Annotated in this window: 48 protein-coding genes, 2 tRNA genes and 2 pseudogenes; 29 read left to right on the forward strand and 23 right to left on the reverse strand. The window is 54.9% G+C overall.

Translation table 11 applies throughout. The annotated features are described in order from the left end of the window. Positions 1 to 178: 178 nt before the first annotated feature. Positions 179 to 778 carry a type II secretion system protein gene (locus DF283_RS12410; RefSeq protein WP_303675201.1) on the reverse strand — a complete coding sequence of 200 codons (600 nt, stop codon included), beginning with the start codon at positions 776 to 778 and terminating at the stop codon, positions 179 to 181. Positions 779 to 1,796: 1,018 nt separating this feature from the next. Between DF283_RS12410 and ffh the strand changes: the two genes are divergently transcribed. Together ffh and DF283_RS12420 are read left to right on the forward strand one after the other, a co-directional pair. After that, the gene (gene ffh / locus DF283_RS12415; protein WP_303675202.1) at positions 1,797 to 3,338 is read left to right on the forward strand and encodes a signal recognition particle protein; all 1,542 of its coding nucleotides are present in this window, start codon (positions 1,797 to 1,799) and stop codon (positions 3,336 to 3,338) included. Between the two features lie 199 nt (positions 3,339 to 3,537). Further along, on the forward strand, positions 3,538 to 4,746 hold the full coding sequence (locus tag DF283_RS12420; RefSeq protein WP_303675203.1) for a hypothetical protein: 1,209 nt from the start codon (positions 3,538 to 3,540) through the stop codon (positions 4,744 to 4,746). Between the two features lie 199 nt (positions 4,747 to 4,945). Here the strand turns inward: DF283_RS12420 and DF283_RS12425 are convergent, their stop codons facing one another. The 4 genes from DF283_RS12425 to DF283_RS12440 all read right to left on the reverse strand — a co-directional run bounded on the left by DF283_RS12425 (position 4,946) and on the right by DF283_RS12440 (position 11,141). Then, positions 4,946 to 8,032: an efflux RND transporter permease subunit gene (locus DF283_RS12425; protein WP_303675204.1), complete on the reverse strand. Its 3,087-nt coding sequence runs from the start codon at positions 8,030 to 8,032 to the stop codon at positions 4,946 to 4,948. Between the two features lies 1 nt (position 8,033). Continuing rightward, positions 8,034 to 9,272, reverse strand: coding sequence for an efflux RND transporter periplasmic adaptor subunit (locus DF283_RS12430; RefSeq protein WP_303675205.1), 1,239 nt, complete (start codon positions 9,270 to 9,272; stop codon positions 8,034 to 8,036). Further along, positions 9,269 to 10,567 carry a TolC family protein gene (locus DF283_RS12435; RefSeq protein ID WP_303675206.1) on the reverse strand — a complete coding sequence of 433 codons (1,299 nt, stop codon included), beginning with the start codon at positions 10,565 to 10,567 and terminating at the stop codon, positions 9,269 to 9,271. The genes DF283_RS12430 and DF283_RS12435 overlap by 4 nt, the downstream gene beginning before the upstream one ends. Positions 10,568 to 10,676: 109 nt before the next feature. Continuing rightward, positions 10,677 to 11,141, reverse strand: a complete 465-nt coding sequence (locus DF283_RS12440) for a hypothetical protein (protein ID WP_303675207.1) — start codon at positions 11,139 to 11,141, stop codon at positions 10,677 to 10,679. A gap of 373 nt (positions 11,142 to 11,514) precedes the next feature. Between DF283_RS12440 and katG the strand changes: the two genes are divergently transcribed. From katG to DF283_RS12460, 4 genes are all read left to right on the forward strand, one after another. Beyond that, on the forward strand, positions 11,515 to 13,761 hold the full coding sequence (katG, locus tag DF283_RS12445; protein WP_303675208.1) for a catalase/peroxidase HPI: 2,247 nt from the start codon (positions 11,515 to 11,517) through the stop codon (positions 13,759 to 13,761). Positions 13,762 to 13,998: 237 nt separating this feature from the next. Next, complete coding sequence (locus tag DF283_RS12450; RefSeq protein WP_303675209.1) at positions 13,999 to 14,358, forward strand: sulfite exporter TauE/SafE family protein; 360 nt, start codon at positions 13,999 to 14,001, stop codon at positions 14,356 to 14,358. Positions 14,359 to 14,825: 467 nt separating this feature from the next. After that, a complete protein-coding gene (locus DF283_RS12455) occupies positions 14,826 to 14,990 on the forward strand; it encodes a hypothetical protein (RefSeq protein ID WP_303675210.1) in 165 nt (54 codons plus the stop codon). A 44-nt stretch (positions 14,991 to 15,034) separates the two neighbouring features. Then, positions 15,035 to 15,391 carry a hypothetical protein gene (locus DF283_RS12460; protein ID WP_303675211.1) on the forward strand — a complete coding sequence of 119 codons (357 nt, stop codon included), beginning with the start codon at positions 15,035 to 15,037 and terminating at the stop codon, positions 15,389 to 15,391. 18 nt (positions 15,392 to 15,409) lie between these two features. Here DF283_RS12460 and DF283_RS12465 read toward each other — a convergent pair whose 3' ends face one another. Continuing rightward, a complete protein-coding gene (locus DF283_RS12465) occupies positions 15,410 to 18,196 on the reverse strand; it encodes a cation-translocating P-type ATPase (RefSeq protein WP_303675212.1) in 2,787 nt (928 codons plus the stop codon). Positions 18,197 to 18,500: 304 nt separating this feature from the next. On the opposite strand from DF283_RS12465, the gene DF283_RS12470 reads away from it, so the two are divergent. Further along, a complete protein-coding gene (locus tag DF283_RS12470; RefSeq protein WP_303675213.1) occupies positions 18,501 to 19,034 on the forward strand; it encodes a general stress protein in 534 nt (177 codons plus the stop codon). 24 nt (positions 19,035 to 19,058) lie between these two features. Here DF283_RS12470 and DF283_RS12475 read toward each other — a convergent pair whose 3' ends face one another. Next, on the reverse strand, positions 19,059 to 19,943 hold the full coding sequence (locus tag DF283_RS12475) for an LmeA family phospholipid-binding protein (protein WP_303675214.1): 885 nt from the start codon (positions 19,941 to 19,943) through the stop codon (positions 19,059 to 19,061). Positions 19,944 to 20,357: 414 nt separating this feature from the next. Between DF283_RS12475 and DF283_RS12480 the strand changes: the two genes are divergently transcribed. Both DF283_RS12480 and DF283_RS12485 read left to right on the forward strand, forming a co-directional pair. Next, positions 20,358 to 21,170 carry a tetratricopeptide repeat protein gene (locus tag DF283_RS12480; protein WP_303675215.1) on the forward strand — a complete coding sequence of 271 codons (813 nt, stop codon included), beginning with the start codon at positions 20,358 to 20,360 and terminating at the stop codon, positions 21,168 to 21,170. Between the two features lie 265 nt (positions 21,171 to 21,435). Next, positions 21,436 to 23,148: a hypothetical protein gene (locus DF283_RS12485; protein ID WP_303675216.1), complete on the forward strand. Its 1,713-nt coding sequence runs from the start codon at positions 21,436 to 21,438 to the stop codon at positions 23,146 to 23,148. A 130-nt stretch (positions 23,149 to 23,278) separates the two neighbouring features. Here the strand turns inward: DF283_RS12485 and msrB are convergent, their stop codons facing one another. The 5 genes from msrB to DF283_RS12510 form a co-directional block, all read right to left on the reverse strand. Next, positions 23,279 to 23,707 (reverse strand): peptide-methionine (R)-S-oxide reductase MsrB, encoded by a 429-nt coding sequence (gene msrB / locus DF283_RS12490; RefSeq protein WP_303675217.1) that lies wholly within the window; start codon positions 23,705 to 23,707, stop codon positions 23,279 to 23,281. A 126-nt stretch (positions 23,708 to 23,833) separates the two neighbouring features. Then, the gene (locus tag DF283_RS12495) at positions 23,834 to 24,520 is read right to left on the reverse strand and encodes a cyclase family protein (protein ID WP_303675218.1); all 687 of its coding nucleotides are present in this window, start codon (positions 24,518 to 24,520) and stop codon (positions 23,834 to 23,836) included. Next, complete coding sequence (locus DF283_RS12500) at positions 24,517 to 25,617, reverse strand: asparaginase (protein ID WP_303675219.1); 1,101 nt, start codon at positions 25,615 to 25,617, stop codon at positions 24,517 to 24,519. The genes DF283_RS12495 and DF283_RS12500 overlap by 4 nt, the downstream gene beginning before the upstream one ends. Continuing rightward, on the reverse strand, positions 25,614 to 26,648 hold the full coding sequence (locus DF283_RS12505) for an LLM class flavin-dependent oxidoreductase (RefSeq protein WP_303675220.1): 1,035 nt from the start codon (positions 26,646 to 26,648) through the stop codon (positions 25,614 to 25,616). The genes DF283_RS12500 and DF283_RS12505 overlap by 4 nt, the downstream gene beginning before the upstream one ends. 337 nt (positions 26,649 to 26,985) lie before the next feature. Then, positions 26,986 to 27,312: a hypothetical protein gene (locus DF283_RS12510; RefSeq protein WP_303675221.1), complete on the reverse strand. Its 327-nt coding sequence runs from the start codon at positions 27,310 to 27,312 to the stop codon at positions 26,986 to 26,988. Between the two features lie 186 nt (positions 27,313 to 27,498). Between DF283_RS12510 and DF283_RS12515 the strand changes: the two genes are divergently transcribed. The 6 genes from DF283_RS12515 to DF283_RS12540 all read left to right on the forward strand — a co-directional run bounded on the left by DF283_RS12515 (position 27,499) and on the right by DF283_RS12540 (position 31,561). Further along, a complete protein-coding gene (locus tag DF283_RS12515; RefSeq protein ID WP_303675222.1) occupies positions 27,499 to 27,741 on the forward strand; it encodes a hypothetical protein in 243 nt (80 codons plus the stop codon). 121 nt (positions 27,742 to 27,862) lie between these two features. Beyond that, on the forward strand, positions 27,863 to 28,294 hold the full coding sequence (locus tag DF283_RS12520; RefSeq protein ID WP_303675224.1) for a DUF2203 domain-containing protein: 432 nt from the start codon (positions 27,863 to 27,865) through the stop codon (positions 28,292 to 28,294). Positions 28,295 to 28,306: 12 nt separating this feature from the next. Beyond that, positions 28,307 to 28,990: a hypothetical protein gene (locus tag DF283_RS12525; RefSeq protein WP_303675225.1), complete on the forward strand. Its 684-nt coding sequence runs from the start codon at positions 28,307 to 28,309 to the stop codon at positions 28,988 to 28,990. 10 nt (positions 28,991 to 29,000) lie between these two features. Beyond that, positions 29,001 to 29,975, forward strand: a complete 975-nt coding sequence (locus DF283_RS12530; protein WP_303675226.1) for an NAD-dependent epimerase/dehydratase family protein — start codon at positions 29,001 to 29,003, stop codon at positions 29,973 to 29,975. A 132-nt stretch (positions 29,976 to 30,107) separates the two neighbouring features. Beyond that, the gene (locus DF283_RS12535) at positions 30,108 to 30,701 is read left to right on the forward strand and encodes an SRPBCC family protein (protein ID WP_303675227.1); all 594 of its coding nucleotides are present in this window, start codon (positions 30,108 to 30,110) and stop codon (positions 30,699 to 30,701) included. Between the two features lie 146 nt (positions 30,702 to 30,847). Next, complete coding sequence (locus tag DF283_RS12540) at positions 30,848 to 31,561, forward strand: hypothetical protein (protein ID WP_303675228.1); 714 nt, start codon at positions 30,848 to 30,850, stop codon at positions 31,559 to 31,561. On the opposite strand, the gene DF283_RS12545 is transcribed toward DF283_RS12540, so the two are convergent. Next, positions 31,536 to 32,732 (reverse strand): hypothetical protein, encoded by a 1,197-nt coding sequence (locus DF283_RS12545; protein WP_303675229.1) that lies wholly within the window; start codon positions 32,730 to 32,732, stop codon positions 31,536 to 31,538. The genes DF283_RS12540 and DF283_RS12545 overlap by 26 nt on opposite strands. A gap of 183 nt (positions 32,733 to 32,915) precedes the next feature. Between DF283_RS12545 and hemL the strand changes: the two genes are divergently transcribed. Then, a complete protein-coding gene (hemL, locus tag DF283_RS12550) occupies positions 32,916 to 34,223 on the forward strand; it encodes a glutamate-1-semialdehyde 2,1-aminomutase (protein ID WP_303675230.1) in 1,308 nt (435 codons plus the stop codon). Between the two features lie 30 nt (positions 34,224 to 34,253). Here hemL and DF283_RS12555 read toward each other — a convergent pair whose 3' ends face one another. Next, a complete protein-coding gene (locus DF283_RS12555) occupies positions 34,254 to 34,649 on the reverse strand; it encodes an OsmC family protein (RefSeq protein WP_303675231.1) in 396 nt (131 codons plus the stop codon). 203 nt (positions 34,650 to 34,852) lie between these two features. Further along, positions 34,853 to 35,830 (reverse strand): hypothetical protein, encoded by a 978-nt coding sequence (locus DF283_RS12560; RefSeq protein WP_303675232.1) that lies wholly within the window; start codon positions 35,828 to 35,830, stop codon positions 34,853 to 34,855. 583 nt (positions 35,831 to 36,413) lie between these two features. Between DF283_RS12560 and DF283_RS12565 the strand changes: the two genes are divergently transcribed. From DF283_RS12565 to DF283_RS12580, 4 genes are all read left to right on the forward strand, one after another. Next, positions 36,414 to 36,680, forward strand: a complete 267-nt coding sequence (locus DF283_RS12565) for a KGG domain-containing protein (RefSeq protein ID WP_443083023.1) — start codon at positions 36,414 to 36,416, stop codon at positions 36,678 to 36,680. Between the two features lie 327 nt (positions 36,681 to 37,007). Beyond that, positions 37,008 to 37,973: a DODA-type extradiol aromatic ring-opening family dioxygenase gene (locus DF283_RS12570; RefSeq protein WP_303675234.1), complete on the forward strand. Its 966-nt coding sequence runs from the start codon at positions 37,008 to 37,010 to the stop codon at positions 37,971 to 37,973. Next, positions 37,970 to 38,782 carry a DODA-type extradiol aromatic ring-opening family dioxygenase gene (locus DF283_RS12575; RefSeq protein WP_303675235.1) on the forward strand — a complete coding sequence of 271 codons (813 nt, stop codon included), beginning with the start codon at positions 37,970 to 37,972 and terminating at the stop codon, positions 38,780 to 38,782. Before DF283_RS12570 ends, DF283_RS12575 begins: the two co-directional genes overlap by 4 nt. 208 nt (positions 38,783 to 38,990) lie before the next feature. After that, entirely contained in the window at positions 38,991 to 39,494 is a 504-nt protein-coding gene (locus tag DF283_RS12580; RefSeq protein ID WP_303675236.1) for a hypothetical protein, read from the forward strand. A gap of 416 nt (positions 39,495 to 39,910) precedes the next feature. Here DF283_RS12580 and DF283_RS12585 read toward each other — a convergent pair whose 3' ends face one another. Next, positions 39,911 to 41,089, reverse strand: coding sequence for a pyridoxal phosphate-dependent aminotransferase (locus DF283_RS12585; RefSeq protein ID WP_303675237.1), 1,179 nt, complete (start codon positions 41,087 to 41,089; stop codon positions 39,911 to 39,913). Positions 41,090 to 41,182: 93 nt separating this feature from the next. Further along, positions 41,183 to 41,258 (reverse strand) — tRNA-Ala (locus DF283_RS12590). Positions 41,259 to 41,651: 393 nt separating this feature from the next. On the opposite strand from DF283_RS12590, the pseudogene DF283_RS12595 reads away from it, so the two are divergent. Continuing rightward, positions 41,652 to 45,086: pseudogene (locus tag DF283_RS12595) on the forward strand (S8 family serine peptidase); the annotation flags it as partial. Positions 45,087 to 45,445: 359 nt separating this feature from the next. On the opposite strand, the gene DF283_RS12600 reads toward DF283_RS12595, so the two are convergent. Both DF283_RS12600 and DF283_RS12605 read right to left on the reverse strand, forming a co-directional pair. After that, positions 45,446 to 45,994 carry a methylated-DNA--[protein]-cysteine S-methyltransferase gene (locus tag DF283_RS12600; RefSeq protein WP_303675238.1) on the reverse strand — a complete coding sequence of 183 codons (549 nt, stop codon included), beginning with the start codon at positions 45,992 to 45,994 and terminating at the stop codon, positions 45,446 to 45,448. A gap of 153 nt (positions 45,995 to 46,147) precedes the next feature. Then, on the reverse strand, positions 46,148 to 47,392 hold the full coding sequence (locus DF283_RS12605) for a hypothetical protein (protein ID WP_303675239.1): 1,245 nt from the start codon (positions 47,390 to 47,392) through the stop codon (positions 46,148 to 46,150). 391 nt (positions 47,393 to 47,783) lie between these two features. Here DF283_RS12605 and DF283_RS12610 point away from each other — a divergent pair, with 391 nt between their 5' ends. The 6 genes from DF283_RS12610 (at position 47,784) to DF283_RS12635 (ending at position 51,070) form a co-directional block, all read left to right on the forward strand. Beyond that, on the forward strand, positions 47,784 to 48,455 hold the full coding sequence (locus DF283_RS12610; protein WP_303675240.1) for a PilZ domain-containing protein: 672 nt from the start codon (positions 47,784 to 47,786) through the stop codon (positions 48,453 to 48,455). A gap of 178 nt (positions 48,456 to 48,633) precedes the next feature. After that, positions 48,634 to 48,963 carry a hypothetical protein gene (locus DF283_RS12615; protein WP_303675241.1) on the forward strand — a complete coding sequence of 110 codons (330 nt, stop codon included), beginning with the start codon at positions 48,634 to 48,636 and terminating at the stop codon, positions 48,961 to 48,963. Positions 48,964 to 49,076: 113 nt separating this feature from the next. Continuing rightward, a complete protein-coding gene (locus DF283_RS12620; protein WP_303675242.1) occupies positions 49,077 to 49,463 on the forward strand; it encodes a YraN family protein in 387 nt (128 codons plus the stop codon). A 152-nt stretch (positions 49,464 to 49,615) separates the two neighbouring features. Further along, positions 49,616 to 49,888, forward strand: a complete 273-nt coding sequence (locus tag DF283_RS12625) for a 2Fe-2S iron-sulfur cluster-binding protein (RefSeq protein WP_303675243.1) — start codon at positions 49,616 to 49,618, stop codon at positions 49,886 to 49,888. Positions 49,889 to 49,960: 72 nt separating this feature from the next. Next, positions 49,961 to 50,470: a thioredoxin family protein gene (locus tag DF283_RS12630; protein WP_303675244.1), complete on the forward strand. Its 510-nt coding sequence runs from the start codon at positions 49,961 to 49,963 to the stop codon at positions 50,468 to 50,470. Positions 50,471 to 50,503: 33 nt separating this feature from the next. Beyond that, on the forward strand, positions 50,504 to 51,070 hold the full coding sequence (locus DF283_RS12635; protein WP_303675245.1) for a hydrolase: 567 nt from the start codon (positions 50,504 to 50,506) through the stop codon (positions 51,068 to 51,070). A gap of 92 nt (positions 51,071 to 51,162) precedes the next feature. Here DF283_RS12635 and pip read toward each other — a convergent pair whose 3' ends face one another. Then, the gene (gene pip / locus DF283_RS12640; protein ID WP_303675246.1) at positions 51,163 to 52,125 is read right to left on the reverse strand and encodes a prolyl aminopeptidase; all 963 of its coding nucleotides are present in this window, start codon (positions 52,123 to 52,125) and stop codon (positions 51,163 to 51,165) included. Positions 52,126 to 52,351: 226 nt separating this feature from the next. Between pip and DF283_RS12645 the strand changes: the two genes are divergently transcribed. Beyond that, a tRNA-Leu gene (locus DF283_RS12645) sits at positions 52,352 to 52,434 on the forward strand. A gap of 466 nt (positions 52,435 to 52,900) precedes the next feature. Continuing rightward, positions 52,901 to 53,284: a hypothetical protein gene (locus DF283_RS12650; protein WP_303675247.1), complete on the forward strand. Its 384-nt coding sequence runs from the start codon at positions 52,901 to 52,903 to the stop codon at positions 53,282 to 53,284. Here DF283_RS12650 and DF283_RS12655 read toward each other — a convergent pair. From DF283_RS12655 to DF283_RS12665, 3 genes and pseudogenes are all read right to left on the reverse strand, one after another. Then, entirely contained in the window at positions 53,261 to 53,428 is a 168-nt protein-coding gene (locus DF283_RS12655; protein ID WP_303675248.1) for a hypothetical protein, read from the reverse strand. The two genes, DF283_RS12650 and DF283_RS12655, sit on opposite strands and share 24 nt — an antisense overlap. After that, positions 53,412 to 54,451 (reverse strand): annotated as a pseudogene (locus DF283_RS12660) (DNA cytosine methyltransferase). Before DF283_RS12660 ends, DF283_RS12655 begins: the two are co-directional and overlap by 17 nt. Then, positions 54,399 to 54,707 carry a ParB N-terminal domain-containing protein gene (locus DF283_RS12665; RefSeq protein WP_303675249.1) on the reverse strand — a complete coding sequence of 103 codons (309 nt, stop codon included), beginning with the start codon at positions 54,705 to 54,707 and terminating at the stop codon, positions 54,399 to 54,401. Before DF283_RS12665 ends, DF283_RS12660 begins: the two are co-directional and overlap by 53 nt. Between the last annotated feature and the right edge of the window lie 64 nt (positions 54,708 to 54,771).

Raw genomic sequence — 54,771 nt, forward strand, 5'->3', positions numbered from 1 at the left:
CATACAAAATCCCATTAATTACTGCCCGATCCGAGCAACGGGGACGCCCATTCATGTTGATTGGCGGCAGATACTCCCGAATCGCTTCCCATTGTTTATCACTGAGCTGAATGTACATGGTGCCATTCCTCCAAGTTGATTGGAAGAATGACGTTCAACTTTTGCAAAGGGTTCTAATTTAATTCCAGCTAAACCAACTGGGATCGACGTCTGCGCTTCGAACACCGTCACTACTAACGGTATTGGGATCAATGGTGCTGTAAGATTTGATTCTACCGTTATAATAGAGGAAGAAGACAACGGCGTTGGTATTGTTGGCCGTTCCATCCGGATCCAAGTGAAACCAGAGCGCGTTTAATGCGTCCGTTCCGGCAAAACTGATGGTTGGCACCACTAATAATCTGGCGCCATTATGCAGCAATAGGCACTGACCACCGAATAATGAACAGGAAACACTCGCACCGACCGGTGCCCCTCCGTTTGCATTGATAACGGCCGTGTTGCCAGTGCTTACGTAGTTCATGTAAGGCGTTAAATCACCCACCTTGGTGCTGGCCGTTACTTGGTTGGTGGCAGAGTAGCGCTGATACGCTTCGGAAATCATGGCCGCAGCTTCTTTGGCAATGGCGCTATTTCTGGCGTCTTGCTGAGTACTTAGGATTTTGGGGATGGTGAAGGTGGCGATGACCCCCAGAATGGCTAGCGAAATGAGTAGTTCTGCCAAAGTAAAGCCTGTAAGAGTTCTATAGGAATTGATCCGTTGAATATGCGTCCGCACGACGTGTCTCCTAATAGGCCGGTTTTAGAGATAAGCAATTTATCGGTGCAAGTTTGCAAAACTTTAGCAGGGTCCTGGTAGATTTTTGGAAATCGCATCTCTAGTTCCAGCTGAACCAGGCGGGATCGCTGGAAGGAATGGCTGAGCGGTTCTTCGAACAGGTTGTTCCTGTAGTAGTTGAGTTCCATTTAGTGCTAGCGTCCAGGTTAGACTCGGTTGTTAGTCGCCCGTTTAAGTAAATGTAAAACCGAACGGCTTTGCCACTGCCGGTGGTTAGCCCACTGTAGCCAGGTTCGGGATCAAATGTGTATAAGACTGCCGTGGGGGTGCCATTACAAAAACCGTCTTGACCCCAGTAATAGAGTACGCCCCCATTATGTAAATGGTAGCAGACTCTTGTTCCAACGCCACAGGTGTAAGAACTTTCTCCATTGACGCTATCGACTTCAGAGGTTAAATCCAGCTTGGTGTAATTCAGGTAAGGCACTAAGTCTCCCGCTCTCATCGTGCTGGCATCATTGCCTGATAGCTGATATGACATGTAAGCGCCAGATAACATGGCTGCAACTTCTTTAGCGGCGGCGTTGTAGCGGCCATTTTGCTGAGAGGTGAGAATTTTAGGGATGGTAAAGGTGGCAATCTCGGCCAGAATCAGTAGAGAGACCAGTAGCTCGGCCAGTGTAAAGCCTTGTAATCTTAACGGGAAGCACTTAGGTTTGCTCTGTCTGTCTGTCTGTCTGTCTGTCTGTCTTCATACATCGATTGAAACTCCGTGCAGGGATATGTAACAAAATTGGGCTTTTTTTGACCTCTTCTAGATGTGTACCTACGAATGGATAGTCTCTCGAGAGGCTAAATAGGTCTGAACGTAATTTTTTATCGGCACTGTCGGGTAAAACTTTAAAAATGGCTGGCTCCACGGTCATGCGGTGTCAGTGGGTGTTTTTTGTCGCTGAGGGAAACGTGTTTTTGAGGTAAAATCTTAAATCCAGCGATTAATCTTTAGGAACCCTCACTGATGTTTGACCAGCTTTCCGACCGCTTACAGGACGTTTTCGCCAATTTCAGAGGCGATCGGCAGCTGACGGAAGAGAACATGGAAGACGCCCTGCGGGAAGTGCGCCGGGCCTTGCTGGAAGCGGACGTCAGCTTGCGGGTCATCAAGGCCTTTATTTCCCGGGTGAAAGACCGGGCCGTGGGGGAAGCGGTTCTGAAAAGCGTCGAGCCCGGCCAGCAGTTGATTAAAATCGTCCATGACGAGTTGGTCATCCTGATGGGGGGGGAGACTCAGGCGCTCAATCTGGCGGGACAGCCCAATATTATGGTGCTGTTTGGCTTGCAGGGTTCCGGGAAAACCACCACGGCGGGCAAACTGGCTTTAAAGCTGCGCAAGGAAGGCCGCAAGGTGCTGCTGGTGGCGGCGGATGTCTATCGTCCGGCTGCCATTCAACAGTTAATCACCCTCGGCAAGCAGATCGATATCCCGACTTTTACCATTGAAGGTTCCAAAGACGTGCTGGAAATTGCCCGCACCGGGGTGGCTCAGGCTAAAGCGGAGGCTTATGATACGGTGATCGTGGATACCGCCGGTCGGCTGCAGGTGGATACCGACATGATGGCCGAACTCCTGCTGGTGGAGCGGGTGTTGCAACCGCAGGAAAAGCTATTGGTCATTGACGCCATGACCGGACAAGAGGCCGTGGCCGTGGCGGAGACGTTTAACGCCCAACTGGAAGTAACCGGCATTGTGGTTACCAAGCTGGACGGGGATGCCCGGGGCGGAGCGGCCCTTTCCGTGGTGGAAGTGACCGGCAAACCCATCAAGCTGATTGGCACCAGCGAAAAGCTGACCGGCCTGGAGGTGTTTCACCCGGATCGCATGGCCACCCGCATTTTGGGTATGGGCGATGTGGTCAGTCTGGTGGAGCGGGCCCAGGAAGCGTTTGATATGGAAGAGGCCCAGCGTCTGGAAGAAAAAATGCGCAAGGACGCTTTTTCTTTTGAGGATTTTCTGAAGATTCAGAAGTCCTTTAAAATGCTGGGTTCTATGGAACAGATTTTGGGCATGCTGCCCATTCCGGGCATCACCAAGGAAATGCGTGAGATGATCTCCCACAGTGGGGAAGGCCAGATGAAGCGGGTGGAGGCCATGATCTCCAGCATGACCCTGGCCGAGCGCCGCAAGCCCGAGCTGATTAACGAAAGCCGTCGCCTGCGCATTGCCAAGGGCTGTGGCATGAAAGACGCTGAGCTGGAGGCTTTTTTGCGCCAGTTTGAGCAAATGCGCATGGTCATGAAGCAGCTCACCCGGTTTACCGATAGCATGAAGCCCGAGCCGGAGACTGCGGTGGGGAGTTCAGGCGGCTTGAAAATGCCCCGCAGCATTAAGAAAAAGAAAAAAGACCCCATGGCCGAGATGATGCAGGGCATGGGTGGGTCTGGTTTTCCGGGAATGCCGGGAATGCCTTCCGCGGGTGGGGGAATGCCGGATTTATCCAAACTGAAAATGCCCAAAATGCCCAAGGGTGGAAAGTTTCCGCCGGGATTTTTCGGGAAATAGGGCCTTAAGCCTATATCGGGCATCCTGATTGGGCGGCCGAGCCGCTTTGCGTGCGTCTGTTGGCGGGCCATTTGGGCCTGTACTTTTCGTTGTCGGTTGACCAGTCAGTCTCAAATTTAAGACTTGGGGCAATAATTGTTATTTTAAATTTTTATATTAAATATATACCTTCTCGTTCCCAACTCTGAGGATATAGGCTATGGTCAACATCAACCCGAGCATCTCGGCGTTCAATCGTAAACCGGTGACAACGCCCACCCCCAATAGCGCCAATGCGGCCCGCAATGCGGCGACTGCGCAGGCAACAAATCTTTTAACCCGGCAGCGCAATACTGCCGGTCGTAGTGGTTCTCAAGCCTTTTCCTCCCCGATTATTTTGCAGATGTTGTTGTCCTTTTTGCAATCGCTTCTGGCGATTTTGAGAAATATGAAACCGCCCGCCCCAACCCCCACGCCAACCCCCACGCCAACGCCCACGCCCACGCCCACGCCTACCCCTACGCCCACGCCCACGCCCACGCCCACGCCCACGCCCACGCCCACGCCCACGCCCACGCCCACGCCCACGCCGACGCCGACGCCGACGCCGACGCCCACCCCCACACCCACACCCACCGGCCCGATTGAACCCGGGAGCCTCAAGTTGTCCGATATTCCCGTGGACGCCCGAGGCAACATGACCACGGCCTTTGTGAATCAGTTGTTCAAAACGGCCAAGCCCGTGAATACTCAACTTCTGGATGACAAAGATCCTTCGGGTCTCAGTAAGTTTGCCCGTGTCGGCTTGCGCATGCTGGGGCACGATCTCTACGACGGTGAAATTAATGGCGATGTAGCCTTCCGCACCCTGTTAGCGCCGGATGCCAGCCACAACCGGGGCATATTCCAGGGCTCCAAGGATACCCCCCAGCAAGTTGCCGCCAACAAGGACATGGTGCGCAAATGGGGAGAACTGGATCTGAAGGATGATGGCAAAGTGAATGGCAGCGCCTATATGAAACTGATCGAGGATGTCTGGCCGACCACCGATCATGTTCCCATTCCCGGATTCGCCAAAGATATCACCACCAAAAGCGCCAGCCTGAACGCCGCGGAAATGATGCGTGCCACGCCCAACGTGGAAACCCCGCAAGGCGTCACGGACTTTACCAAAACTTCTCCGGTGACCGCCAAGGAACTGCTGAACTTCTCCCTGTGGGGGCATCGCATCCTGGACCGCTCGTTCAAAACCGATGAACTGGCCAAAGATGCCTTGACCAACCCCCGCTCCCTCGACTTTGGCTTAACCCAGTTCAGTCCAGAAACCCGGGCATACATGAACAGTCTGTCCACGGACCCCAACGCCACTTCCACGGTCGGTATTGGCGTACTGAACCTGCTGATCAAATTGTCCAACAACTTACGATAAGTCAGCGGTTTTTAAAGCCCTTCAATCCCTCGTCTATGGATAGGCGGGGGATTTGGGCCGATCTTTTCTGTTTTCCCCTTTTCCCATGTTCACAGTGTGGTTGGCCGGGGCTTCAACGGGTTGCCGGCACATTGAATGTCATCGCAGCCACTTGCGCTACGACTGATCTTAATTCGAGGATCTGAATCGTTCGATAATCTTAATCCGGCACCGCCGGTTGCCGCTGACTCGGCCCCTGCGTCCAGCTATAGATCACGGGCAGAACAATCAGGGTTAAAAACGTGGCGCTGAATACCCCGCCGATGACCACGGTGGCCAGTGGCTTCTGAACTTCCGCGCCAGCGCCTTGCGATAACGCCATGGGCAGAAAGCCCAAAATAGCCACCAGCGCGGTCATCAGAACCGGTCTTAGTCTGGTTTCGGCGGCCAGTTGTATGGCCCGGGGGAGGGGATGTCCTTCTTTCAGATATTGGTTGATGGTCGATACCAGCACCAGACCGTTCAGCACAGCCACCCCGAACAGGGCGATGAAGCCGATAGAAGCGGGCACGTTCAGGTACATGCCCCTCAGCCACAGGGCGATGACACCCCCAATCAGGGCGAAGGGAACGTTCAGCATCACCAGCAGGGAATGGCGGACTGAGGAAAAGGTGGCCATCAAGAGCAGGAAAATCACCACAATGGAGAGCGGCACCACCATCATCAGCTTTTGCATGGCCCGTTGCTGGTTTTCAAACTGGCCGCCCCATTCAATGTAATAACCCGGCGGCAGATGAACGGCTTCCTTGATCTTTTGCTGGCCCTCTCGCACAAACGATCCGATATCCCGGCCATCCACGTTGCACATCACCACGATGCGGCGCTGGGCGGATTCCCGGTTGATAACCTCAAGCCCTTCCTTTGTCTGGATATTGGCCACCTGTCCCAACGGAATGCGCTGGCCGGTGCTGGTATCCAGCAACAGGGACTGCAATAAAAGCGGATCGGTCTGGCTGCCCCCGGGAAACTTGACCCGCATGGTGAACCGCTTGCGGCCCTCCAGCACTTCTGATACCGGTTCTCCCAAAACAGCGGTGCCCACCAGCGCTTTCAGGTCAGAAATCTGAACGCCATAGCGGGCCATTTTAACCCGATCCGGGGTGATGACAATTTGAGAACTGCCTTCCAGCTTCTCAGTCTGCAAGTCCCGCTGGCCCTTAACGGAGCGAATAACCCGTTCAATTTCGTGCGCCTTTTCCCTGAGAACGTTGAAATCCTCGCCAAACAGTTTAACGGCAATATCGGAGCGTACCCCGGAAACCAGCTCATCCACCCGCATGGCAATGGGCTGGGTGAAGTTAAAGTGGGTGCCGGGAATATCCCGATTCAGGCGACGATCGATTTCGGCCATTAATTTCTGCTTGGTGATGCCCGGTCGCCAGGTGGATTTTGGGTTCAGCATCACGTACACGTCCGCTTGATACACCCCCATGGGATCGGTGGCCAAGTCGGGACGGCCCAGTTTGGAGACGGCCGTCTCAATTTCAGGAATATCGCCGATGGACTGCTCTATCTGGGTGGTCACTTTCATTTTTTCGGCCAGTGAGATACTGGGCAGGTTGACGGTCTCAATCAGGATGTCCCCTTCATCCAGCTGGGGCACAAATTCCGTTCCTAAAAACGGAACGCTGGCCACGGTGAATACAAACAGGGCCACGGCAATGGAAACGGTCATGCGGCGGTGGGCCAGCGCCTTTTCCAATAGGCTGAGGTAAGCCGGGCGAATTTTTTGGATGAAAAAGTTCTCCCGTTCTTCGACCTTGCCCTTGAGGAAAAACGTGCAGAGTACCGGCACCAGCGTTAGCGCACAGATGAGAGAACCCAGCAGGGCGAAACAGACCGCAAACACCATGGGCGAAAACATTTTGTACTCCATGCCCTCCAGCGCCAGCACGGGCATGTAGACCACTGTGATGATCAAAATCCCGAACAGAATGGGTCGGGCCATTTCCTTCAGGGATTGCCGCACCACGGCCCCGGTGTTGGGAGTCACGCCCGGTTCGGCATGGGCCAGCTTGCGCACGGTATTTTCCACCATCACAATGGCCCCATCCACGATCATGCCAAAGTCAATGGCCCCCAGGCTCATGATGTTGGCGGTCAGGCCCAGGGCCTTCATGCCCATCAGGGAAAACATCATGGAAATGGGAATGACCACGGCCACAATCAGGGCCGCGCGCAGATTACCCAACAAAAGTAGCAGCACGGCGATGACCAGCATGCTCCCTTCCATCAGGTTGGTTTGAACGGTGTGAATGGTTTGCTCCACCAGACGGGTTTGATCATAAAAGGGCTTCAACTGAATGCCCTCCGGCAGGCTTTTGCGAATCTGCCGGACTTTCTCCTTGACCCGTTCAATGACTTCCCGGCTGTTTTCGCCTTTCAGCATCATGACCAGTCCGGTGACCACTTCTCCCTGTCCATCCTTGGTCACGGCGCCTTGGCGCAACGCGTCTCCCAGGCCAATTTGGGCAATATTTTTCAGGGTAACCGGCAGGCCGCCTTTACGGGAAACCACGATGTCGCCAATATCGTCCAGGGTTTCCACCCGCCCCAGACCCCGGATAATGTACTGTTCGGCCCCGTGTTCGATGATGCCGCCGCTGTAATTTTGGTTGTTGTTTTTCAGGGCGGCAAACACGTCCTGCAAGGTCAGGTCGTACTGGGTCAGCCGCTCCGGGTACAGGGTGATCACGTACTCCTGCGTTTGCCCGCCCCAGGTGTTCACCTCATTGACCCCCGGCACGGTTCTCAGTTGATATTTAATGTCCCAGTCGTGCAGGTTTTTTAACTCTCTGCTGGTGTAGCCTTTGCCCTCCACCACATACTGGTAAATTTCCCCCATGCCGGTAGAGATGGGCCCCAGTTGGGGGGTAACGCCATCCGGCAAGCGGGAGCGCACGCTTTGCAGGCGTTCATTCACCAACTGGCGGGCAAAATAAATGTTCACGTTATCGTGAAAAACAACCGTGACGATGGAAAGCCCAAACTTGCTGACCGAGCGAACCTGCTCCACTTTTGGCAAGCCGTTCAGGATCGACTCCAGGGGAACCGTCACCAATTGTTCCGCCTCAATAGGCGGCATACCGGGCGCCTCCGTAATGACCTGCACCTGCACATTGGTCAGGTCGGGGAAGGCGTCAATGGGTAAACTGCGGTAGGCCCAAATTCCCCCCAGAATGACGAAGGCAAAGGCCAGACAAACCAGAAAGCGCTGCTTGATGAGGTTGGCAAGAAACTGTTCCATCTTAGTCCTCTCCAAGCTGTTTTTTCAGCATTTCGCCCTTCAGGGTAAAACTGCCCTCGGTCACCACCGGGGTTCCTGCCTTCAACCCCTGACGAATAAAGTATCCGGTGCTATCCTGACTGTCGATGGTCACGGGCTGCTTCCGGTATTGGTTGTTGCCCAGCGGGATGAAGACAAACGCTTCCCGTCCGTACTTTTGCAGGGCTTTTTCGGGAACAAACGGCATGCTTTCCCGGCTGGCGGAGTCAATTTCAGCCTGCCCGAACATGCCGGGTTTCAGGCTGTAGTCCGTGTTATCCAAAAAGGCCCGAACCATAAACACGGGGCTTTGGGCATTGGTATTGGGCGGAATGTAATTGATGCGACCCATAAACACCCGCTTGGGCAGACTGTCGCTGGTAAAGCGAATGCTCTGGCCTAGCCTCAGTCCGGCCAAATCCTGGGGATACACGGTCATATCCAGCCAAACCCGGGACAGATCCGCCACCTCGTACAAAATTTGATCGGCGCTGACCGTGTCGCCCAGGGTAATGGTTTTCCGGGTGACCACCCCGCTGCGGGGGGCCACAATGGGACTGCCGGTTTGCAGGCGTTCGGACTGACTGTCGAAGGCGACCCCGTAGGTGCCCAGCAAGGCCTTTGCTTCTGACAGCACGTGGGTTTTATGCTCCTCATAACCGCTTAAGGCGGATTGGGCCAGCTCCAGTTCGGATTGGGCCAGCAGCAGGTCTTTGCGGGGGGAAACCCCATCGGCGTAAAGCGCTTTTTCCCGCTGGTAGTTTTGCCGGGCCAGTTTCAGGCGGGTTTTTGCCTGCTGTATGGCGATTTCATTGTTGTGCAACTCGTGAATGGAAGCGGCCTGGGCCTTGACCACTTCCTGATTCCGAATCACGGCCACGGTCTGGCCTTGCCGAATCCTGTCGCCCAGATTGGCCTGATCCTTGATGAGCCGCCCCCCCACCAGCGAGCTGAGATGAAAGACCTGATTCTCATCGGCCTTGACTTCCGCAATGGTGCTAATCCGGCTATGGTGGGGCCGATCGCTGACCCGTGCCACCTGAATGCCGCTTTTGCGGACGGCCTCTGGCGTCAGGCGCACGAGATCGGATGAGGCGGCCTGCTTGAGGGCCGGTACCGCTTCGGGGGTGGGGGCCCCGCACCCGGACAGGAAAATCAGTCCGGCCAGCACGGTCAGTCCGCTGAGAGAAAATAATGGGTAACGTGGACGAGCGGTTTTCATAATCCGGTTCCTATCGCTTTTTCTAAATCGCTAATGGCATCCTGATGATCGCGAATAGCTTGCATGTAGCCCAGCCGGGTATTGATAAAGGCCTGCTGGGCGTTAATGGGGGTTAGGATGGAGGACTTGCCCTCCCGGAAACTCAACTGGGCCAGTTTAACAATGCGCTCCGCATCCGGTAGCAGCTCTGTCTCATAGCGCTTCAGGCGTTGCTGGCTGGCAATGAAGGCCGTGTGGGCGTTTATAACCTCATAGGTAATCTGGTTCCTCAAGGCCTGTTGCGTGAGCTGGAGTTGCCGTTGGCGGGCGGACTCCTCTTCAATCGGGCCTTGTTGCCGGTTAAACACAGGAATATCCAACGCCCCAATCACATAAACATTTAACCGCCGTTGGCCGGGTTCAGCCACCAAATCCGGGCCAGCGGAAAGGTTCAGGTTGGGGATGCGGTTGCTTTTGGCCAAGGCCAGACGTTGCCGCGTTAAGACCTCGTTTAACCGATTTTCCTGAAGTTCGGGCCGGATTTTCAACGCTTGCTCAATCAGAAGACTCAGGTTCAACGCCGATTCGGTCAGTGAAGCCTGCAAGGGCTGTCCGGCCTTCGGTGGCGGAACGGTCAGTAGGGCTTCCTGGGCAAAGCTGGGTGGGGCGGCCAAAAGCTGCTCAGGCGTAAGGGGCTGAAACAGCAGGGCGCTCAGTTGATTTCTGGCGGAGACGACCTGATAAAAAGCGGTTTGATGGTCATTTTTAGAGTTGGCAAAGGCAATTTGAGCCCCCAGAACATCCACTTTGGGAATGTCACCCATGGTCTCCCGTTTTTGGGCGATGCTCAGCAGGCGCTGGGTGGTTTCAACAATGTCCTCATAAGCCTTCTGGCGCTCCATGGCCGTATAAAGCTCTGTATACGCTTTTCTCACCCCCGTTCGCAGTTCCAGAAACCGGGCTTTGGTGGTGGTTTCCGTGATTTGGTTCTGGGTCTCGGCGACGGCAATCCGTTTTTTGCGCTTGCCGCCCAGTTCCAGGGTTTGTTGCAGGCCTAGCCGATAGGTTTTTTCAGCAATGCCGTTGTCGGAAACCAGCATGGGGTTCAAGCGGGCCTTGGCTGTGGTGATCTGGGCCTGACTGATCTCTTTTTGGGCTCGTGCGGCCTGATAGTTCAGGTTATTGCGCGTGGCCATCTCAATGGCAGCCTCCAGCGTGATGACCGGTGGCGTCTCCGCCCGGCCCGAGGCCGGCGCATGCACTAGTAAAATGACCGACAATACGACAGGTAAAACGTTGAACAATGGAGAACGCAAACCAAAATCTCCTTAATCCTTTGACTGTGGGTGTGACTATGGATGGGGATAGGCAAGCTCAGGCGAAATTCAACCTGATTGCGGGACAATCAAAGCGGATTAAGTTGATTTAAAGGAGCAGAGCGATGGTTTGGCGGAAACGCAGCGCCTGACTGGACGGCGGTGGATGGGCGTATAACTGGGGCAGGGCTGTTTTTTGGCCGGTCAGGGGGTTGACCATAAGCAGGAATCCGATCAAAACGGCCTGTGTCGGCTCAAACGAGCGCGCAAATCGGTTTTCATGGGCGATAAACGTACTGGCATCCGTTTTGGAAAGCAGAATCTTGTGATCGGGCTTGTCCGGGTGGCGATGATGAAACTGGTTTTCCGCCGCTTTGGAGATTCCCGGATCATGGTGATGCAGCACCAGCGATTCGTTTCCTCGGGCATCCGCCTGAATGGTCAGGGCGTGAGGCCCATCCACAACCAGGGTGAGCGCGGCCAGGGATTCAGGCGTGAACAAGCCCAGAACCACATAGAGAATCAGCCCAATCAGGGCGCTCCATCGCTTGGGGTTGAGACTGAACGTTTTCAATTGCCCGGGTTCCCGACTTGGCCGTGTGGCGGATCTGGTTTCTCATATTATGCCAGAAAAGCACGTACAACGCTCCTGCTTCTTGCTGGGCTTGTGGATGATAAAAGGGGTATGGGTGCCCGGGCATTTAATTTTGAATTTTTGAATCCGATGGCATGGGAGAGAGTGTGTCAGGTGGCAGGCTGCCCTGTACAGTCCCCGGCGGGTGTGCAGGGGGCCGACAGGCCACCGTTGGGAAGCGGGCCGGATGGCAGGGGCCGGGCGGCTGGTTAATGCCGCTGTGCTGAATGCGGAATCGGATTTTGCGGAAGGGTGTATCATAGTAGCTGTACGTTTGATTCTCCCGTTTTGAAATAAAAAGGTGATTTGAACCATGAAGATAAAATGGGTGTTAAAAGCCTCTGTATTGATGAGCCTGTTGGGGATTTCCCTGGCTTCGACCATTGCCCTCAGCGAGACTCTGGACAAAGGCGAACCGAGAACCAACCAGTTCTGGTGGCCCAACCAGCTTGACCTCAGCATACTGCGTCGTCACACTTCGGAGTCCGATCCGCTGGGGAAAACCTTTAACTACGCCGAAGCGTTCAACAGCCTGGACTTGCAAGCTGTCAAGAAAGACATTAACGACTTACTGACTACCTCTCAGGACTGGTGGCCTGCGGATTATGGCAATTATGGCCCGTTTTTTATCCGCATGGCCTGGCATAGCGCTGGCACCTATCGGTTAACCGATGGACGCGGCGGCGCGGATGGCGGACAACAGCGATTTGAGCCGCTCAACAGCTGGCCCGACAACGCCAATCTGGACAAGGCCCGTCGCCTGCTTTGGCCCATCAAGCAGAAGTACGGGAATAAAATTTCCTGGGCCGACCTGATGGTTTTAACCGGCAATGTGGCCCTGGAAAATATGGGATTCCAGACCTTTGGTTTTGCGGGCGGACGGGTGGATGACTGGGAGCCGGATCTGGTTTACTGGGGGCCGGAAACCAAATTTTTGGCCAGCGAGCGCTACAACAAGGACGGCCAATTAAAAAATCCGCTGGCCGCCGTGCAGATGGGCCTGATCTATGTGAACCCGGAAGGCCCCAACGGTAAGCCCGATCCGCTGGCTGCGGCCAAGGACATTCGAGAGTCCTTCGGGCGGATGGCCATGAATGATGAGGAAACCGTGGCCCTGATTGCGGGCGGTCATACCTTTGGGAAGGCCCATGGGGCGCATTCGCCCACATGTGTGGGCCCGGAGCCTGCCGCTGCCGGCGTCGAGAAACAGGGCTTGGGCTGGGAAAATAAATGCGGCAAGGGCAACGCGGGCGATACGGTGACCAGCGGCCTTGAAGGGGCCTGGTCCTTTAACCCGACCACCTTTACCACCCAGTATCTTGATAACCTGTTTGCCTTCGACTGGGTGCAAACCAAGAGTCCCGCCGGAGCGATTCAATGGGTGGCCAAGGACGAATCGGTGGCCAAGCTGGTGCCGGATGCCCACGATCCGGCCAAACGGCATGCGCCCATCATGTTCACCACCGATCTGGCCCTCAAGTTTGACCCAACCTATCGGGAAATTGCCAAGCGCTTTCAGGAAAATCCCAAAGAATTTGAACGGGCCTTTGCCAAGGCCTGGTTCAAGCTGACCCACCGGGATATGGGCCCACGAGGTCGGTATCTGGGTGCGGAGGTGCCCAAAGAGGAACTCTTGTGGCAAGATCCGGTGCCGATGGTCAATTACAAACTGGTTGACGATGCCGATGTGAAGGCCCTCAAGGCTGAGATTCTGAAGTCCGGCTTGACCGTGCCTGAACTGGTTCGGGTGGCCTGGGCCTCGGCGGCCAGCTTCCGGGGCACGGACCTGCGGGGCGGGGCCAATGGCGGACGGATTCGTCTGGCCCCTCAGAAGGATTGGGCGGTGAATAACCCGGAAGAGCTGAGCAAGGTGCTTCCCCGGCTGGAGGCTATTCAGAAGGGCTTTAACGCCAAACTGAAGAATGGCAAGCAGGTTTCTCTGGCGGACACCATTGTACTGGCCGGAACTGCCGCCATTGAGAAAGCGGCCAGGGACGCCGGATACAAGGCGGTGAGCGTTCCGTTCAAACCGGGCCGCACGGATGCCTCACAGGCGCAGACGGATGTGAACGCCTTTACTGTGCTGGAGCCCTCCGCTGACGGTTTCCGTAATTACTTCGGGCAGGATAACCCCAAATCCCCGGCGGAAATGCTGGTGGAGCGGGCCAGTCTGTTGAACCTGAGCGTGTCGGAGATGACCGTTCTGTTGGGTGGCTTGCGCACCCTGAACGCCAATTACCAGCAGTCTCCGGCGGGGGTGTTTACCAGCCGTCCGGGAACCCTGAGTAATGACTTTTTTGTCAACTTGCTGGATATGTCTACCCAGTGGAAGAAGGCCGCTGGTTCGGACAGCCTGTACGAGGGCTATGATCGCAAGACCGGCGAACGGAAATGGACAGCCACCCCGGTGGATCTTGTGTTTGGTTCCAATTCCGAACTGCGGGCCGTGGCGGAAGTCTATGCCTCGCAGGATGCCCGGGAAAAGTTCCTGCAAGACTTTATTGCCGCCTGGACCAAGGTGATGAACCTGGATCGCTACGAGAACGGCCAAAAAATCTAAAAAATCGAATTGATTCTGGAAGTCTGCCCTGGGTGCGGCGCGGTTTGACTGCGTCGCACCCATTGTCTTTCTGAGGCGTTGCTGTGCGGTTTGACCGTGCCGCACCCAATGTTTTGCTAAGGCGCGATCACCGGCTGCTCACTGGGGCTTGACTTGGAAGTGGTGTGGGTCATTCGTAGGGCTGAGTCACCAATCGGTGATAAACTAGGGCTTATTGTCTGGCCGGAGCCGTACTTCGTGGTTTTTCTGTATCTTTCCTTGCTGGGGCTGGTAGCTGGGGCATTTAGTGGGTTGGTGGGCATTGGTGGCGGCATTATTCTGGTGCCGGCGCTGGTATTTTTGTTCGGGTTCTCTCAGCAGGCCGCCCAAGGGACGACGCTGGCCCTGCTGGTTTTGCCCATCGGTTTGCTGGGCGCCTTGGAGTATTATCGTCATGGCTATGTGGACTTAAAAGTGGCCGCTTTGATTTGTTTGGGCTTTGTACTGGGTAATTTTTTCGGGGCCAAGCTGGCCATTGTTCTCCCCACACATATCCTGAAACAGATTTTTGGTGGCACCTTGCTGGTGATTGGACTGAAAATGATTTTGGGCTTTTAGCCCTGCTTTTTTTGCAACGCCCGAGTCTGTTTTTTGTCAATGCTCTGGCGTCAGAACCGCCCAATCGTGTAGGGACAAACTGCCCAGGTGGCCAATAGTGATGGTGTTTTCAATTTTTGATAATGAAACGCAGGATTTCAATTCTGAGTCTCTTTGATTGAGCATGAAATTGTCATCACCGCTCCAGTCATGGCCTGCAAAACCGTCCGGCAATTTCCTGTATGTTACTTCTCGGTATTTGGATTTCTGTGCAATTTATGTTTCTGGATTAAAATTGCTGGCCATCCCCAAACGCCAGCAGGCACCGCAAACCGAACCGGCCAAAACGGGCACCTGCTATCGAGCCAGTGCGTGAAAGAGCAATCAATAACAGGCAGTCAGCACCAGAAGTCCGGACCAGAGCCAACAGTCTTAAAACGCCCAAAAAGAATCAGGATCAAGACCTTGTTGAAAGGAGGAGGGCACTTATGAAAGCAATGCATTCAACCTTGTCTCCCGGTCTGCACTACCAACGCCTGGATCAGGAGAAGCTGAGTCTGGCTGAGCGCCTGAAAATTTATTTCACCATTTTGTCCGGTGTGGTCCTCTTCCTGATTTCTCTCCATCACATGCAGATTTTGTCCGCATCCTGACGCCATTTGAATCAGGCCTCAGCCCAAGAACCAGGGGGACTTCTATGCGTTACGCCTTGCACCCAATTGATGAGGAAAAACTGGCCAGCCTGGCCAAGGCTTTTTATCAGGCATATCGGGTTTGCGGGACCGTCAGGATGACGTTTGGCATTCGAGGCATCGCGGATAGCGATGGAAACAGCGTGATTGATGTTTACCTGAGTCCCCACGACGCTCAGGCCCGGTTTGCCCTGAGTCAGGAGGAGCGAGCGTGCCATTTGCAATTTTTAGAGGCTATGGTGCCTGCTCGTCTGATGGGGTATGCGTTTACGCTCAAGCTCAGTCCCCTGTCCGCAGATCAGGTTCAGGTTGAAACATTGAATGTCTCATCGCCCTTGGCGGCTGGCCCTGCTTCCTGTTAGGAGCGTTTTGCCCGGAAATTAGCCTTGTTTTTTGCCTTGGGGCTTCAGGGAAAAAAACAGGATTATCAGGCTGGATAGAGACGCGCAGCCCAGCGCCATCAAGGGCAGTGGCGCAGTGCCCATGATGGTGTTAAAGACGGGCGTGTAAACCGTGAGGGCTTGCAAGATCACGGCCAACAGCAGGACAACCCAGGTGATGGGCGTGCGTAGCCAGTTGGACAGCCTGACCGGGCTGGATAGCCACACAGTCGTCTGGGTGGTTTGCACATTGAACAAATGCACAGTCTGACTGAAGGCCAGCGTCCAGAACGCGGCGGTCGCCGCAACGGCAGGCCCCAGCTTCAATACATACAGACACAGTGCATAGCTGCCAAAAGCACTCACCGCCATGACCCCGCCCCACAGCAGGACATTCACGGCGTCTTGTCCACTGAGGGGTTCTAGATTTCTGAAACCCTGAGGGCTTTGATTCGCAGTGGCTTTGGGCTGCCAGTTCCCATCGTCCGGGGCACTGTCATCGCTGGGGTTTAAATCCTCAATGGCCAGGGCGGGCGGTGGCTGAATGGCCAGCACCAACGCGGGTATGGAAACCACCACCAGACTGAGCCAGAGCAGGTGCATCACGCCCAGGGGCAAGCCAAAGCCTGACACTGCAGAAGCGGTTACCCACAGAATCATGCCCAGATTGCAGCTGAGGATGTACTGTAAGCAGGACTGAATTTTGCGCCGGGCAATCCGGCTTTCCAGAATGGCAAACACAATGCCGTCCAGCCGGTCGTTCATCAAAATAATGTCGGCGCAATCCTTGGCTGTTTGGGCGCCTTGCAGGCCCATGCCAATGGCTACATCGCTTTTTTGTAGGGCCGGGGAATCATTAACCCCGTCTCCCACCATGGCCACCACCTGATGCCCCTGTTGCAGGGACTCCACAATGGCCAGTTTCTCTTCCGGTTTGGTGCGGGCAAAGACCTTGACGGTTTCCGGAATGGTTGCGGATTCACAGGCCTGCAAGTCCGAACGCAGCCAGACCTCATCGGAGTTGCGAGAGATGAGCCCCAGCTCCCGGGCGGTCATTTCGGCGGTGGCCTTTTGATCGCCGGTGATCATGATCATTCTCGCCCCGGTGTCTTTCAATGCGCTCAGCACCTTGCGCACGCCGGGCTTGGGGGGATCCAGCAAACAGACCCAGCCAATAAAAATGGCGTTGGCGTAAGGGCCGCTGTCATCATTTTCCAGAATCGGTTTCTGGGCAAACCCCACCACACGCAGGTTATGTTCATAAGCCAGTGTGCGGTTCAGAGTCAAAAACTCGGTGCGCTGGGACAGGGTCATTTCCGCCAGCGAGCCATCGGGCTTCATGTAAAACCGGCACTGCTCCATCACCGATTCCGGCGCACCCTTGATCATGGAAACCGTTTGCCCCTCGGGCGTTTCGCACAGCGTGGCCGAACGCAGGGTGACCGGATCAAAGGGAATGGTCAGGCGGGCATGGTAACCTGCTTCCAGACTGGCCGGTGCGGCCCGGTACAGGGCCACATCGATAGGGTCGCCCATCAGGGCGCTGCGTAAACCTTCCAGCAGGGTGCCGTTATTCAGACGTCCCACCCGCAGGCATTCTTCCACCGAGCGGGTCGGCATGTCCTCGCCGGTTTGCCACTTGGATTCGTAGGTGATAGCGCCCATTTCCGGCAGATATAGCTTGTCCAGCAGCAGGTAATTTTCCGTCAGTGTGCCGGTTTTATCGGTGCAAATCACGCTCAGATCACCCACCGTTTCCAGGGCCTGAAAATTTTTGACAATGACCTTGTTCTCATTGAGACGGCCAATGCCCAGCGACAGAATAAGGCTGGCCAGTCCGGGAATGGTTTCCGGGAAGGCGGCAATGGCAATCACCAGGCCAACCTGCACCAGTTCCATCACAGGAATGTGCCGGGCCATGCCAAGGCCGATAATCAGGGCCACCACAGTCAGGGTGATGAAAAAGATTTGCAGGCTTAGCGTGTTTAAGCGGCGGGTGAAGGGGGATTCCCGCTTTTCCGTTTTTTGGGCCAGCGCGGCAATGCGACCCATCACGGTCTGCTGGCCCAGTGCGGTGACAATCGCCTCTCCTTTCCCGGTTTTAATCAATGTTCCCGCGAACACCATGTTGGAGAGAGCGGTGACATCTTCCGCCGGGTGCAACACATCATTGGCGTTTTTGGGCACCAAAACGGATTCCCCGGTCAGTGGGGACTCATCGACCTGAAGCTGGGTGCTGGAAACCAGCCTGGCATCCGCCGGTAAAACCTGTCCTCCGGCAATCAGCAACATATCCCCAATCACCAGCTCATGAGCCTGAATGGTCAGACTCTGGCCATCACGACGGACGGTGCAGCGCAGTTCCCGATTCTGGACGTTTATTTTCTGGCTTTGCAGGGCCTTCCACTGAATCAATCCCTGAATGCCGCCATTGAGCAACATGGCAGCCAGCACGAACATGCCGTTTACATAGTGGCCCATGGCAAAGGACAAAACGGCGATGGCCAAAAAGAGAAGGGAAAACTTGCGTTTTAGATTATTCAGGAAAATAAACGCCGGACGAAGCGAGGTGGGCTCTCCGTTTCCCGACTTTCCCGGGGTCCCGCGACCTCTTTCCTGGGCCTCCTGTTGTGAGAGACCCTGCAGGGTGGTTTCCAGCAATTGCAAACACTGGTTAACCGGTTGGGCATGGTAGGGTACCGTATCGGACGATGATGTGGCGCTGGGCACCTCACAAAGCAATTCTGGCGCATCCTGACGGTGAGACGAGAACGGATGAAGTGACATACGTGGATTCCTCAACAAACTTCCGGTTGATGCTCAACCCATAGCGAGAAAACAGTGAGCAATCAGTCAACTGCAATTACAAGTGTTATTCCACTTTTTGGACGATTTTAAACCCCGCTGGCCCTGCGTCTGCATGGAGCGCACGACAGTAGCCGGGCCGCTTCATCAGGAACGCTGTGGGGTCATTTTAACGGAACAATCTAGCAAAATGGGGAATTGGCGAGACCTCTCATATTCTATAGATTAAATCCAGCCGGCTGAGCCCGAAAACACCTCAGCTTGCACTCAACAAGAGGAGATTGTTATGGCCACACGAAATTTTCAGCACAAAGAGGGGTATGAACAGATTTCAGGACTGTTCAGCTCCTATCAGGACTTTACGGATTTGATAGAGTCCCTGACCCGCCGGGGATACAAAGAGGATGATATCAGCGTTTTAATGACTGAAAGAACCCGCAGCCAGTATATTGCCCCGCAGGAAAACACCAAGGCACCGGAAGGGGCAACGGTGGGAAGCCTCTCCGGGGGTGTTTTAGGGCTGGTACTGGGGGGGCTGACCCTGGTGGGAAATATTATTCTGCCGGGGACAGGCTTGCTGGTGGCCGGCCCATTGGTGGGCGCCCTGACCGCCGGGGCTATCGGCGCTGCCACGGGTGGGCTTCTGGGAGCGTTGGTGGGCGCTGGTATTCCCGAGCATGAGGCCAAATTTTTTGAGGAGGCCCTGAAACAGGAAGGACAAATCCTGGTGGTGGCCCATGTCATGAAAGATCACGTCAAGGAAGTCAAAGCGGTCTTTGAACGGCATAACGCCAATCGCATCAAGGTTCATAAAACCTGAGGGTTCTGAATCGGCAAAAGCGGGTCAATTCTTCACGGAATTGGCCTGTTTGCCATGGGCGGCCACGTACTTTTCCAGGTACTTGCGTTGGGGTTCCACATGGATTCTGGCTTTCAACCGGAGTTGCCCATCCACGATTTCAGACTGCTCGATCTGGACTTTTACCGTGTGGCGCTCCACCTTGATGTGATTCAGATTCACAATGTCGCTGAAATAATTTTCAATAAATTGGGATAGCTCCCTGAGTTCTTCCGGTTCAAAGCCACTGATTTGCAAATCCAGATCCCGCAGGTTCAGTCTGGATTTTTCCGCTGATAATTGCCCGCTGACTTGCACGGGCAGGGCCGTGTCCGCAGGCTGATTCTGTTTGCTCACCAGCGAGATCAGGGTGATTCGATCGCCCTCAAAGCTGACCCTGGGGTTCAGGACAGTCAGGGTTTGCTTGCCAAAGGGTGGAATAAGTACCGTCAGAGGGTTCAAGCGTTTTTGGGCCTTGTTATGGTTCAGCATGGCGTTCAGGTCGGCCTCGGCCATTGTGGCCGTCAGGGAGAGATCCAGCGGCTTGAGCAGAATGGGTCGGCGATCCTTACTGACAAACAGGGCAGCGTCCTCCAAGGTTTCCAGTTGGCATTCCTGAAGCGGAATCCATCCGTCTATCAGGATCTGCTTGCCGTTTAAGCGAAGGCCTCGGGCTTTGCCGCCCAGCAAATCGCTACCGCTGTAAAGGCTTAAGCGGGTGTCCAGTTGGCCGCTGACCAGTTTTTGGATTTCCCGCCGTAACACGCGGTTGGCCATCCAGCCACTCAGGGGCGTAAAGCCGATCATTCCCTGGGCGAATCGGCTGAAGCCGTTGGCCGTTTTGAAGGCCGGGTAGGGCATGGGTTTGGCTTCGGTAAACCCGACGGCCATCCATTGGCCCCAGGCACAGGCTAGCCCGAAAAACAGGAAACCCCAATATCGTAGTCCGGTGAGAGAAAATTGGTTCAACAGGTAAGCCCTCGCTCAAGTTGGTTTCTTTTATTATACCGATTGTCATCCTACCGATTGCCCCGGCCCCTGTCCTTTCCATTCTGACGTTTTTCTCGTGCATGGCCTTTTCTTCTGATTCTTGAATCTTGCGCGCTGTTCCTTGTTTCACTTCCGGGGTTTCACTTCCGGGTGGCCTGCCCTACAGCAGGCAGACATCTCCATGCTGGAACTCTCCCGTTGATCTTTTCGTCAATTCAATTGAATATTACTATTGATGATCCGGGCTGTGAGGATCTGAATGAATACCGGCCCTTGTCCGTGTGAGTGCCCATCAATATTGAAAGTAACAATGAAGTGTTGAAAACGATTTTGAGTGGGGGACTGCTCTTTGCGTTAGGGATGGCCCTGCCTCCCGTGGTTTATGCGGAACCCCTGAATGACGCCGCCGTTCCCCGTGTGGGAAGCCCCTTGAGCGGTGGGGTCACGCGAGAAGTCTTGGGCATGGGCGAGGAAATCACTCAGGGAGAGCATAGGGTCAAAGCCTCTCCCAACGACGCCGAGGCTCATTTTTTGCTGGCCTTGGCCTATAGCCGAACACCTTATCTGGAACGGGCACTGGAGGAGCTGGACTTATCCCGACGAATCGCCCGCAAAAGCCCGGAAGGCTTTGCCCTGTTTGATCGAAAAATTGCCGAGTATGAAAAACGGATTGACGCCCAATCCCCGGACCCGGTGCTGATGTATCGTCTGGGCTTTGCCTATTATGTTCGTGGCTACGCGGTCGAAAAAGGCTACATCGTCGAAAAAAATGACAACAAGGCTGTGAGCAACGCGGTGGTTCCCAATCAATTTTATGACAAGGCGGAGGAAGCGTTCCGCCACCTGATCCGTCTGGATCCAGACGATTTTTGGGCCAGAAATTATCTGGGCTATCTGCTGGCGGAGCGGAATCCCCAGGCCAATCATCAGGCGGCCGTTCAGTTGTGGCGGGAATCGCTGGCCATTAGCGAGGACAATCCGGGCGCCTACATGCTGCTGGGTCAGGCAGCCATGCAGGAGGGGGATTTAAGACAGGCTGTGCTTTATACCAGTAAAGCGCTCCATAGCCGGAACCAGTGGCTGAAGGCCAGAGGCATCAACCCGGAAGGCATTAAGATTCGACTTTAGGAGAGCCCCAGCCGTAGTTTTTACCTCCCTTTGGTGTCCTTTGGCAAGCAAAGACGCCTTTTTGTATGCGCAACGGATTTACGTTTTCAAGAAGGCAGGCAATAAAAACTGAAAGATTGTTTTTATTTGAATAGTTGTTTCATGCCTGTCCACTGTTAGTGGGTTTTTGAGAGAGAGAAAGAGAATTTCCAGGATCTGGTTCTAGTTGCTTGTTCCAGCATTAACAGTTTTTAGTTAAACGCGTGAATTTGAAGGAGAGATATTGATGAGCGGTCCTATTCGTCAGACAGGTTATGCTTTGTACAATTGGGCAATGAGCCTGCGAGCCCCTGTAATTCAGAGCGGTACCAAGAATGTTCAGTTATCGGTAGACAACCCTGTTAGTCTGCAGGATGGTTCTGGGAGTACAAACATTTCCCTTTTAGACTATTTAAACATGCAATTAGGCTCCAACAACCGCAACGTGAGTGCGGGAGATGTCTTCAGCTTTCAGGGCGGAATGTCCAACGAACAGTACGCCCTCGGAAATTTCTCGGCGATGATGGGCGGCACTGGTAACGTTGGCCAGGCTTTCAGCAACCAGTATACTTATCTTGGGGGAAGTTACAATAACTACAAGGTGGACAATTCTACCAGCGCCAATGGTACCGTTGTGGGGCTTACGGGTGCTAGAAATGACAGTTATGTGATTGGCAGCCAGTTTGGAGATACTGTTTATGGCCAGATTTCCGATGGTAGCGACGCACAAATTTTTGCCAGAGATGGCAATGATTACATCAACATGGTTGCTGAATCAGGAAGTAGTGTAAATGCTGACGGTCAGGTCGGTAATGATATTGTTGCGTTAGAAGCTCGTGGGGCTGGTAGTAAAGCGACCGCCAGAGGTGGACGTGGAGATGACCAGCTTGGGCTTACCGCTCGAGGACAGGGCAGCGAGGTCAGCGGGTCTGGTGGGAACGGAAATGACTCTGGCATTGCTTGGGCCATTGATGGCGGGAAGGCTACGATCTCTGGTGATGACGGAAATGATGGTTTGACGCTTATCGCCGAAGGAGCGGACAGCGACGCTAGTGGTTTTGGAGGAGCCGGTGAAGACAAAGGGCTCGCTGTGGCCGCTGGTGGCGGAAACGTTGACTTCAATGCTGGAAGTGGAAATGACCAAGTCGGTGTTAGCGCCTCAGGAGCCGGCAGTTTTGCCACTGGTCTCCTTGGAAAGGGCGATGACGCAGGTTCCGGTTTGGCCGTTGCTGGCGGAAGAGCCTATCTCTCTGGCGATGAGGGAAATGACGTGTTGCTTGCCGTCGCCGACGGAGCGGGTAGCGTAGTCGGTGCTTCTGGTGGAACAGGAGATGATCTAATATTTGCTGGCGCACAGAATGGAGCCGAAGTGATTGTTAACGGTGGAGAGGGTACTGATACTGCTGTTTTGTCAGGCAAGCAAGAAGACTACTCACAAGAGCAAGTTGAAGGTCTAGGCACGAAGTGGGTTCGTACAGCAGACGGTTCTTATGTTCTTGTTGCTTCTGATGTCGAAAGTACACAATTTGAAGGAGATATGACGCCAGAGCAAAGAGCTGCTCATGGTTTAGCTCCAGCTACGATTACCCAGCAGGCGGCAGCGCAGGCCGCGCAGCCTACAGCGCAGCAGGCTGGAGCGCAGGCCGCACAGGTTGGAGCGCAGGCCGCACAAGCTGGAGCGCAGGCTGCACAAACTGGAGCGCAGGCCGCACAAGCTGGAGCGCAGGTCGCCCAACCAGCAGCGCAGGACGCACAGGTCGCACAGCCAGCAGCGCAGGCAGAGAAAGTTGCGCAGCCGCCCGCCGAGCCAGCAGCGCAGGACGCACAGGTCGCACAGCCAGCAGCGCAGGCAGAGAAGGTCGCACAGCCGCCCGCCGAGACAGTAGCGCAGCCGTCCGCTGAAGGAGCTTCAAAGCCGCCCGCTGAGGAGCCAAAACCCACGGAAGAAGCACAGAGTTAACGCGAATATTAACTCAGGAAAGCCAGTGACTGAACGACCCAAAGTCCGAAAGCCACTGGCTTTTTCAGTGGAATACTTTTTCAGGCAAGGCAGCCCTGCCATTTTTTAAGTCGGGCCATCCCGCAAAGGCTCAAGCCTGTTCTGATTCTTCCTGAAACTGTAGCGAGGCCGAATTGATGCAATACCGCAAGCCGGTGGGCTCCGGGCCATCTTCAAACACGTGGCCTAAATGAGCCTCACAGGCAGCGCAGTGGATTTCCACCCGGGTCATGCCGTGACTGTGATCCACCGTCTGCGCCAGGGCCTCCGCTTGCAAGGGTTGCCAAAAACTGGGCCAGCCGGAACCGGAATTGTACTTGTGCCGAGTGCTGAACAGGGGCTGCCCGCAGCAAACGCAATGAAAAGCGCCCTGGCCTTTAAAATCGTTGTATTGTCCTGTGAAGGGGCGTTCTGTCCCTTTTTGGCGGGTAATGCGGTACTGCTCCGGGGTGAGTTGCTGCCGCCATTCTTCATCCGTTTTCCGGACTCTGGGCGCTTTTTCAAGCGGTTCTTCTTGCATGAGGGTCGTTTAACCTCCGCTTTTGTTTTGACAAATTTTTGACTGACCAAAGACTGAAATCAAGTGCGTGAGAGAAATCAAATGCGTGAATGTGAAAACCCATTATACGCCAACACACAACGCCGTTCAGGTAAACCGAAGCAGCACCGCCCGCACCGGGGAGGCTTCCAGTTCAGTCAGTTTAAGGGGCAAGGCGCTCAAAAAATACAGTTCGGGAACTTCCCGCCGCACATGCACCTGACTGAGATCCAGATTCTCCAGCCAGACCATATTGGCCTGCAGCAAGGCATGGTGGGTTTCCAACGTTTTGGAATCCACGGCGTCCACCGAGGGGGTGTCCAAGCCCACCAGACACGCATTTCGCTGGGCTAACGTTTCTATCAGCGAGACGGACAGCCAGGCGTAGTCATCCTCAAACACGGTGTAACGCAGGGTTTGACGGGTTTTAAATAAAATACGGGGCGGAAACGCCGGATAGGCAAGCAACTGGTCTTCCACCTGCTCCCAGCCAATGGGCCCGGCGCATGGGGAGACATCCACCACCGCCACCGGCCCTAAAAACAGCTTCAAATCCAGTTGCGCTACCGACTCCGTCCCGCCACCCGGCTGGGTGATATTGCCGCCGATGTGAACCGGGGCGTCGGCGTGGGTGCCCACATGCGGGCTCATGCGGAAAGCGGTCAGGTTCATCACCCCGGATTGCTGATAAGAAACCATCACTTCATGACCAAAGGGAGTATCACCCGGGAAGCAGGCCGTTTGGCTATTGACGGGTTGCGAGATATCGATAATCTCAAACGATGGAAAGTTCATGGAGAGGGGGCCTTTTGCCCAAGATCAAAATGAAAATGGGTTTGCAAAACCGGGTTCTCTTCGCCAGCAAGCCGGAGGGAGGCCAGCGGTGGACAGAAGGACACCAAGTCCAATTGCTCTAACAGACGCAACACAATGCGTCGCAACTGCTGGGGCTCATACCCGGAGGCCACTTTGATCAGCAGCCCCAAGCCATCTTGAAAACGGGCATTTGGGCCAATCGAGACGGCCAGCAGGCCATCGGCTCCTTCTTTGGCAATCAAGGGCAGTCCGCCCTCAAAAGCGGATACCATCAAGGCCGTATCGAGGCGTCCCAAGCCCCCCACCAAGGCGGGATGGTTACGCATCAAGGCGGCAATGTCCTCCCACAGCGTCAAGCAATCGGTTAGTTCGTCCGGGGCCTGCCGAAGGACATCCCGACTGACCGGCATGAGCAGGGCATGATACAACTGGGCCATCTCCACGGCGCTGAGGGCCAGATTGGGCATGCCACAGCCATCCACGGATTCGGCAAAATCTTCTCGACCCAGTAAAAAGCCCAGTAACAAGCGCAGTTGGGCATAAGCCGGTTGATCGGGGTGCAGATAGTCTTTTAACGGCAAGTCCAGACACTTCTGGTAGAGCAAATGGGCCAAGTGTTTCCCGGCGCAGGGGTGGTTCAATGCGCTTTGGGTCGGGGGCGACTTTTCGTCCTGCTCCTGTCCTTGTCCTAGGGGTCGACAGGCCGGACATTGCAAATCGGATTCACAGAGCCCGGTTAACGCTAAAATTTCTTGCAGGAGTTGGCCTTGAACGGCGTCCCCATTGTGGGAGGCCAGCATCAGGGCGAAATGCCGGGATTCCAGCGTGGGATAAGCCTGCCTGAGTAGAGGGTAAAGGGCCATGAGCTGGAAGGGCTTCAAAAGCGATCGACTCCACAGGGGGGCCTGGGGGTTCCCAATTTTCAGCAGGGTTCGTCCGGCGTTGGCGTAGAGTGAACGATCTTCCGCCCAAGCGTAAGCCAGCCCGTGTATGGTCAGCTCAGGAATGCCAGAGCGATAAACCGTGTAGAACGGCCCCCAGGGCAAGTCGGCAGGTTGCGCAAAGTGCTGACTCATGGGCAGGCAATGGCCTTTGGTTCCGGCTGGAAGCAGGGCATCACTTCCTCGGCAAACAGGCGCATTTGCTCGGTGACCTCCTGATGGGTCAGCCAGCCGAAGTTAAACCACAAGATGACATGCTCACAGCCCATCTCGTCCCGCAGGGTCTGGAGTTGCTGCACGCATTCCTCCGGGGTGCCGATGATGTAGAGTTTTTTCAGCTCTTCCAGTGGCGGACAGGTTTTAAAGTCTCCCAAAGCGGCCTGATAATGGGGTAAATTTCGTTCGGCGTATTCCTGCACCACCGCCGGATCTTTGTGAATATAAATCTGCCGGGTGACCGGGAATCGGGTTCGGGACACATCGTGGCCCAGCGGTTCTGCAATGTCTCGGTAGGTATTGTACAGGGCCACTAAATGCTCTTTGCTGGAGGTGGAAAAGGACATCACCCCGTAATCCTTGCGGGCGGCCAGCTTGATCTGCTCCATATCCCCGGTGGCCAGATAGAGTCTGGGGCGGGGCTGGGTGTAGTAGGGCTTGGGCACCAGAGAGACCTCTGGAATGTCGTAGTATTTGCCCTGAAAACTGAAGGTTTCCCCTCGCAATCCCCGATCCAGAATTTCCAGCGACTCCAGAAAGCGTTCCCGTGCTTCCGCCCTGTCAATGCGGAAGCCTTCAAACTCCCAAGGGCGATAGCCACAGCCCACCCCCAGATCCAGACGCCCCTTGGAGAGCAGATCAAACACCAGCGCCTCTTCCGCCACCAGCAAGGGGTGGGTGAACACAATGTTCCGTACGGCGGTGCCCACCCGAATCTGCCGGGTGCGTTCCACAATTTGCATGCCAAACAGCAAGGGCTTGGGGGTAATGCCGATTTCCCCCTGAAACTGGGGCAGGCCGGTGTGGCAGGAAAAATGATTTTCCGACAGCCATATCCCGTAGAAACCCATCTCATCGGCCATTTCGATTTGGGCCAGAGATTCAGCGTACTTTTGGGCCGGATCTTTCCCGTTTGGACAAACCAGCGCGATAAATTTGGAAAACAGCATTGTTAAAAAGCCCCTCCAACTGTCTTACAGTTTACCATTGAAGCAGCAAAGCGACTTGCGTTCCAGTCGTTCTTTCCCCGTGCAAGATTCTGGGTAGGTTTCTGGCCTGACCGGTTTCGTACTTTGGGCTCAGGGGTCCTAACGGCTGAGTTCACCCGGTTAGAGCCATTTTTAGCCAGTCGGGCAATGGAAGGCGCCCGGCTCATTTTGTATCATAAGGGGGTGAGGTGATGAAAGTCACTTCCAGGAACCCTCTTTCAAGCAATTGGAAGGGGGTTCTTTTTTGCCGGGTCTGCTCTTTTAAACACCATCAAAGCCAGTTCGCCGTGCAAATGGGTTATGACTCTTCGGCGAAGATGGCGTATAAAATCCAGGCCCCAAACACGGTCGCCCCAAAGTAAACGCATACCCACCCGCATACAATGCTCAGGAACATGATGGCCAAAGTCTGCCAGGGGGATTGCTCGGCGCTGTAGGCGCACTTGGCCAGGGCGTATCGCAATCCGAGCAAGGGGCAGGACTTGCCGTGGGTAAGGGTGTCGCTCAAGCCCTGTTCCGGCAGCGGTTGGGATGCGGATTCCAGTGAGGCTGTTCCTTGCTGGCTGGCTGCCTGAAGCGCCTGTTGAACATCCGCGTCCGGTTGAGGGTCGTTTTTGTGAACCATGCCGTTGTCCTCATCCTTTGGGGGTAACCACTGCACTTATCGGTCAATGCCACAAAAACTGTAATGTTCAATCAGCAAACTGGAAAAACATAGTACACTAGAAGAGGGTGAAGGCTGGTCTGTCCCGGTTTCGTACGGTCCAACCTGGCTGTTCATTCGTTAAATAAGGTGGAACCTGAGTGGCGCATGCGGGAAATTGACGGCTGGCGGTTTGTAGGATACTACGGTGTCCTGTATCTACTCATCATGATTTTCATTGTGGTGTCCTATCCCATGGCCCAGACGTTTGCCAAGCCCATCGCTTCGCTGATTTTTCCCATTGCCGGGAACAATTCGCTGCTCAAGAGCATGATAGTGACCACCCTGATGTACTGGGGCTCCTTGCTGTTTTACACCATTTTTATCCAGAAAATCAGGCTCAAATTCTAGAATGAACGCCTCCCATTCCCGGTATGTCTTTGCTTGTTCCCACTGCGTTCACCTGGACAGACCCACCGGTTTGGCCTATCCTATTGCAGGGAAACATACCGAACCAAAGGCGCTCGTTTGTATGACTACTTATGAGTTCAAAAAATTTTTCACCGTGGAAGACGCGGTGGAGTGGATTCCCTGGGTTGTGGAACAACTCAAGCAGGCCCACGCCGAGCTTCGGGAATTACAAGACGGGGTCATTCTCAGCAAACGGCTACTATTAGCCCGTAAAAATAGCGGCAGGCAGACTTCCGATGCGGATGTCATGGCCCTTCAAAAACGTTTCGACGCGTTTGAGGCGGCCGTCAATCGCTGGGTAGAGCGCTTTGCGGAACAGGGTATCCTGCTGCGGGATATGCAGAGTGGCCTGATTGATTTTCCGTATAAGGCGGAAAACTCCGGGGACGTCTATTTTTTATGCTGGCGTTTGAAAGAAGATGGCATTTTTTATTTCCATGGGCTCAATGAGGGCTTTTCCGGGCGACACCCCATTACGTTACTGCCAGACTAAGGATTTTCCACCTTGAGCGAACAGTCATCCAAACGATCCTGGATGCCACGAAAAGCGGAGATCCAATGGTTTCTGGTGGCGGCGGGCCTGACCGCCTTGACCCTGGTGGTGATCGGGCTTTATGGGCAGCTCACGGAAGTGGGTTGGCAGGCTTTCCTGCCCGGCGGCCCCAAATCGGCCTCCACTATCAAGCTGAAAGCTCAGCCGGTGTATCAGGTTAAAAAGAAGCTGGATTTGCTGGACATGCAGGTGATACGTGTCATCAGCAAGCGGCAACCTCAGGAGTTTTTGATTCTGGACGGGGTTTCCAGCGGTCTGGTGGACAAGGTGTTCGCCAAGACGGTGGATTTGGGCTGGATCAATTTAATGGCCAACCAGTTTCTCAGGCTTCGAGAGGGTGGCGAGGGCGGTGGTAAGCCTGTTTCCATTGAGGTTCAGGAACTCAGGACACTCAGCCAGGGGAAGATTGAGGATGGCAACAGTGTGCTGCCCTACTGGCATCTGGAAATCCGCTTTAAGTTGAGTAACGAGCCCAATTCCCGGTACTATCAGGCGGGCATTGTGCGCCATGCCAATGGGCAATCGCTGAAAGCCAGTGATAAAGACACCCTGCTGGTGGGCTACGCCCAGAAAGAAGCCTTCCAGAAAGCGTTGATTGCTGACTTAATGACTCAACTGAGCTTTGAGCGGAACTAGGGTCGCCGGGATGACTATTTTTGTCACGGGCAGCACCGGGTTTGTGGGGCGCAACCTGCTGGAGTATCTGGTTAAAACCCAGCCCCAACAACAGTTTGTCTGTCTGGTTAGGGATTTGGCCAAGGCCCGGGCCCAGTGGGCCCAACAACCCCCTAATATTCGCTGGCTGGTGGGGGATTTGCTGCGACCCGATACTTACCGGGAGGCGTTGCAATCCGCCGAGCTGGTCTTTCACGTGGCCGCTTTGGTGGGGTTGCGCGATGGGGACGCTTTTTTCACCCAGAACACGGAGGCCACCCGTCAACTGGTGTACACTTTAACCGCCAGCAATCGATTGCGGCGACTGGTTTTTGTCAGTAGCATTTCCGCCACCGATCGCTATCCGGGCAGCCCGGCCACCGATTGCATGACGGAAGCCTTTCCCTCTCAGCCGCAAACCGATTATGGGCGCTCCAAACTTCAGGCCGAACAGCGGATTATGGCCAGTGGCCTGCCGTACACCATTATGGCGCCCGCCTATATTTACGGCCCCCACCTGCGGGCGGGCGCCAGTACGGAGCGGCTGATTAATGACCTGAAAGCGGGCAAGCGCTACACCCGTTTTCCCTTTCCCGGGGCTGTCAGCGCAATTCACGTGGAGGATTTATCGGAAGCCCTGTGGATTGCCGCCACCCATCCCAACACCCTGAATGAGCGCTTTTTGATTAGCCATCCCCAGCCTGTTTCCATTGTGGAGGCCTTGGCCACGCTGGCGGATTGTTTGGGCCTTCATCATACCTTTACGCCCTCCCCCAATAGCAATCTGGAACGGTATCGGCGGAAGAAACCCGCACCCGGCGGCAATGCCATTTTGCGGCGTATTTTGTGGGAACACTACTTTGCCTGTTCTCCGGCCAAGTGGTATCGGGCCACCGGTCATCAGCCTGCAATCGCTTTTTCGGACGGTGTGCGAAAAACACTGGCCTCGCTTTCAAAAACCCCTTAGCGGGTTTTGCCCAAGCGGGTATTCTCGTGAACGCAAACTGGCCAGTCGGCGTTTGGTATTAGCCAACCGTGGGGCTCTTCGTCCATCGCTCGCTGTGCTACGATGCGCAATGCCGAGGGAGGAAAATGACTAATGGCTCAGCCAGTTCAGGGCATCCGACAAATCAAGGAATGCATTGAAGTCAATGCCCCGGCCCAAACCTGTTATCAGTACTGGGTCAATCAGTCTCAATTTCCTGAGTTTATGAGTAAAGTACTCAGACATGAGGCCCGGTGGGTCCCTCGCATGACGCTCCAATCTTATGATTGCATTCAGTCCGCGCTGGAACGGTTTGAAGCCTTTGCGCTGCCGTTGGAGCGCATTAAACACTGGTTGATCAGCGGCCCCGGTGGAAAATTATACGAGTTTGAGAATAAAGTGATTCTGGATATTCCGGGTCAGTTTTATGCCACCGCCTCCACCGATCCGGATGATCTCTGCGCTCAGGCCTCTCTCTTGTTTCATGAAACCGAGAATCCAGGGGTCACCCGGGTGGAACTGGAGGTTTCCTTCTGGGAGTCCGCCAACATCAAAAACGGCAAGTCAACTCAATTGGCCTCGGATATTTTGCGGAAGGAAGATCCGTTTTTGGGCGATTGCCTGCGCGATTTTAAAACCTATGTGGAAAAAATGGGCGGTGCCAGCAATTCCTCACCCCTGACCGAGCCCCCACTCTCTCCGGCCTGAAAATGTCGCTCCGCCTTCAGGGCTTCGCCACCCACGGGGCGTCGCACAAAATGGCCCATTCTTGTTTTTATGCAAATAATCAATCGGAACGCTTTCTTTCAGGATACAGGCGAAGTCGTGGCCCGTGGGCCAAGGATACGAGGTCGGTGACAGTGGCGGCAAAACCCAATTATTCCCGGGGGCATCAGAACCCCATCCAGCCTGCGATGGGCGCTGCCTCGGACGGGGCCTGCAAGGACGATACGTTTAAACTGGTGGCGGAAACCCGCCAGCAGGTGAGTCAGGTGGCTGAATCGGCCCGGGAGGCCATTCAGGCTTTCTATACAGAACCGCATCGGCTGGCTGAGTTTATCCAAAGCCACGGTACGCCTGTCTATGTGCTGCCGGGCGGGCCCATTCCCCAAATCGTTTTAAAGGCGCTGGGACTGGAACCGGGCTTTATACTGCCCGATCAAAGCCCTCAGTTCCGGGGGCTGCAAAAATTGCTGGAACGCCATACCCCGTTGGGCTCTTCTGTAAAACCCGAGACCCAGACGTTTCAGCACGGGGTCTTTGTCATACCCCAAAGCCTCTTCACCATGGGCTTTTTGTCCCATCAGCTGCACCATTGGCTGGCCTTTCGCTCCGGCATGGACGGCTACTGCCCCCGGGCCCGGCGTTTGTACAAACGCTTCTGGAGAGAACAGCAGGGCAAAATTGGCCGGGAAGTCTATAAAATGGACGTTGAGGACATTCTGGCCCTGAAAGCGGCCATCGCCCGGGACTTGGAAGCCTTGCAGTTTCTGAAAAACATTGCCGACGAGGTTTTAATCCCGGCCCGCCAAGCAAGACGCATCACTTACGGGACGGCTTCAGCCTGATCCGATGAGAATCGCTCAAGGGGTTCCACGGCAGGCATCCTATCGGGTTTGCCGCCGTTTCAGCTGTCGCGTTGGCCGCCTCTGTCTCCAGGCGGCACAGCATCTGGTATAAAGGGGCATGCGGGGGGATGGTCTGACGCCAGTGGCTGCTTGGTAGAGGTTGATCGCCCCAACCCAGCTGAACTTGCACCCGGGCGGGGCTGTGCTGGATCTTGTGTGCGGGCTGGTTTGACGGGTTCGGCACGTCCGGGGCAGTGTGAGAACGCTTGAAATGGGCAAAGGCGATGGCTTCGGGCTCGGCGTGGCCGGGCAGTAAATCTCTGGCAAAGCCCAGCGGCAAACCAGGAGACAGCTGATCAGTCTCTCCAAAGGAAAGGCAGGTTTTGCTTTTGTAGGCGCCGCCCTGCTTGCCGACCTCCAGAAATTGAGGATGAACCGCAATGTACTGGCCCAGCCGATCGTGCTGGGCGGCAAATCCCATGACCTGATAGGTGGGATCGATTAAAAAGGCCTCCTTGGGGATTCTGGCGGTGGGTTGTTTGGTAAATGGATGGAGCCCCCCACGGGTTTTTCCCATAAAGTAGGCGTCTTCCCGGGCGGGCCAGCCCATTAAAAAGTAATGCACCCGCCAGGGAGACTGGGGATAGTTGCCAGCCACCACATAAAACTTGTATCTGCCCTGAAAGCGCTGATGGAGCCGCTGGCCCAACTGTAAGGCCAGCTGCTGGCAATCGCCCTGCGGGGGCTGCATGGGGTCAGTCTTTGCTTTGCCCTGATAACCGGCAAATTGCAGCCGACCATCCGGGGTCAATTGAATGCGAATGCGGCTTTTGGGATTGAGCCACTGCCAGCCCAGTCCGTAACGGCATCGGGCCATTTCATGGCGAATCAGCCCTTGCTCGAAGGCGTTAAAGGCTTCTGGTAACAGTGAAGCCCCAAGGCTTTCGGTAGAGGAGGCCATCACGGTACTCCATGTGTCGCCAGAGCCTTGCGAACTGACACTGAGCTTGCCGGAGCTGGTTCTGCTCAAGGTTTGGGCGGTGGTGGCCTCGGCAGACTGCTCCGAAGCGCATCGTCCCCGCTCAGAGCCGGAAAACTGCTTGAGCTTGGCCGTCCACTGGCTCCAGGAGCCGGGAGAGCGCATTAAATGAAAAATTGGCTGTAACCCCATGCGGGTTTACTCCATAGGCACAATGGGTGGTGATGTTTCCTGCACAAACGCGGGTCAAGGTGAAAAGATGCCATTCCGTTCCGTTCACAGTAATATAAACAGCAGGTAACCCGCGAGTAAACCCCTGTTCTTAAAACGGATTCCAGCCATCTGCCTGTTTGCCAATCAAGGAGCTTTTGAACCATGACTCAGCCCGCCAGCCCCGTCAATACTGCCAATCGCACCCGCTCCGAAGCCGCCTTTCTGGAGGCCCAGAAAGTTCTGCCCGGTGGGGTCAATAGCCCGGTGCGGGCCTTTCGCTCAGTGGGCGGCACCCCGGTTTTTATTGAAAAAGCCAAAGGGGCTTACCTGTGGGATCTGGACGGCAACCGGTATATCGATTACGTGGGCACCTGGGGCCCGGCCATTCTGGGTCACGCCCACCCGCAAGTGATCCGGAAGATTCAGCAGACCGCCGAAAATGGCACCAGCTTTGGCGCCCCCACCCTGATGGAAACGGAAATGGCCCAACTGGTCATTGACATGGTGCCGTCCATCGAGAAAGTGCGCTTTGTCAGCTCCGGCACCGAGGCGGTTATGAGCGCCATCCGTCTGGCACGGGCGTACACGGGCCGCACCAAAATTATCAAGTTTGAAGGCTGCTACCACGGCCATTCCGATTACCTGCTGGTCAAGGCTGGTTCCGGGGCGGCCACCCAAGGAGTGCCGGACAGCGCAGGCGTTCCCGCTTCCACGGCGGCGGAAACCCTGAACGCCCGCTTCAACGATGTGGACTCGGTGGCGGCTTTGTTCCGTGCCTATCCCGGCCAGATTGCCGGAGTTCTGATTGAGCCGGTGGCCGGAAACATGGGCTGTATCCCTCCCTTGCCCGGCTTCTTGGAAGGCTTACGGGAGCTGACCCTTCAGGAGTCGGCCTGCCTGATTTTTGATGAGGTCATGACCGGCTTCAGGCTGGCACCGGGCGGCGCTCAGGAACGGTTTGGGGTCACGCCGGATATTACCTGTCTGGGCAAGATTATTGGCGGGGGCTTACCGGTGGGAGCCTATGGCGGCAAACTGGAAATTATGGGTCAGGTGGCCCCGGAAGGCCCCATGTATCAAGCGGGAACCCTCTCGGGCAACCCGTTGGCAATGGCCGCCGGAATGGAAACCCTGAAACTGCTCCGTCAGCCGGGCACCTACGAGCGGCTGGAAGCCCTCGGTCAGCAATTGGGAGACGGCTTGCAAGCCATCTGCCAGCGCAAGGGCATTCCGTACCACCTGCACGGCGTGGGGGCCATGATGACCCTATTCTTCGCCGAAGGCCCTATTCACAACTATCAGGACGTGTGCCGCTTTGATCGGGAACGTTTCAACCGATTCTTCTGGGGCATGCTGGATCGGGGTGTCTATCTGGCGCCTTCCCAGTTTGAGGCCGGGTTCATCTCTCTGGCCCATACCGATGCCGATATTCAAGCCACCCTCGAAGCGGCGGAACTGGCCATTCGCTAGCGATCCCCTGTCGGAGTACCGGCTGCCTGCTCAAGCCTGGAACACCCATTCCCGGATAATCTGGGTGGGGCCGGTAATTAGTTGATTGACCGGGCATTTTTCGGCAATTTGCTGCAGACGAGCCTGCTGTGCTTCGTCCAGCGGGCCGGTCAGTTCAATGCGCTTGGTGACCCAGGTTTGTCCAGCGCGTCGCTCCTCGGCAAAAGTAGTCTTAACGCTTTCCAGCGGCCAGTTTTTTCGCTGGCAGTAGAGTTGAAGGGTCATGTTGGTGCAGGCCCCCCAGGCGGCGTAGAACAGCTGATGCGGATCGGGGGCTGCGCCCTTTCCCCCTTTATCCGCCGACAAATCGGCAAAAAACTGGTGCTGGCCCGCCCGAATGATTTGCCGATACCCTTGCCCGCCCTCTGTTTCAATTTCTGCCAACATGCGGAATCCTCCCTTCAACAAACAACCTGTATTATCTTACCTTGCCGAGCCCCCACCAGGGGACTGGGCTGGGGGGGCGTGGGAGGGTCTTTCTCATGAAAGGACACACCGCATGCAAAAAGCCCGCAGTTCTTAGACAAGAGAAACTCACGGGCTTTTTAGAGCTTATCCGTTGAAATGGGATGGCGGTGTAGATGTTCGGCCTACGGGGCAGCGTTCTCCACGGAGACGGGTTGAATGGACGGGGTTTCTGTCGAGGCTGGAATCTTGGCACTCACGCTTTCAAAACCCTGAGTCTCCACTTCCACCGGTTGTAGGCCTTCAAGGTCTGCTGAACGGGACACGGCGCTTGCAGGCAGCCCTGAGGGAGCGCTGTTAACGGTTTTGACGGTACTGCCCGCTTCAAATAGCTTGTCCATGTCTTTTTGGGGTAATCGCAGGGATATGATGGCCCCCTCTTTCAGGTTGGGCTCGGGGGAAGTGGAAAGCATGTGGTAAGCCCCGGTCAGGCCGGTACCCCGAAGCATACCATAGCCCACCCGGGTTTGAACCGGATAACCATTGGCCGGTGAGTTTTTGTTCTTGCCACTCATCTCCCAGGCCACACCGGTGGCCATACGGGCGGCCAGAGAAATAGGCGTGATTTGCCAAAAATTCATCCCCGCCGCAAACTTCAGGGGGATGGCATCCACGGCGCTGATGACCGTAAAGGGAATGCCACCAAGGAGAACTCCCTTGCCGGTATGCGCTTTGGGGTGATGATATTTTTTGGTCTGCAAGCCTTGGCCGTTGTTGACGAATTGATAGACTTCCCCGGTGGGCAAGACGGCCTCCTGAATATCCAGAGACACATAGCCGGGCATCCCCAGAATCATGGAGGGATGGCCCCCTTCCACCTTGCCTTTTAACAGGGTGCCCGCGGGCAATACACGCTGGCCCAGACGATGATCCTCGGTCAGCTGTCCTTCAAAGGGATCTCCGTGGTGGGAACGATCAGTGTCCAGGGTTTGGTTGAGTTTAATCTCCAGGGGCTCTTCAGCGGAACCCAGCGCTTTTTCCGCCATGGCCGCCGGTATACCGGCCAGCCCCACCAAAAGGCTCAGGGACAGGGCCTTGCTTACAGTGGATTTGTTTAAAATGGATTTCAAGGTTGCCAAACCACAATCAAATTTTTCCATCACGGAAAAAGCTCCTTTTAAATATAACAGCTACCCAATAAGGCTATGGCCACAAATGATGGATATCATTCAGCCAATGGCAACAAGATGAGAACTCACGCGTTTGCAAACACGATCAATCAGGCTGAAAGATTCATCAACTGAACGTTTACAAGACAACATGTAATACCCAAATAATCTTGCGGGAAATATAGAAAGCTCCCTATATCATAATCGACTTTTGAATATTTCTGCTAGGAGTCTATCGGACAATTTTTTTCAAACCTCCCGTATGCCTGAGTGATTTTTTAAAAATGTTATAAATCATTGCATTAAATGAAAGAATGCGGGCCTCCCTGTCTTTGTCCCGCTTTTCCGGGATAGTCAGTTATCACCCATTGCGCCTGTTCAGCTTGTCAATCCCACATCGGACGCTCAAAAGCTATCCAGCTCACTAATTGGAGGATTCCTGCGGGAAGGCGATGATAGAGGCTGGCGACCTGAATGGTCTTTGACTGTCAAACAATCAATTTGCCAATTAAACGTCGGTTGGATATCAAGGGCGTCCTGATGGACTTGTTGTGGCTGCGAAATTAACCGGAGGATCATGGTCATGGGGAATAAACAACGGGGATTTGCATCCATGTCCCCGGAAAAACAGCGGGAAATTGCCAGTAAAGGGGGAAAGGCAGCCCACCAGAAAGGCACCGCCCACCAATTTACCTCGGAAGAAGCCAGAGCGGCGGGACGCAAGGGCGGGCAAGCCAGCGGGCTGGCCCGGGCTCAAAAAAGCGGTCGGGCGTCCGTTGAGAAATCGGAAAGACCGCACGAGGAGGATGAGACGGTGCCGACTTCTTCGCTCGATGAGTATTAAAAGGCTGATTTTGAAAAATTGAGCCTGAAAATTGAGTCTGAAAGCTCGATTTTAAAAGGGCGGTCTTTTATGGCCTAGGCCAGCCTCCAAGGGGGCACGTTCATCGTGCCTTGCCGGGCTGCGTGATGCCTGCGACCTGTTTTTGCAGACGGGGTGGTGTTTTGCAGATTCATCGCACTGAGTGGTGTTCTGGGTTCAGCGGGCCCGGTGTTTACAACCGGGCATGTTGTGTCGATAATCGGGCCGTTGAGGTTTTCAAGTCTCGCACAAATTGTAGTTGCCCTGGACGGGCCCAAGGCCTTGGCCTTGCAAGTGGATGAAAATCGCGTGGATAGTCCCTCTCTCCTGACCGCAACCGAGTGGGAAAAGCCGCCCGGGGGCGGTGAAATTCTGGCCGGGTTTTTAGCGCCCCACCCGCCCCATTTGGTGTATGCGGAGAATCCGCCGCAAAATCGGCCCAAGTCCCAAGGCGGCTGGGACACGCTGCGTCAGGGGTATCAGCGTTGTCGGGAAAAAATCAAAGCCCTGAAGCCCGATGTTATTCTGGTACACAGCCCCCATTGGCAAACCGTGGTGGGCCATCATTTTTTGCGGGTGCCCAAACTATCCGGTTTATCCGTTGATCCCATTTTTCCCCATTTATTCCAGTATCAATTCGAGATGACCGTGGATGTGGCACTGGCCGATGCCTGTGCCGAGGCGGCCATTGCCGAGGGCCTGGTGGTTAAAAAAATGACCAACCCCGACTTTCGGGTGGATTATGGCACCATTGTCTCCCTGCACATGCTGAACCCGGATTGGGATATTCCGGTGCTGGGCATTTCCGCGCACAATTCTCCCTACTATTTTTCCCACGATGACGCTCAGGATCAGATGATCAAACTGGGGCAAGCCACCCGCCGAGCGATTGAGAGAACGGGCCGTCGGGCCGTTTTGGCGGCCAGCAATACGCTTTCTCATCTCCACTTTGATCGGGAGCCCGACCCGCCCGAAGACATGCGTCAGGAGCGTATCTACAGTCCGCAACAGTATCAGTGGGACGTGAGGATGATTCGGTTGTTACAACATGGGCGCTGGGACGAGTTTCAGCGGGTGCTGCCGGAATTTATCGAAAAAACCGCTGCCGAAGTCAAAGCGGGCTCCCTGATGTGGATGCTGTCAGCCATGGACTTTCCCCCCATGGAAGCCCGCTTACACGCCTATGGGCCGGTCATTGGCACGGGCAACGCCATTATGGAGTGGGACTTGCAGGCTTACCGCTCCCAAAAGGCTCACGATGAGGAGTCATTATGAACAATGTACTGCAAGGGCTGATGGTGCCGGGTTTTCCCCATTTGGCCTTCCCCGATGTTTGCAGTGGTTCGTGGCAGTCATTCGTCACGGCCATGAATCAGGCAGCGCAACGGGTGGATGCTGCGGAGCCGGACCTGCTGGTTCTCTACAGCGCCCAGTGGATTTCCGTGCTGGGGCATTCATTTCAGTATGCGGCCCACCCGCAGGGACTGCATGTGGATGAAAACTGGCATGAGCTGGGGGCCCTGCCCTTTGCGTTCGAGGTTGAACGTCCGCTGACGGCCCAGGCGGAGGCCTTGGCCCGGCAGGCGGGTCTGGCCACCCGGCTGGTGGATTACGAGGGGTTTCCCATTGATACGGGCACCATTGTGGCTTTACGTTACCTCAATGCCCAGAGGCAGCGGTCCGTGGTTCTGGTATCCGCCAATATTTACGCCAGCCCCGAGGATTGCATGACGTTGGGGGCGGCGATGGCTCAAGCTGTGGAAGAGAGCGGGAAGCGGGCGGTGTTTATCAATTGCTCGCTCTTGTCGCATCAGTTTTTGAATGAGGCGGTTTCCCCGGAGTCCGACCGGTTTTCCAGCCCAGAGGCCGATCAGTGGAATCAGCGCTTTTTGGGCTTGCTTCAGCAGGGAAGCACACAGGAAGCCCTGGCGCTGGCCCCTGATTACATTGCCAATGCCCAGCCCGAAATGAATTTGAAAGGCTTCTACTGGATGATGGGCGCGCTGAACATGCCAAATCGCCCGGCGGACGTGATGGCTTATGGGCCTTTTTGGGGCACCGGGGCCGTGGTGCTGGCTTACTAATCGGATGATGGTTAGGGGCACTCAGGGGATTGCCATTGGCACAGCCCGTGCATGCGCAAGCGGGCAACAGATTTAAAAGAACTGTTTTCATGCTTATAACAATCATTACCTTTGTTTTAGTTATTTTCTGTTTGACTCATTTTGATGTTCCAAGGTTTTGCTTGCTACTATTAAAACGCTCTCAAAAAAGCTCTCAAGGGGATTCGCTATGGCACCAGTGGGATTCATCGCTTCGGCGGCAGCGGAGGCCGCGCCGGTTATTGGCAGAAAAATATGGGAAACCAGCCTGAACAACGCGGTACAGGGGCGTCTGGAATCGCACTTGGTCGATCGGGTGGTGACCGCCCAAAGCTCTCAGGCTTCCCGTGATTTAACCCGACGGGCCTTTCAGGCCTATGGCCAGTTCAGCGATGCCAGTACCACGCTTGAAATGAATAGTTTCCTGCAAAAGGCGGCCCGCGCCCCATTCTCTCCCGGCAAGCAGCGCGCTGTGCCCGCCTCCCCGGCCAAACCGTCTTCCCCGCATACCCGGACTGCCATCGGCCCATCCCCGGGCAAGCAAAACAGAAACCCCTTGGCGGCTTCGCCGTCTATCACCAAGCAAAAAACAGCCTCTCCCAAAAATCCTTATAGCGCCCGTAAGCGGCAACTCCTGCAAATACCGAATCAGGGCATGGCCCATGTTCGAGCGCTATTCCAGCCACCGCGCTAAATCTTGGTTTTAAGCTATATCTTGGTCTTCAATCGATTAGCCCCAGATTAGCCATTGAAAGCGCGTTTTATGCTCTCCGCGCCTTCCACTTCCTCAACGACCTGTCGAATGAGTGTTTGCAGGGTTCGTAGGTTGACCGGCTGGCGCACCAGTCTCCGTTGCTCTGGAGAGGATGCCCGAGAGTCGGCAGTCGGCGTTCGGTCGGAAGTAGCGCACCCGGTGGCTGTCCCCTCCCTTTTTGGGGATTTAAATCCAAAGGCCTGGAAGCCGCACAAGCGTGGAACGTGCAAAATTTCTCCCGCCCTGTTGGGGGCTTTAACGGTCTTGTGCCACTGAGTTTTTAGGGCTGATTTAAGCCCGGATTTAAAGCGCTGAAGTTCAGTGCCTGTTTTCAGCCGACGTTTGGCGCATGGGTTTTATCGACCCAGACGCACGGTGTCTTTCAGCTTTTGCAGGCGGATTTGCGCGGCCTGTAAAGTCTCCGGACGTTTGGCGAAGCAGAAGCGCACAAACTTGCGCCCCAGTTCCGGGCGGCTGAAGAAGCTGGAGCCGGGCACCACGGCCACCCCAATGTCTTTCATCAGGAAGTGGGTAAACTCCACATCGGTTTTATAGCCAAAGTCGGAAATATCGCTGAACACGTAATAGGCCCCCTGGGAGCGGAAGAACTTGATGCCGGCCTCATCCAGAATGTTCATCATGATTAGGCGTTTTTCATTGTATTTCTGGGCCAAATCCAGATAGTAGGACTGGGGCAACTGCATGGCCGTAATGCCCGCCCGCTGCAGGGGAGCGGCGGCGCCCACGGTTAAAAAGTCGTGCATTTTACGCACGGCGTTGGTAATGTCTTCCGGGGCGATGACAATGCCCACCCGCCAGCCGGTCACGCTGTAGGTCTTGGACAACCCGTTGATGGTCACGGTCAGGTCTTTCATGCCCGGCAGGCTCGCCATGCCTACGTGTTGGTGCCCATCGTAGAGGATATGCTCATAGATTTCATCGGTGAAGGCCAAGACATTCCATTTTTGGCAGTACCTGGCGATCATTTCCAGCTCAGCCCGGCTGAAGACCTTGCCGGTGGGGTTGTGTGGGGTGTTGATGATGATGGCCCGGGTTTTTTCGTTGAAAGCGGCGGCCAGTTCCGCTTCATCTATGCGCCATTCCGGGGGGTGCAAGGTCACGTAGCGGGGCACCGCACCGGCGATAATGGCATCGGGGCCATAGTTCTCGTAATAGGGCTCAAACACAATCACTTCATCGCCGGGGTTGATGGTGGCCAGCATGACCGCAGCCATGGCTTCGGTGGCCCCGCAAGTCACGGTGACTTCGGTTTCGGGGTTGATGGCAATGCCCAGGTAGGGGCCTTCTTTTTCGGCGATGGCTTGGCGGAACTGGGCATCGCCCCAGGTGACCGCGTACTGGTTGATGTCATCGTGGATGGCTTCGCAAGCGGCCACTTTCAGTTCTTCGGGACAGGGAAAATCCGGGAACCCCTGGGCCAGGTTAATGGCTTGGTATTTGCGGGCCATCTGGCTCATTTGACGAATCACCGATTCGTTAAATTGAGCGGCTTTGTGGGAGGTGCGGTTGGCCATGAATGGGGGTCCCTCTGTTTAATTGATTCCGGTTAAATTCATCGAAAACCAAAAAACCGAAATCCGCGAGAGGAAATCGGTTTTGGTGAAACTTGGTGGAGCATAGGAGATTCGAACTCCTGACCTCTTCAATGCCATTGAAGCGCGCTACCAACTGCGCCAATGCCCCTTGGGTGTTAATGTTATAACGTGACTTCTCCCGGATTACAAGAGGGGAATTAAAATTTCTGTCATCATTTCATCCGATTCCGAGTGAACCCCGCCTCTCAAGGCCGCCATCCCGACATGGGAAGCGGGCCTGCCAACCCCTTCAGGCATGGGCTGGCCTTCCCTTTCGCCAATGGATCAGCCGATCCGGGCCTGTGGCGTTGAGGATTATCATGATCTAGGAATATTTTAACAATCCTGTTTGCATTGTTTTTTGAATTATGGTAGTTTATTTGCTCATCAGGATATGGGATGAGTTTTTGGTAGGGATACCCCGTCACCAGGGGATCTTTGGGTTTCATAAATACAAAAGATACAAAATAAGCGATAGGCACATTGAAGGGGGTTTATCCGTATGCAATCCGTGCAATTTTTTGGCGGGAATTTTTTCAATCGTTTGAACAACAAGGCCAAAGACAAGGCCACTGCTCCCCCGCCAGCGTTGGAGTACCTGCAACCGTTTTCGACGCCAGAGGATCAGTTTATACCGCTTTCCCGAGACAGCGAGGAGCCCTCGGAAAGTTCCAGCCTGCGGCCCGAGTCGCCGCCTGTCACCAGCACAGGGCCCAGTCGCTCTGTATCGACGGTCAGCCACAACCGGACCCCCCGCGCGGGCAAAGCGCTGGAGCGGCAATTCATCCAGACCCTGCAAGACAGTGATAACCACGAAGAGAAGGCCGCCATCGCTGAAATGCTGGGCAGAGCCGGTAGTATCGAGGCCCTGCCTGTACTGGTGGACTTGTTGAGCGACGACGGGGAGGATATCGAGGTACGCACCGCCGCTGCGGAGGCCATTAGCCTCATCGGCAGCGGCATCAACCCGAATAGCTATACCACGACCGAACTGAGCGGCGTCTTGCTGGATCAATATCAGCGACGTAAAGCCGAAATGACCGAACGGCTGGCCCGACCCACCCTCAGCCTTCCCTTTGCCGATCGCCAACCGGAGGCCAAAGCCCGGAAAGATCGGATGACGGAGCTGAAAACCTTGTTGTCTGGCATTGGTAAACTGAATACCAAACTGGGCCGCAAAGCCTTGCAGCAGGAGTATCAAACCACCATCGGCATGAGCCTGATGGATGACGGGGAGGTGCGGCAGATGATCCGGGCCACGGAGATGGCTGAGGAGGCATTCCAAAAGGAGCTGGAGAAGAAGTACCAACGTCCGGCTGCCGAATTACTGGCGGAAATCCCCAGAACCGAGCTGGAGGCCATGAAAAAGCAGGTGCTGCTGAAAACCCCGCAGGGCAAAACCATTGATTTGCTGGAAGCCTTGGCCCAGATTGCCATTTTGAAAGAAAAACAGGCCCAGTTCGGTACAGAGTTGTTATCCGGCCTGATGGACGCCCTGGCCCTGCAGAATGATAAGGCGGTCACGGCGGCCTTGAAGCTGGGTCTCATTAACAATCACCCGGCCATTAAGGCCAAAGCCCTGAAGCTGCTGCGGCATCGCAACGGGCTCAACTACAATAGCGACATCTACCCGAATCTCTACGCCCGAGACGCGGAAATTCGCAAAGCGGCCCTCAAAAGTCTGGTGCACGCCAAGGAACCGGCAGCCCAGCAAAAAACCATGGAACTGCTCAAGCCCAAAGCCTTTCTGGAGCTGATGGGCGGCCTCAACCCAAATGGGCTGAAAAGCTACGTCAAATTTCTGGAGCAAGTGGCCGAAAACGGGGATGAGTTCATCGAGGCCCTCAGCAACCGGGCCCTGCACAGCGATTATGATCTGGAAACACGGCAGGTGGCCTTGCTGGTGCTGGGCATGATGACCCAGGGGCCAGCGGCGGAAAGCGTTTCCCTGCAAACCCGGGCGCAAGCCCTGTCGGCCATCAAGGTGCTGGCGGTCAAACCGCCGGCTCGATCCACGGAAGATCTGGAAGCCCTGCGCTTGACGGCCACCCAGCTTTGGGTGCTGCAACAGGACCCTCAGGCCGTCGCTTCCGCCATTATGCTGGCCGACAGCAAGCATATCCGTATGAGCGGGGCCCAGCAGGCCGGTTTACTGAACGCGGTCTTTTCGGTGCTGCAAGCGGATCGCCAAAAAAGCGAAAGCGAACGACAGCAGGAGACCCAACACCAGCTGCTGGACATTCTGCGTAGCGGGAAACATCCCAGCATTGGCCCGGATGAAGAACAGGCCTTGCGCAAAGCGCTTCCGGAGCCCGGCATCTACCAGCGACTCAACCCCCAAAATAGCGCGGACTTTTTGGCCTTGAATGCGGGGGGAGTCCCTAATAACAGTCTCCAGAAACTAGTGGCCAGCCAAAATCAGCTGCTGCGCCCCTTTCTGACCCGTCTGGCCGAAACCGAGAAATCGCCCATCGCCCAGATGCTGGCCATCCGAATTCTGGGGGTGCTGCAAGACGCGGACAGTCTGGGCTATTTAAAAGAGCGGGCCCGAGATCCGCTCAAGGGCAAAATCGATTGGGACGCCGATGTGAGTTACCGGGGAAATCCGGCCAGCGCCGCCGCCAACGTGCGGTTAAACACACTGGCCGCCCTGGGGGATATCGGGCGTTCGGAGGCCCTGGATGTGATGCTGGATGCTTTGGATGATGCCGTGTTGAAAAACTTCGCCGCCGAACCCTTGGGCCAAATTGCCGAACACGCCAATCAGCACGCTTCCGAGGAGCAGATTCGGCAGGCCCGGACCAAGCTGGTACGCCTGATGGAAACCCCCAATACCACCCGCGCCATGCGGGCCGTTCGCATCAAGGCGGCCAGCGCCCTGTATCAGTTTAAAGACGGGGTCAAGGACATCAAGGCCTTTGTGGAGAGAACCCCCGATCCCAACTTCCGCAGACAGGCCCTGTCCGCTTTTTTAAGCCACAATCACGGGCTGGAAAAGGATCACGAGGATTATCCCCTGATTCGGTCCATGATTCACCCCGGCTTGGGGATTGAGCAACTGCACGAGCAGGGGGTGACCGGTAAGGGCGTTCAAATGGCCATTGTGGACGGGGGTTATGTGAACCCCGAGAATGAGGAGGCCTTTCAGGATCGGGTTAAACTGCCAGCCAACGCTGAAGATCCCGAACATGCCCACCCCACCATGGTGATGACCACGGCGGCGGCCAACGGCAAGCTGAAAGGGGTGGCCCCGGATGCCGTGGTGTTCTCGGACAAGTGGCCGGACTTTCAGGCCAAAGACACCATGGCCGTGTACAAAAAAATGATTGAAGGCAAACTGCGGGGAGAAAACGACATTCGCGTCATCAACAACTCCTGGGGCTTCAGCAATCCCAATGCCATCCTGCACAGAGAAGTTCGCGACATCCTGCGTGACTACAAAAAAGTGGTGGATCTGGCGGAGAAAGCGGGCATCCAGATGGTCTTCGCCGCCGGGAACGAGGGCGAGGGCATGGCCTTTCCCAAGGTGGGCACCCTCAGCGTGTTCGGGCTGGATTTGGACAAGTTGACCCGGGAGGACGCCAAAACGGTGGACTACATTCTGGACAAGGTCATTCTGGCCGGGGCTTTAAACACCCAGGGCGATGATCAGAACCGGGCCCTGCACCGCATTGCCGACTTCAGCAGTCGGGGGGATAGTCTGAATGCCCGACTGGAACCCACGGTGCTGGCCCCCGGCGCCGATATGATGGTGTATGGTTGGGATCCCTACAAAGGAAATCCCATGCAGCTGGTGAACGGTACCTCTTTCGCCAGTCCCTATGTGAGTGGCCTGCTAAGCCTGATGTTGCAGAAAAATCCCAACCTCAGCCCGGCGGAGTTGCGGGAGATTCTGAAGCAGACCGCCGTGGCGCTTCCCGATGTTCCTCGCTCCGAACAGGGGCATGGGGTGGTGGATCCGCAAGCGGCGGTAAAACTGGCTGCCAGTTATGGGCAGTCGAGTCGCAAGCGGAAACTGGACAGTCAAGACAGTGATAGTAGCAGCGGAAGTTCCGGTCAGTCAGGCGTTAAAAAGCCAAACCAAATCAAAAAGGATGGCCCCAAGGCCGCGCTGGCGTCATTGCCCGTGTGGGACTCTGGCTTCTCGCAGGGTGCTGGGGGAACGGTGAAAAAAAAATGGCAAACGGCCTCTTCCAAGCCTTCCCAGTCAACGCCTGACCTGCGGGAGGTCAGCGCTCTGACACTCAAGCCACCCTCTGACGGCTGGCTATCCGCCGGGAAAAGTTTTTTAACGGGTCAACCTTTGTTGAAGAGCGCCAAGGGGCCGACCGCTGCCCCGGTACTGCCTTCCAAAGCCAGCAAACCGGCCTTCAGATCCAAAGCGTCGGCACCCCGACCACTCATGAACCCGCCCAGACCGCCAGCGCTGGTAATGACCCGGTGACAGGGCAGGATAATGGGCAATGGATTTCGTCCCAAGGCGCCGCCCACTGCACGGGTGGCCCTGGGCCTGTCCACTCGGTGCGCCATCCACTGATAGGAACGGGTTTCTCCATAGGGAATGCCTGCCAGCGCATGGCAAACTGCTTGTTGAAAGGGCGTTCCCGTCAGTTGTAGCGGCAGCGCGTCAAAGGTAACGATTTCTCCCACGAAGTAGCGCTGTAAAAGGGCTAGGGCGTGACGCTCCAGATCCGTCTCCGGGTCTTCGCGAAACCCGGCGGGGGCTGTTAAGGTGCTTCCCTGCCAGTCCAGACTGATGAGGGCCGCTTCCGTACTCGCCAGAGACCAGCCGCCCAAGGGGGAGGAAAACCACAGGCGTCGCTTGGTTTGTAGGGGCCTATTCATGGTCTATTCATCAGGGGCATGACATCAACTGGTCTCGTTCATCACAGTGTGTTTATCTTCCGCCAAATCCGGCCCGGAAACAACGGACCCGCTAAGCGCTGAACGCTGAACACTACAGCCCCTCCTCCCTCTCTTCCCGGGTGGAATTCCCCATTACAGCAGTATCAGGGGCAGGATGGTCAGGATGATGGGCAGTAAATTCTGAAAAGTGGACTTGGCTCTGGCTTGGGGCGAGGTGGGTGCGCCACCGGCGGAGGCCACGGCAATCACCCGTTGCATGCGCGCGTTGGGGTCCATCTCTGGGGAAGTGGCATGGAATACCCTACCTTCCAGACGATCCAGCCGGTTGTTCACCGGTTCGCTGGGATAGGTATGTCCCAAGACCTGTTTTTCCACCTCGTCCATGGCCGCCAGCATATCAGGAGAAATCTGTCCGCCGCCACCCATGCCCGGCGCCGCCATGACCGGCTGGTAGCTGGCCTGCTGATCGCCGTAGCTCTGCCCGTAGCTTTGCGGCTGGTAATTGCCCGGCACAGGCTGACCGTAGGCGGGCGGGTTGCCATAGGTAGGACCGTTGGCCGTGGCCACCTGGGAACCGGGATAATACCCCGGTTGACCCGCATTGGGCCCATAGGCGTTAGGTGGAGCGTAGCCGTTGCCCAGCTGGCCGTAAGGGGGTGGCGTGTAGCTGGAATAAGCGCCATTGGGGCTGCCGACACTGTTGCTGCCCCCAATGTAGGGAATGACCTGAGAGGGCGGGGCGGCCACCCCGGTATCCCCCAGAACCACCAGTTGCAGGTTGTCCATACGATCGGACAACGCCCCGCTCTGAGGGACTTTAAAGACTTCTTTTTCCAGTCGGGCCAATCGCATCGTAATATCTTCCTGCAGGTAGGTTTTCCCGAACAGTTTCTGCTCCATCTGGCTGATGGTGGGATAGTCGCTCTCTCCGGCGGCAGGCGCGGGGCCGGTGGCGGATGCGGGTCCGGCGGCAGGCGCTGGAAAATTGGCGGGATAACTGCCTTTCGATGCTTTACTGGTGGCCGGTGGCCTGTTCAGGGGGCTTTTTTTGCCCAGGCCACTGGCCGTGGCCATATTGGGAGAGCCTTTGGACTGGTTGTCGTTATTTTTAGGGGCGGCTTTCGCCGGGGGGAGCGGATTTTTCGGCTGCGCGGACAAGGGTCCCAGCGTGCTGGGGGATAAAGCGGTTTTTAATTTTTCAATGCGGGCCTCCAGTGTACCATTTTGCCGTTGGCCAAAGACGGTATCCTCCAGTCGGCCCACCCGGGCTTCCAGCGGCTCCTGATCGTACTGAACCGCAAACAGCGTACTCTCCAGAGTCTGCACGGTCTGGGTATTGCCCTGAACCGGGGCGGCCATGGTCGGGGTGGCGCTCATTAGCACAGTCACCACACCGCAAAATAAAAGCTGGAGCCCAAAATTGCGTTTCTGCATCATCAGCTTCAAGCACCCTTCCTTTATAATAGAGAGGACTGTTTCTGAACCCAGGTTGTTCCGGAATCCCCACCAATTAATGTTGAGTCACCGTAAAAAATGTAGGTATCGTACCGGGGCCAAATTGGATGATTCTGGTTCAGGCCCGGATGAGAAAACAGGAAATGAGTCACAGTCGGCGGTTTATAATTATTGTAAGCCCCATGCTTTGAAAAGAACAAGTGTCTGTTCGGGTAATAACAAGAGCATGCAGCCGTTCGGGCCATATCAGATATGGTAATATGGTTACAACTGAGCTTTTTGAAGTGTTCCCAAACCCAATCAGGCCTGCGGAGTGAGCAAGACAATCAGTAAAGGTCGCTTCCAGATTAACAAGAACGTCTTTGCCGCTTGTTATCTGGATGTTATGGAGGCCAACAATCAGGAAGTCCGTCTGGTGCTAAGCGCCAAAAAACGGGGCGACCAGCAGGTGGCCATTGGGACTCGTATTTACCTGGATTTGCCCAGCAGTCCGGAGGCGGCCCGGAGTTTTGATACCGTTTCGGTCACCGTGCTGAAAATTGAAGAAAATGATCATCAATTTATCCATGTGTGTAGTCCCATTCAAAAATCCACTCACCCGGAACGTCGTCAGGAACCCCGTAAAGTGGTCGATTTTCCCGTGTTGCTGGTGGACTCCCAGACCCTGTTTTTGGCGGTCAATGGCAACTCCAGCGGCCTGGCGTTACGCTATGCGGCCCAGCGGGCCATGCTCAAGCTGACCATTGGCCAGTCCTACCAGTTCAAGTTTAACTGCAAAGGCGAGGACTGTAACATTCGGGGCGTGGTCAAGCACATTCAGTACGACTGGCAGACTTTTGAGCATCGGGTGGGTGTGTGCTTCCCCAACATGAGCAAGGATGAGGAGATTATGCTGAACCTCATGGTAGACCCCAACTACACGGTACCCATTTCCACCCGGCAAACCATAGATACCGGCGCTGGCAAAATTTCACTGAACGATTAGCCCCATTGTCGCTCGCTTCCAGCCGTTCCAGGTGCGTACGCCATTGGTGATCCAAAAAATTGTTAAATAATTTTAACAATTGATAGATATCGATCAATATTACACTTTGATTCTCCTTTATATATTTATAAAGCAATTTGGATAGGCTGAGTCCAATCTCTCTATAAAGGAGAAACAAATGGGTTTTGCAGCAAGTCAAGCCAGATACATGATGCTCACCGCCCGGAAGAGCGATCTGGAGATACAGGGGCAGTTTATTAACCAGGCCCGTATGCAGTTGGCAAACGTGACCGGAGCCCTGTTTACCATCGCCTCCAACCTGGAGCCGGAAGGGCCAGAGGCACAACAGCTTCAGGCACGGGTTGCGGCTATTCAGGCCATTGATAAGTCTCTGGAGCTTCAGTTAAGAAGGGTCGATACCCAGCGAGAAGCGGTCCAGACCGAGATTGACGCGGTTCGGAAGGTTATTGGAAAAAACATCGAATCCACCTTCAAAACATTCGGTTAACCGGACAACCGGCTGAATCAATCGGGTAGGCAGTTCCTTCAGATCAGGCTGGCAAGCGCGTGGCGCTTACAACATCATCACCCTCAATGGCCAATTGCTGTATCATTGTCTTTATGACTCTCTCATCTCACCGAACCGGTTGCCGGGGCGAAGAAATTGCGCAATCTTACCTGAAAAACAGGGGCTTTCGTCTGGAAGCCCGTAACTGGCGTAGTGGTAAACTCGGAGAGATTGATCTCGTTGTTTATCACCCTGCCCAGTCCATCCTGGTTTTTGTGGAGGTGAAAACCCGCAGAACCGGCTTTTTGGAAAGCCCGCTGGAGGCGATCAGCCCGGGGAAGGTGCAACGCATGCTGCAACTGGCGGAGGCCTATCTGGCCACTCACCCCGGCCATGCGGACTGTGGCGTTCGCTTTGATCTTATCAGTATCGTTTTTCCCGGCAATAACAAACCGGCAGACGTTCTGCACCTGGAAAACGCCTTCGGGACAGATGGCTAACCCTCGGTGGTCTGGATGTTTTTTGGGGAAATCTGTGAAAAGGGTGTTTGCTGATCGGCAGGGCCGCTGAGGGTGTATGATAGACAGGTGCGGCCCTTCGAGGGTCTCATTCTGACGTTGATTCATATTGATAGAGAGCAGGAAACCCCAGTATGCCGAAAGTCACTTTTTTACCCAGTGGACAATCCATAGAGATTGATGGGGAGACCACCTTGCGAGAGGCCGCCCATCTGCTCAATGTCAGTGTGCATGATCGCTGCGGGGGCATGGGTGCTTGTTGTAACTGCATTGTCACCATTCAGGAGGGGCAGGAAAATGTTTGCCCCAAGTCCGTGGTGGAAGAGGCGGTGTTCTACCTGTCCCCCAATGACAGATTGTCCTGCCAGTGCCGCTTGACGGGGGATGTGGTGGTTAAAACCATTTAAGCCGCTGGATTGTGTGATAATAGAAGGTGGTTTTGACACTGTTGTGATTGAATTGAAGCGAGAGAGCAAGGCATGTTATCCAGAAGGCGTTTTACGGGTTTATCGTTAATCAATGGCGCGCTGCTGGGCTTGCTTGCATTCATCCTGGTCCTGGGTGGGGTGATCCTCTATCGGTCTATGAACGAACAGAAAGAAGTGGCCCGTAGTTTTGAGAGCTGGCTTGAGAATGCCAAGGGCTATCAGGAAGCCCTTCGGGTTCAGGCCCAAACCCGAAAGCCGATATTGCTGTATTTTTACGCCACCTGGTGTCCCCACTGCAAAGACTTTGCCGCGAATGTCCTGGCCAAGCCTGAAATGCAGGCTTTTGTGAAAAACTATCCCCACGTCCGTGTTGCCCCGGACAATGGCCAGGCGGAACAGAAACTGATGTCTGAATTCGGCGCGGAAGGCTACCCCACGTTTTACGTGGTTTTGCCAAGCCAAAAACCGGTCATGGTGGATACGTTCACCCTGGAAACCAATCCGCCCCGGCCTAAAACAGCGGCGGAATTCATTCAATCCATTCAGGCCGTGCTGAAATAAGAGGCACACAGTCAATCCTAGAGGGGAACGGAGATGGACAATCCGGGTCATCGCTATTTATTACGGCAGGATCAGGCCCTGTTATTGCTGGTGGATGTGCAGGAGAAGCTGCTACCGGCTATGGGCCATCCGGAGCGTTTACAGGACAGCATTGCCACCCTGCTGAAAGCCTGTGATTTGCTGAGCGTGCCCATTGTGGTCACTGAGCAAGTGCCTCACAAATTGGGTTCAACCGTGCAGGCCTTAAGAAATTTGCTGCCGGTGGAAGCGGCCATTTTTGAAAAAACCAGCTTTGGCTGTGGAGAGTCTCCCGATATTCTGGCGTTTTTAAACAGCCTGGAACGGGAACAGGTTATTCTGTGTGGGCTGGAGACCCATGTGTGTGTTCAGCAAACCGCCCATCAGTTGCTGGAGCGCGGATTTGAAGTGCATTTGATGAGCGATGCGGTTCAATCCCGGGCCAAGCACAACCACAAGACGGCAATTACCCGCATGATCCAGTCCGGGGTTATCCCCTCCACGGTTGAGGCGGCTTTGTTTGAGCTGCTGGCTGATTGTGAGCATCCGGCCTTCCGCGGCGTGCAGGCTTTGATTAAGTAAACGGCCCATGAGCCTCGGATAGGACCCACCCAGCCGGGTGTTAGCGGAGAAGGCTTGGACAGGGCAGGGTTTGGACGATGGGACGGCCTCGTCTAGCGGGTAGCGACCGGCAACTCTTGCTTGCAACGCTCCGTGGCCTCCAGCAGGGCGTCCAGAATACCCGGCTCATCGAAGGCGTGGCCCGCATCGGGGATGATGCGCAGTTCGGCGCCGGGCAAGGCCTGACTGAGTTCATAGGCGTTTTGGGCCGGACAAACCACATCGTAACGCCCATGGATGATCCAGGTGGGAATGTGGGCGATTTTATGGGCGTCTCGCAGGAGCTGGTTCGGTTCCAGCCAGCAGTTATGAATAAAGTAATGGCACTCAATACGGGCCATGGATAAGGCGTGATGGGCCTCTTCAAAGTGATCAATCACCGTGGGGTCCGGCTTTAGCTTGCAGGTGGCCCCTTCCCACTTACTCCAGGCTTTGGCCGCCGCCAGTCGGGTGTGTTCGTTGGGGCTGGTTAACAGCTCGTAGTAGCTTTGCACCAGATTTCCCCGTTTCTCCGGCGGCACGGGTTTGAGATACTCCGCCCAGAATTCCGGGAAGATCCAGCTGGTGCCCTGCTGATAGAACCACTGGATTTCTTCGGGGCGACACAGGAAGACGCCCCGCAACACCAGATGCGTGACCCGTTCCGGGTGGGTTTGGGCGTAGGTCAATGAGAGGGTACTCCCCCATGAGCCGCCAAAGACCAGCCACTGATCAAGGTTCAAGTGCTGGCGAATGGCCTCGATATCGGCCACCAGATCCCAGGTGGTGTTATGCTCCAGGGAGGCGTGGGGGCGGCTTTTGCCTGCGCCCCGCTGATCAAACAGGATAATGCGGTAGTGGGCCGGATCAAAGAGCCGTCGGTGGTTGGTGGAAAGCCCCGCACCGGGACCACCGTGCAGAAACAGAGCGGGTTGCCCTTGGGGGTTGCCCACTTCTTCCACGTACAGGGTATGTCCGTTGGAGACGGGCAGGTAAAAGCTGTTGAATGGTTTGATTTCCGGAAATAAAGTGCGCATGAAAGCCCCTCTTGCCAATCAGGTACCTTATTATACCAGTTTGAATGATGCCCGTTGCAGTATTGGGGGAGGCTGGGCGGTTGCTGTCAGCTTGCGGGCATCAGGGCGTTTAGCGCTTTTTAAGCCGGAAAAATCGAAGGTCAGAGGGCGTATGGGTGGGGTGAAATATTTTTGAGGGAAGGACTGTGCAAGAGAGACGGCTTTTGTTAGGATAAGGCAGAAGCGTGCCCTTGTGGCGGAATGGTAGACGCTGCGGACTTAAAATCCGTTGATAGCAATATCGTGCCAGTTCGAGTCTGGCCAGGGGCATGCTTTTATTTTGATTGAAGTTGGGTTTGAGATCTGAATTGTGGTCTGGGGAAACTATTAGGTTGTAATTATTTGCCAGAGACTTTTATCTATAACAGAGAAGTTGTAACAAATCTAATTTTTCGACTCTTTACTTGAGAACTGTACAAAATGGCTTTTACCCTTGGTATTTATGAATTACTTGTTGCTCCCAAACTTTCAGAGCTAACTGTATGCAACATGCCTGATATGAGTGATTGTTATGAGCAATCTAAATACTGGATTTCCAACTATCTTCTGAATTCAATTTTGATTCAAAGATTAAATACCAAAGCTCATATCTATATTTTGAATCAGCTCAGACGCTCACAATCGGCTTTTAATGAATATTGTAACGCCAAGTCTGCAATGGAAAATTATATCTTAAAGTATTAACGAAAAAAATCCAACCATTTCATTGTACTTGAAATCATTATTTCACCTTGAAATGTTCATTAGTCAATCGTACCAGTCTTTTTTATTTTTAAAGACTTTTTTAAAAGATAACAACTGTCCCAAAGATATAGAAATTTTTGAAAATCAAAAAGCTCTATACGAAACTAAATTAAGAAAGTTTTATAATTTTAGTAAGCATATGGATGAAAAAATCCTCGAAGGACATCATCTTGAAACTGGTGGCGTTGCTTTATGGATAACCAGTGCAGGTCTGGAATACAAATCAGAAGAAACTGGAGATATATGGTGTTTCCAGTGGGAGGAGATGAAAACTGTTTTATTAGATTTGGTAGAATCTGCTGAATTTATTTTAAAAGTACATTCAGTGCCGCTCGATTCTACTTGTCAAAAGTTAGCGTTTACTCCACAAAATTGATATTGTTTTGGCCGCATATTTGACCAGCGTTTCCACACAAATTCCCTTGATATCGGCAATCTGTTCCTGAGCCAGGCCCAGACCCGCCAGCATCTCGATTTCACTAATATCCTGTCCAGATAACCGTTTAGGAGGCCGAGGCATGATCCGCTCCTTTCAACTGATTCATAACAGACTGGGCCACTGATTGCATGAGCAAGGGGGGCACGGCGTTTCCCAAGCGTCCCCATTGCTGTTCAAACGTGCCAAACAAGACAAAATCATCGGGAAATGAGCACACCCGTTTCAATTCCCCGATGCTCAAAAAACGATCCTCTTCCGGGTGCAACAAGCCGCATTGTCCGGCCCGGATGGTTTTACAGACCGTGGGGCTGGGCTTGTGCCAACTGAGCCGCTGCAAGGAAAAATCATTTCCTTTTTGCTGATAGCGCGCATGCAAATCCGCCCCAGACTCACCGGGCTTCAAAGCTTTGGCAATGGCTAGCGCCCTCCCCACAGGAGCTTGAGTCAGGCCCGGATTGCTTAAGTCCTTTACAGCCTCACTGAAGCCGATTGGATGCGTCTGAGGATATGGGTGCAGTGGCGTTATTCCTAAATCATTACGCAGACCCACAACAATCACCCACTTGCGCGCCTGAGGCACCCCGTAATATGCGGCATTTAACACTCTGGCTTGCACCCGGTAACCAGCGTCTTGCAGCACCTGAACCATCTCTTGAAAAATAGGCCGCATTTTACCGCTCACCAGCCCCGGCACATTCTCCATAACAAAGGCTTTGGGCTGAAAGGCCTTTAAAAAACGCACATACTCTTCAAACAAGCGGTTCCGGGGATCCTGAACCTGACGCTTACCCGCCAAGGAGAATCCCTGACAGGGCGGTGAACCGTCCAGAATATCCAGTTCCCCTTGTTGCAGGCCCAATTCAGCCATGATTTCCTGAGGATTCAATCTTGTAATATCCCCATCCAGCAGCAAGGTACCGGGATGATTTGCTTTATAAGTGGCACCGCATGCGGATCCCGCTCTACTGCTGCGAGTACCTTACAACCGGCCAGTTTATATCCCAGGCTGGATCCGCCACACCCGGCAAACAGGCTTAAAACTTGGGGCGACCTAGACATGAACGATCCCTCCACAATGCGGGCAGGCCACCGTCTTACTCTCATTCAGTGATTCGGTTAACTCCGGACCCAGTTCCGGCAAGTTCGGCAGCTTCAACAAATCATCCAGTTCGATGCGCTCAAAACCGGTCAAGGCCAATAGAGTGTCATCCAGCTTGCACAAGGCTTCAAATTCACTCCGCAAGGCCTCTAGATCAAAGCCTGTGTTGCTTGCGATCTTGTTATGAGCAATCCGATACGCCTTCTTTTGCGCTTCACTCAAATGCGTCAACCGGATCACCGGCAGGGTCTCCAGCCTCAATAACTGAGCGCCAGATAGCGACCCACCCCTTTCACGATTTCACCGGCTTCATCCACGGCAATGG

It is taken from the genome of Vampirovibrio chlorellavorus (assembly GCF_003149375.1).
Classification (GTDB): Bacteria; Cyanobacteriota; Vampirovibrionia; order Vampirovibrionales; family Vampirovibrionaceae; genus Vampirovibrio; species Vampirovibrio chlorellavorus_B.

What these genes read in the sequence shown, in the direction of transcription:
- ffh (WP_303675202.1), top strand. Translation starts at nt 1,797, where the DNA reads ATGTTTGACCAGCTTTCCGACCGCTTACAGGACGTTTTCGCCAATTTC.
- DF283_RS12420 (WP_303675203.1), top strand. Translation starts at nt 3,538, where the DNA reads ATGGTCAACATCAACCCGAGCATCTCGGCGTTCAATCGTAAACCGGTG.
- DF283_RS12425 (WP_303675204.1), bottom strand. Translation starts at nt 8,032, where the DNA reads ATGGAACAGTTTCTTGCCAACCTCATCAAGCAGCGCTTTCTGGTTTGT.
- DF283_RS12430 (WP_303675205.1), bottom strand. Translation starts at nt 9,272, where the DNA reads ATGAAAACCGCTCGTCCACGTTACCCATTATTTTCTCTCAGCGGACTG.
- katG (WP_303675208.1), top strand. Translation starts at nt 11,515, where the DNA reads ATGAAGATAAAATGGGTGTTAAAAGCCTCTGTATTGATGAGCCTGTTG.
- DF283_RS12455 (WP_303675210.1), top strand. Translation starts at nt 14,826, where the DNA reads ATGAAAGCAATGCATTCAACCTTGTCTCCCGGTCTGCACTACCAACGC.
- DF283_RS12460 (WP_303675211.1), top strand. Translation starts at nt 15,035, where the DNA reads ATGCGTTACGCCTTGCACCCAATTGATGAGGAAAAACTGGCCAGCCTG.
- DF283_RS12465 (WP_303675212.1), bottom strand. Translation starts at nt 18,196, where the DNA reads ATGTCACTTCATCCGTTCTCGTCTCACCGTCAGGATGCGCCAGAATTG.
- DF283_RS12470 (WP_303675213.1), top strand. Translation starts at nt 18,501, where the DNA reads ATGGCCACACGAAATTTTCAGCACAAAGAGGGGTATGAACAGATTTCA.
- DF283_RS12475 (WP_303675214.1), bottom strand. Translation starts at nt 19,943, where the DNA reads ATGGCCGTCGGGTTTACCGAAGCCAAACCCATGCCCTACCCGGCCTTC.
- DF283_RS12485 (WP_303675216.1), top strand. Translation starts at nt 21,436, where the DNA reads ATGAGCGGTCCTATTCGTCAGACAGGTTATGCTTTGTACAATTGGGCA.
- msrB (WP_303675217.1), bottom strand. Translation starts at nt 23,707, where the DNA reads ATGCAAGAAGAACCGCTTGAAAAAGCGCCCAGAGTCCGGAAAACGGAT.
- DF283_RS12495 (WP_303675218.1), bottom strand. Translation starts at nt 24,520, where the DNA reads ATGAACTTTCCATCGTTTGAGATTATCGATATCTCGCAACCCGTCAAT.
- DF283_RS12500 (WP_303675219.1), bottom strand. Translation starts at nt 25,617, where the DNA reads ATGAGTCAGCACTTTGCGCAACCTGCCGACTTGCCCTGGGGGCCGTTC.
- DF283_RS12505 (WP_303675220.1), bottom strand. Translation starts at nt 26,648, where the DNA reads ATGCTGTTTTCCAAATTTATCGCGCTGGTTTGTCCAAACGGGAAAGAT.
- DF283_RS12510 (WP_303675221.1), bottom strand. Translation starts at nt 27,312, where the DNA reads ATGGTTCACAAAAACGACCCTCAACCGGACGCGGATGTTCAACAGGCG.
- DF283_RS12515 (WP_303675222.1), top strand. Translation starts at nt 27,499, where the DNA reads ATGCGGGAAATTGACGGCTGGCGGTTTGTAGGATACTACGGTGTCCTG.
- DF283_RS12520 (WP_303675224.1), top strand. Translation starts at nt 27,863, where the DNA reads ATGACTACTTATGAGTTCAAAAAATTTTTCACCGTGGAAGACGCGGTG.
- DF283_RS12530 (WP_303675226.1), top strand. Translation starts at nt 29,001, where the DNA reads ATGACTATTTTTGTCACGGGCAGCACCGGGTTTGTGGGGCGCAACCTG.
- DF283_RS12535 (WP_303675227.1), top strand. Translation starts at nt 30,108, where the DNA reads ATGGCTCAGCCAGTTCAGGGCATCCGACAAATCAAGGAATGCATTGAA.
- DF283_RS12545 (WP_303675229.1), bottom strand. Translation starts at nt 32,732, where the DNA reads ATGGGGTTACAGCCAATTTTTCATTTAATGCGCTCTCCCGGCTCCTGG.
- hemL (WP_303675230.1), top strand. Translation starts at nt 32,916, where the DNA reads ATGACTCAGCCCGCCAGCCCCGTCAATACTGCCAATCGCACCCGCTCC.
- DF283_RS12555 (WP_303675231.1), bottom strand. Translation starts at nt 34,649, where the DNA reads ATGTTGGCAGAAATTGAAACAGAGGGCGGGCAAGGGTATCGGCAAATC.
- DF283_RS12565 (WP_443083023.1), top strand. Translation starts at nt 36,414, where the DNA reads ATGGTCATGGGGAATAAACAACGGGGATTTGCATCCATGTCCCCGGAA.
- DF283_RS12575 (WP_303675235.1), top strand. Translation starts at nt 37,970, where the DNA reads ATGAACAATGTACTGCAAGGGCTGATGGTGCCGGGTTTTCCCCATTTG.
- DF283_RS12580 (WP_303675236.1), top strand. Translation starts at nt 38,991, where the DNA reads ATGGCACCAGTGGGATTCATCGCTTCGGCGGCAGCGGAGGCCGCGCCG.
- DF283_RS12585 (WP_303675237.1), bottom strand. Translation starts at nt 41,089, where the DNA reads ATGGCCAACCGCACCTCCCACAAAGCCGCTCAATTTAACGAATCGGTG.
- DF283_RS12600 (WP_303675238.1), bottom strand. Translation starts at nt 45,994, where the DNA reads ATGAATAGGCCCCTACAAACCAAGCGACGCCTGTGGTTTTCCTCCCCC.
- DF283_RS12605 (WP_303675239.1), bottom strand. Translation starts at nt 47,392, where the DNA reads ATGAGCGCCACCCCGACCATGGCCGCCCCGGTTCAGGGCAATACCCAG.
- DF283_RS12615 (WP_303675241.1), top strand. Translation starts at nt 48,634, where the DNA reads ATGGGTTTTGCAGCAAGTCAAGCCAGATACATGATGCTCACCGCCCGG.
- DF283_RS12620 (WP_303675242.1), top strand. Translation starts at nt 49,077, where the DNA reads ATGACTCTCTCATCTCACCGAACCGGTTGCCGGGGCGAAGAAATTGCG.
- DF283_RS12625 (WP_303675243.1), top strand. Translation starts at nt 49,616, where the DNA reads ATGCCGAAAGTCACTTTTTTACCCAGTGGACAATCCATAGAGATTGAT.
- DF283_RS12630 (WP_303675244.1), top strand. Translation starts at nt 49,961, where the DNA reads ATGTTATCCAGAAGGCGTTTTACGGGTTTATCGTTAATCAATGGCGCG.
- DF283_RS12635 (WP_303675245.1), top strand. Translation starts at nt 50,504, where the DNA reads ATGGACAATCCGGGTCATCGCTATTTATTACGGCAGGATCAGGCCCTG.
- pip (WP_303675246.1), bottom strand. Translation starts at nt 52,125, where the DNA reads ATGCGCACTTTATTTCCGGAAATCAAACCATTCAACAGCTTTTACCTG.
- DF283_RS12650 (WP_303675247.1), top strand. Translation starts at nt 52,901, where the DNA reads ATGTTCATTAGTCAATCGTACCAGTCTTTTTTATTTTTAAAGACTTTT.
- DF283_RS12655 (WP_303675248.1), bottom strand. Translation starts at nt 53,428, where the DNA reads ATGCCTCGGCCTCCTAAACGGTTATCTGGACAGGATATTAGTGAAATC.